We start from the raw sequence: 54280 nt of genomic DNA, 5'->3' as shown, positions 1-54280 counted from the left end.
CATCGCGTGCAGCACCTTCTCGATCGGCAGGTCGGCGCGAGCCCATCGAGCGGCCGCGACCTGCAGGAACGCCGCGGGATCGGCGGTGCCGGCCGCGGTTCCGCGCTCGCTCGCCCACCGCATGCACACGCGGATCATGGCTTTCACGTCGCCGTCGAGCAGGGGGCGCGGCAGTGCGGTGAAGGGAGGGATTTTCGTGCGCAGATGCGACAGGAGGAGCTCGGCCAGGCGGTCGGCGTCGCCGGCGGTCAGGGCCCCGGGGCTCGGGGTGTGCGCGATCGGGGCTCGCGGCGCTGATCGGATCGTCACAGGTGACCTCCTCGTCACGGCTGCGGGGTGGTGTCCGGCCGCCGGCATGCTGCCGCCGTCCGGAATTCGAAGATAATGCGAGTCCTGGCTCACCTTCTACTCGGATTAGCAGACTGTTCTGCTGGTATCTGTTACTGATCTGAGCTGCGTAAACAGCTGCACTGGACGCAGTATCCAGAGCGGTGAACGCGTATAACTGTCCGACCGCTCACTTTTGCATGCGGTGCGATGGACGCTCGCGAGCCGGTGGTCGGCGACGCGGGCCCGTGCCGCTCCGAAGCCGGGTGCCGCGCCGGGAGCCGTCCGTCCGAAGCGCGGCCGAATCCCGCGTCCGATTGCGACTCAACGGGCGTAACGGCGCTGGCGACAATGCGTGTCGCGCACGTAAGCGATGAATTGTCCGTCCGGTCATCCCGCGATATCCGCACAGTGAAAGAACCGACTGTGTGGAGTCATGGCGCCCCCGGAATTGTTTCGTGAACCCGTGAAGACATCGTCGCAACGGTCGCCGCGCGCTCGATCGTCTCCGTAGCGTTTGCTCGCGAATTCCGGAAACGTCGATCGGCGACTTTCCGGGCAGCGAATTCGACGATGTCAGGAACACCATGAAAAAAAGTCTTCGCCGCAGTTGTACGAGTGCGGCCATTGTCGCGGCGGCCGCCGCACTCACGGTAGGGCTCACCGGCGTCGGCGCCGGCGCCGATCCCGTCGGCGATCAGCAGCAGGAGCAGCAGCTCGCGGAGATGATCACGCACGGGCTGAAAAATCCCTCCGCGCATGCGATCGCCGATTCCGGAAGCTCCGGCACCGGTTCGGCCTGCACCTCGGGCAGCGGCGCCGGTTCGGGCAACGGGTCCGGTGACTGCTATGGCGGTTCGGGTTCGAGTTCGGGATCCTCGGGTGGAACCTCCAGTGACACAGTGGGTTACGGTCCGGCGCAGAGTTCGTTCCTGGCCGCCTTCGGGTACGGGCTGCTGAATCCGGATGTCGCGCCGCCGGGGACCAATGACTGGAATTGCAAGCCGACCGCGGCGCATCCGGAGCCGGTGGTGCTGGTGCACGGCACGTGGGAGAACGCCTACGACAACTTCTCCTACATCAGCCAGCCGATTCACGACGCCGGCTACTGCGTGTTCACCTTCAACTACGGCAAGTCGAACCTGATCCAGGGCGGCGGCCTGGGGTCGGTGCTGCCGGGGACGAACGGCACCGGGTACATCCAGGACTCGTCGAAACAGTTGGCGCAGTTCGTCGATCGTGTGCTGGCGGCGACCGGGTCGCAGAAGGTGAATCTGGTCGGCCATTCCCAGGGTGGCGCGATGTCGCGGTGGTATCTGAAGTTCGACGGTGGTGCGGCGAAGGTGCATCACATGATGACCTTCGGCGCCACCAACCACGGCACCTCACTGGACGGCATCGGCGCACTGGGACGGATGATCAACAACCTCGGCATCGACGTGCTGGGCCTGGTGGAGATCTTCGTCGGCCACGCGGGCATTCAGCAGACGATCGGCTCGGATTTCGTGAACCAGCTCAACGCCGGCGGGGACACGATGCCGGGGGTCGACTACACGGTGGTCGGCAGTCGCTACGACGAGATCACCAACCCCTACGATCTGACGTTCCTGAAGCCCGGCCCGGGTGCGACGGTGGACAACATCACCCTGCAGGACGGATGTGAGCAGGACGTGTCGGATCACCTGACGATGATGTATTCGCCGCGGGTGCTCTCGATCATTCTCCATGCCCTCGATCCGGCTCAGACCCCGGCGCTGACCTGCAGCTTCAACCCGTGGCTGGTGGGTGGCGGCGGCAAGCTCTGACCCCGTGATGCTTGCTCGCCGGTGTGCGGGAGGAGTCGTGGACCTCCCGGCGCACCGGCGGGCATCCTCCGCCGCGGGACCGCGGTGGGTGTTACCGACACTCCCCATCGCAGCCGTCCCAGCGCGGCGGCCGTGCCCACCGGGTGGATCGACCACCACCCGGTGGGCATCTCGGCTCTCGATGCCCGCCACCGCGCGTCCGAGGCGTTCGGTGTCGACGACGAATCCGGAGGTACCCATGCGCGACTTGCACTGCTACGCCATCGATCCCACGGTCGGCCGGTTGTTCGGCCGCCATTTCCACGGTGTCCGGCTGCAACCGCTCGAGGACGGATACGGCTGGGTCGTCTACGGGCATCCGCCGGCCAGGAGGATCGTCGCCGCACTCGTCTGCGCGGCGCGGCAACGCGGTTCGTTCGCGGAGTTGCGCGACTGCTGCACCTATATGGATCTGTGTGACGGGATGGAACGCTGGTGGGTGACCGACCTGTCGGCCGACAGCGACGGCTTCCTGTGCTGGTATGCCCGTGACCGGGGCTATCCCGGCGCGGTACCGATCACGACGATCGTGCCGTGAGCCGCCAGCGTGCGATGTCGGCGCCGATGTCGGTGGCCGGGGGTTCGTGGTAGAGCCATTCGCGGGCGAGGCGGTGCCAGTTGTTGGTGGTGTGCAGTTGTCCGAGGACGGCGTAGGTGAATAGGTCGGCGCGGCGGGAGAACACGTGCTCGGGTGGCAGGCGCTGGTGGCGCATGCCGCTGAATTCCGCGGCGCGGGGGTCGACGGCGAGTACCACTGCGCTGGTGGCCAATTCGGGTGTGACGGTGATGTCCTCGTCGATCAGATGCCAGCCGGTCGCGGCCCAGATGTAGCCGAGGCATTCGTCGGGTGTGACTCCGGCCTCGGGATCGACGATGCCCTGTGCCACCCAGGCGTGGTAGATGTCCTCGGCGCGGTATTCGCCTGCGGCGCAAATGATGTCGCGTTCGAGTTCGACGTCGGCGGGACTCATCGCGGTGTAGAGCCCGAAGTCGACGAAGGCGAGCCGCCCGTCGGAGGCGAGCATGATGTTGCCCGGATGCGGGTCGCCGCAGAACTCGTGGTCGGTGAACAGAGAGGTGATGTAGAAGCGGTAGATCAGCTCCCCGAGGCGGGTGCGGTCGGCGTCGGGCAGGGCGCGCATGTGCCCGAACGGCTCGCCGTCGACCAGTTCGGTGACCAGAACGTTAGGGCCGCAGCAGGATTCGATGCTGTCGGGCACGCTGATATAGGGATGGCCGCGGTAGCGGGTCGCCACGTGGTGCTGGGTGCGGGCCTCGCGCGGATAGTCGAGTTCGCTGCCGATGTTGCGGGCGATCTCGGCGAGCACCTCTTCGTCGGCGGCGCTGGGCAGGACCGCCTTCCAGAGGCGGCTGATCAACATCAGATTGCGCATATCGGCTTCGACCGCGCGGTCGACACCGGGATATTTGACCTTGACCGCGACCGCTCGTCCGTCGCGCAGCCGGGCGCGGTAGACCTGTCCGATGGAGGCTGCGGCGATCGGGGTCTCGTCGAAGTCGGCGAAGATGCGCGCCATCGGGCCGAGGTCGTTCTCGATCACCGTGCGCATGGCGGAGAACGGGAACGCCGGCGCCTGATCGCGCAGTTGCGCGAGTTTGGTGCGGAACATCTCGCGTTGTTCTTCCGGCAGCAGATCGAGGTCGAGCACCGACAGCATCTGCCCGAGCTTCATCGCGGCGCCCTTCATGCCGCCGAGCACGGTGACCAGTTGCTGGGCGGCCTGCATCGCCGAGCGTTCACTCAAGCGCCGGCGCGCCTCTTCGGTGCGGCCCATCATCGACAGCCGCGTGCCGACCCCGCGCAGCGCCTGCCCCGCGGCGAGCCGGCCCATCTTGCTGCCGCGCGAGATGCGGCCGTGGGGGACCCGATTGCTCACTGCTCGACCTCCATCGCTTCGGACCTGGCGCGTGCCGCTCACCGCGCCGGACCGAGTGCGGGGGCGAGGCGAGGCCAAGCTACCGGCCCACCCGCGAGTGTTCGGCCGTCCGGCTCCACTCGCGTGAATATCACGAAAATCCGGCGCCGAAGTCGGAACAGCACACAGACCGCGGACGAGCGCTGCGAAAAAAGAGGTTTGGGCTCGCGTGAGGGGGGTTGTATACGAGTGTGATGTACGGCGGTGACGAGGAGATGAGTGTCTTGGTGGATGACAGCGGCTTGAGCGTCGAGGTCGACCGGACCGGCGGCGCGCTCGTCATATCGGCGCACGGCGATGTCGACGCGATGACGGCCGACCAACTGCAGAGTGTGCTGGACCGGATGAGCGAGGCATTCGAGGACGCCGATCAGGCCGCGCCGGTGATCGATCTGTCCGGGGTGGGTTTTTTGGGATCGGCCGGGCTGAGTGTGCTGCACGCGGCGGCGACCACGGTGACTCCCCGCCGGTTGCGCGTGGTCGCATCGGGTGCGGCCAAACGCGTCATCCAGGTCACCGGTCTGGATCGGATGGTCTCGGTGTACGACGATCTGCCCAGCGCAGGTGTGGTCGCTCGGTGATCTGACACCGGTGGGCCGACAGCAGAACGCCGCCGGGTGGCATTCCCGGCGGCGTCCGTATCTGGTCGACGTCCCACAAGCGCCTCTCGGCGAGTGGTCGCTCGTAGCGACTGAAGGGTGCGGCCCGGGGCTGTTCGGACGCCGACTCGGGGTTCAACCGCGATACCCGGCGCGCTATTTCCGTCCCGACCTGTGACGTGACCCACGCGTGGCGACCTTGTACCGGCAACGTTGCGCGGGTCCGCCGGGAGGACGACTCTGGATGCCATGCGCGCCCGTGACGTGGAGATCGGGCATACCTATGTAGTGCTGGTCCCGCATCGACTGCCGGCCGCCCGCTATCCCGATCGCGAGCGACTGGGGACCTCGATGTGGGTGGCGAGCCTGTTGACGGGTGCGCGTTTCCGGCTCACGGCCTCCAACGTCGACTACGACACCTGCCCGGTGACGGTCGAGGGACTGCGACTCATCGAACGCTCGCATACCGAGGTCACGCTCACCGACGACCAGGCCGCAGCTCTGGGCCTGGCCCCGAAACAGGGATATCGCGTCGTGGGGTCGCTCGTGGACCGCACCGGCCACGTGGCGTGCCTGCCCTCGATCGAACCGATCCGGGTGCCGGTACGGTGGCTGCGCCCCGCCGACGACCCCCGCTTGGCGCGGAGCAGTCACCGCGACGCGGACCTGTGGCCCTTCATGTGAGCCGCGCCGCGAAACGACGCGCGGTTTTCGGCACTGCCGTCCCGGACTCCGCTACCCGCACGGTCTCCACCGGCCATAATCGTTTCGTGCGGCGCAACGGCATGGACAACGAACACGGTCACCCGGCAGGGGAGACGGCACCGGCTGAGCCGAGCGGCGTGCCGCGGGTCGGATCCTTCCGGTTCTGGTTCGCGACGCGACGCTGGGAGTGGTCGGAAGAGGTGTACCGGATGCACGGCTACACCCCCGGCAGTGTGGTGCCGACCACCGAACTGCTGCTGTCGCACAAACACCCCGACGACCGCGACGATGTGGCCGCGCGCATCGCCCGCGCGGCCGACTTGGGGGAATCGTTCTCCAGCCGGCATCGGTTCATCGACACCGCGGGCACTGTGCACAACGTGATGGTGGTCGCCGACCGTCTCTACGACGAGGCCGGTGCCGTCACCGGCACCGCCGGCTTCTACATCGACCTGACCGAGACCCTCGCCGAGAGCGAACGCGAGACGCTGTCGGCGGCCCTGCCCGACGTGATCGAGCATCGCGCGGTGATCGAACAGGCCAAGGGTGTGCTGATGCGGATGTATCGGGTCAGTGCCGAGCAGGCGTTCAAAATCCTGTCCTGGCGCTCCCAGGAGACCAACACCAAACTCCGCGATTTGGCCGCCCAGCTGATCGCCGAACTGCCGACCCTTCCGGACGCGCCGCCGCAGACGCTCACCGCCTTCGACCATCTGCTGCTGACCGTCCACACCCGCATACCGGGCCGTCCCCGCTGAATCAGGCGCGGGCGCGCTCGCGGGCCAAGGCCCGGTCGCGGTGTTCCTCGAAGCGGGGGATCTGCACCAGTTCCATATCCTCCAGGAAGGCGCCCAGTCGTTCCCGGGCCTGTTCGCCGCGGCGCCCGAAGTCGGTGCGGCCGAAAATGTTCCATCGCCGGATCACCGGTTCGAGCACGTCCTCGTAGTGCTGGCGCAGATCGTAGACGCCGTGTTTGGCCATCAGCACGCCATTGCGGCGGAAGTCGGGCATTCCGGCGCCGGGCATCCTGAAGTTCTCGACGATGAGGTCGATGGCCGTCATCGCCTGATCGGGAACGAGATCCAACGCGGCCGCGCACAGGGTGCGGTAGAAGATCATGTGCAGGTTCTCGTCGAGTGCGACGCGCTGCAGCATGCGGTCGGCGATCGGATCGTCGCATACCTTGGCGGTGTTGCGGTGGCTGACGCGGGTGGCGAGTTCCTGAAAGCTCACGTACGCAACCGAATACAGGAAACCCGCCTCGCCGTCGAGGAGCCGGGCCACCCCCGGGGTGAAGCCGTTGGTCATATGGGTCATGCGGGTGTTCTCGAGCGCGACCGGGTCGACGCCGCGGGTGACCACGAGATAGTCGCGCAGCACGACGGAGTGGCGGTTCTCCTCGGCGGTCCAGCGGCCCACCCACGTCCCCCAGGCGCCGTCCTGCGAGAAGTTCTCGGCGATCTCGCGGTGGTAGGAGGGCAGGTTGTCCTCGGTGAGCAGATTGGTCACCAGCGCCGCCTTCGCCACCTCGCTGAGCGTGGATTGCCCGGGCTCCCAATCGGTTCCGCCGAGCATCGCGAAGTTGCGCCCGGCGTCCCAGGGGACGTAGTCGTGCGGATGCCACTCCTTGACCATCGACAGATGCCGGTTCAGCGCCGTGGCGGCGACCGGTTCGAGTTCGGTGAGAATTTCCCGTTGCGTCAACTCTCGTGCCACGCTGGTGATCTACCTTTCCGTGTCGAATTCGACCTCGGCACAGGGTGTGACGAGGGTAAGGTCCGCGTCGTAGCGGCGATACAGCAGATGTCCGCGCCCGGTGAAGGCGTCGAGGTAGAACAGGAACGGCAGGCCGTGCTCGCACAGCCGCTCCACCGCGCCGGATTCGGTGAGGATCGGGGTGGGGCGCGAGTGCACCGTGAAGATCCGGCCGCCGGTATCGGACGGGGGATGCATCCGCGACCGGCGCGCCAGCCGCAGCCCCGACGGACCGGCCCGGTAGACGACGGCATCCTCACCGGTTTCGGCGTCGACGAACAGGTGAACGTCGAAGTCGAGCGCGTCCATCACCGCCGCGGCCGACTTCGGGCGGAGGGTGTCGAGCGCGAATACCTTGCGGCGCACGATCTTTCCGACGGCGGCGTCCGCCAGCGCCGGTCGTGCCGGATCCGGCCAGTCCCGGACGGTTCCGCCGGTGAGTTGGCGTTCCAGCCGGACCACCACCGACAGCACCTCGTTGGGCCCGCGGGTGCGCACCTGCATCCGGACCGGGCGATCGTGCCGGGCGAGATTCACCTGCACCAGAAGAGGTTCGGTATCGCCGGCGGCGGCGGTGATCCGCACCCGGGCGCCGCCGGTGACGCAGTGGCGCGCCAGCAGCCGGCCCACCGCGCCGACCACGCGTTCGGCCTCGAGTGCGGGTACCGGCCCGCGGGGGAAGATGACGATGTCCGGGAACGCTGTCGACGACCATCCCTGAGAATCCCGCACCACCCGCTCGACCTCTCTCGCTCACCCGACCCGTTTCGACGCACGACAACTGTGCCGAGGCGCGGGGCGGCGCCCAAGAGGCGAAAGTCCCTTCGATGACGCACGAAATGCCCGATCGGACATTCCGATCGGGCTTCGGGCGGGCGGAGGTCAGACGGTTGTGACGACCTCGTCGTATTCCAGCCGCGGGGAGCGCGGATACCAGGCGTCGGGGCCCGGCTTGCCGATGTTGACCACGACCAGCGCGCTGTGCGTGCCCTCGGGGAAGAATTCCTTGTCGACACCGGCGGCGTCGAACCCGTTCATCGGGCCGGCGGCCAAGCCCGCGGCGCGGATGCCGAGGATGAAGTAGCCGATCTGGATCAGTGCGTTGAACCGCGCCGATTCGGCCCGGTAGTCGTCGTCGGCGAAGTAGTCCTTGGCGTCGGGGGCGTGCGGGAAGACCTTGGGCAGGTGATCGTGGAAATTGAGGTCGGCGGCCAGAATCGCGGTCAATGGCGCCTTTTCGGTCTTGGGCTTGTTGTTGTCGAGCATATGCTCGACCAGCGCGGCGCGGGCTTCGGCGCCGCGAACCAGCACGATCCGCAGCGGCTGCTGATTCATCGCGGTCGGCGCGTATTTGACCAGCTCGTAGATCTCGCGGATCTGCTCGTCGCTCACCGGCTCGTCGGTGAAGGTGTTGGCGGTGCGAGCCGTGCGGAACAGCAGGTCCTGGGCTTCGGCCGCGAGGGGCAGGTGCGTGGTGGGCTGAGCGGTGCTCACAGCGTAACTCCTTGTAGGGGTGAAGGTTTCGTTCAGTCGTGGGTGACTCGGCGGGAAAGGGTGCGCAGTTCACCGTCGACGCGGACGAGCACGTCGTGCACCACACAGCTCGGCGCGATCTCCGGCGCCGCGCCGGGCCGGATCTTGACCACCAGGCAGTACATCGTGGCGCCGATGCTGCCGTCGTCGCGCGGGGAGAGGTTGATCATGTTGAACCAGTGCCGGCGCTGCATCGGATCGCTGTCGAAGCGCTTGTGGAACTCCACCAGATCCGACACGATCCCGGCGCGGGTGCGCGCGGGCGGGCGGCCCGGCGTGTGCTCGAATTCCGCGTCTTCGGTGAAGGTTTCGGCGTAACCGGTGATATCGCGGTTGTCCAGGCGCTGCATCTGATCGGCGTAGAACTGCTGGACCTCGGCGTACAGCTCGGCACGGCTGGCGACAGTGGTCATGGACGGCTCCTCGGAAGACGGTGTGGCCGCCGGTGTTCCGGGCGGACCTCGATCGCGCTCCACGGTCGCCGACGGCGCTCGAGATTCGGTCGAGCCCGCGCCGGTTTGACCGGTCTTATAGGGCCTTTCGCGACGCTGGTGGCCGGACGGGCCGGCGTAACCGGATCCAGCACCGATGGAGGAGATATGGCGGACAGTCAGCGTGTGGCGCTGGTCAGCGGAGCGACCAGCGGAATGGGCTTGCAGATCACGAAAAACCTGGCGGCACAGGGTGTTGCGGTGTTCATCTGTGCCCGCGACGAGCAGCGGGTGGCCGATACGGCCAAGCAGTTGCAGGACGACGGGTTCGCGGTGGACGGGGTGGGCTGCGACGTTCGCGACGCCGCGCAGATCCGGGAGTATGTCGACGCCGGGGTCCGGCGGTTCGGCCCGGTCGACATCCTGGTCAACAATGCCGGTCGCAGCGGCGGCGGCGTGACCGCGCAGATCGAGGACCAGTTGTGGCTCGACGTGATCGAGACGAACCTGCACAGCGTCTTCTACGCCACCAAGGCCGCGCTCACCGCCGGAGGCATGCTCGAACGCGGCAGCGGCCGGATCGTCAACATCGCCTCGACCGGCGGTAAGCAGGGTGTGCTCCACGGCGCGCCGTATTCGGCCTCCAAGCACGGGGTCGTTGGCTTCACCAAGGCACTGGGGCTGGAGCTGGCCAAGACCGGGATCACGGTCAACGCGGTCTGCCCCGGATTCGTGGAAACGCCGATGGCCGAACGGGTTCGGGAAGTGTATTCGGGTCTGTGGGGTGTCGATACCGACGAGGTGCACGCGCGCGTGAGCGCCCGGGTGCCGATCGGCCGCTACGTCCAGGTCGACGAGGTGGCCGCGATGGTCGACTACCTGATCTCGCCGGCCGCCGCCGCCGTGACCGCACAGGCATTGAATGTCTGTGGCGGCCTGGGCAACTACTGACCGCGGAGCGCCGTCATGACGACAATGGACGAAAACGCCACGCCCACACCGGAACTCGATGCCGCCCAGCACGACTACCTGCAGATACTCGACGCCATCCAGTCGGGCGCGCTGCGGCTGCTGGCAGGCTTCCCCGCACAGCCCAGCGGCCTGCGGATCCAGGTCGGCGAGGTGACCGTGGAGGCGCAGTGGCCGCAGGGCCCGGGGGAGGCGGCCGTGAGTGCCGGCGCCGCACCCGCACCGGCACCCGCAACCGACGCCGCGACCGAGGTGCCGGTGACCGATCCGGCGATCCGCGCACCCAGTGTGGGCGTGTTCTATCGGAGCCCGCAGCCCGGTGCCGAGCCCTTCGTGGCGGTCGGCGACCGGGTGTCGCCGGGGCGTCAGGTCGGCATCGTCGAGGCGATGAAGCTGATGATCCCGGTGACGGCCGAGGCGGGCGGGGTCGTCACCGCGATCCTCAAACAGGACGGTGATTCGGTGCAATTCGACGAACCTCTGTTCTCGTACTCGCCGGAGTGATCACGGGCGGGCGGACCTGCGCCAGGTGAGAATGCGGCGCTGGGTCCGCCCGTCCACCTGCGCGGCACCGATGAGCGTCAGCACGTCGCCGTCGAGGGACATCTGCCGTACCTGCTCGGTGCCGGCCCAGGCCGGATTCGAGCACACGCTGATGGCGTGCACCACCGCCATTCCCGCCGTGCGCCAGGTTCCGGCGTAGCCCATGAACGGGGGCGCCGCGGTGGTGTCGCCGGTGCGCATCATGCTCACCGAGACCGAGCCCTGTGCGGTGTAGATCAGCAGACCGCGCGGCGCCGGGCCGAGCGGCCCTTCGCTGCGCACGTCCGCGTCGTCGATGTCGTAGTAGGACACCAGTTCCCAGGTGCCGACGAGATCAGTCGCAGTCATGGGCCTCACGATGCGTGCCGTCGCTCGAATCATGCTCGAGCGTTCCCGCGGGCGTAGTCGTAGGAGGCGCGTACCAGCTGCCAGACCTGTTCCAGTTCGTCGGCGTCGCGCGGGCCGTAGACCATCAGCAGCGTCGCCGGCAGGACGCCGGCGCGGGCCATCGGATGCTGTTCGGCCCAGCCGGCCGAAACGGCTTCGGCGGCAGCGGTTTCCGGTAGGCGCAGATGCAGGCTGCCGTCGGCGTGCCCGTGCAGGTGCACGAATTCGGTGCCGGCCAGGAAGGCGTCCTCGGGTCCGTGCGCGAGGTCGGGATGCAGATGCAGGGCACGGGTGTCGGGCAGCGAGACCGCGCTGCGGGCGGCCAGCACACCGTCGAGTGTGATCATGCGCGCCCACAGCGCTTCCTGCAGCCGGACGTCCGGATTCTGGGTCAGCTGCTGATGAGGATTGTGGGGCCGGGTGAGCGGGCGTTCGCCGCGCCGCCTCGGCAGGCGAAGGTTTCCGTGTGGTGCCGTCGCAGTCATCACTGTGCTCCTCTCGCGCCGGTAAAGGCTTCTGGTCACACAGTAGTTTCCAAAGTATAGTAGTTACCAAATGGAAAGTGCCTAGGAGTGATCATGACGCCCGTCACGCCGCCGCCCGTCGCCGATCCCTGTCCGATCTCGCCGGTGGTCGACCTGTTCTTCGGCCGCTGGTCCACCCAGGTGCTGTGGGTGCTGATCCACGACGGCCGGATGCGGTTCAACGAAGTGCAGCAACGCATTCCGGGTGTCACGCCCAAAGTGCTGACCCAGCGGCTGCGTCAGCTCGAACGCGACGGTCTGGTGCAGCGCACCTACCATCCCGAGGTCCCCCCTCGCGTCGAGTACGCGGCCACCGCGCTGGCCGCCACCCTGACTCCGTTGTTCGACGGTCTCGCGCGGTGGTCGAACGAGCACCTGGCGCAGGTGCTGGCGGCCCGCGCCGCCTACGACGCGGGCGAACGCTGAGCCGCCGATTGCAATAGCAGTTCGGCGAATTCACGCGGCATGGTGATCATGCAGTCGTGCCCGGTCGGCAGAATCTTCAGCCGTTCGCCGGGCAGGTCCGCAGGAGGAAGAGTCCGCGGCATCGCCGCGCGCATCGCCTTGAAGGCCTCACCGCCCTCGCTGCAGTGGATGTGGGTGACGGGAACGAGGGCCAGATCGTCGGGATTGCGCAGGGTCAGCGGCTGGTGAAAAGTCTTCAGCGACTGGGCCGTCAGCATCGAGGCCACCCAGCTCAGGTCGGGTTCCTCGGTGACGCCGTTGATACCGCTGTCGCCCATCGGCTCGGTGGGTGGCGGCACCCGCCAGCCGTCCCCGACGGCCGCGGCCGCGGTGGTGAACGCCTCGACCATCTCCGGCATGATGTCGGCGACGGCTTCGCCGTCTCGCGGCACGAAGGTATCCACGTAGATCAGCTCGGCGATGCGGTCCGGGAACCGGTCCGCGAGCGCGGTGACGACGATTCCGGCGTAGCTGTGGCCCACCAGGATCAGCTCCCGCAGATCCTCGGCGACGATCAACTCGGCGAGATCGTCGACGTGGGTGTCGAGTCCCACGTCAGGGGTGAGGTCGTCGGCGCGTTCGCCCATGCCGGCGAGTGAGGGCGCGAAGACACGGTGGCCGGCCGCGGTGAGCAGCGGGGTCACCCGCTGCCAGGCCCAGCCGCCGTGAAACGCGCCGTGAACGAGGAGATAGGTCGACACGACAGGTCCTCCTGGGTATGGGGAATCAGGTACTGGAAACGAGCTGGTCGCCGTGTGCCGGCGGGACGTGCTCGGGCCGGATCCCGAGGCCGATCACCCGTGCCACCACGTGCGAGAGTCCGGGGAAGCGACGCAGCAGCCGGGCCAGCAACGGCTTGTCGGTGCTGGGTCCTCCCGCGTTCGGATACAGGTCGGCGAGCAGACGCAATTGCGCGAATTGCACTACGCGCATAGGGAATTCGCGGCGGCGCTGCACCGCGCGCAACTGCGCGAGACTCGGGACACCGCCCGCGGCCAGGGTCGGCGCGAGCAGTCGCGCGGCGGCGACCGCGTCCTGGACCGCGAGATTGATACCGACGCCGCCCGCCGGCGACATCGCGTGCGCGGCATCGCCGATGGCCAGCAGGCCGGGCCGCCACCAGTGCCGCAGGCGGTCCACCCGCACGTCGAGCGGTTTCACATCGTCCCAGTCGCGGATCGCGGTCTCGAGCCCCGGCGCCAGTGCCGGATAGATCGCCGCGAGCTGCGCCCGGAACCCGGGCAGGCCGGCGGCGCGGATCGGCTCGAAACCACCCTTGGGGATCATGTAGGCGACCTGCAGATAGTCGCCGCGATCGATGCAGACGATGAAGAACCCCTTGCCGCTGCGCACGGTCGGCAGGCTTTCGCCCTCGGGTTTGCCCACCCGGAACCACAACACGTCCATCGGCGCCCGGCTCGCCGCCACCGCGAGCGCACCACTGGTGCGCACCAACGAATTCCGTCCGTCGGCGGCGATCACGAGACGGGCCCGCACCTCGACCGGACCGTCCGGGGTGGCGGCGCGCACACCGTCGACGACGCCGCCGGACTCGAGCAGTTCGGTGACCTCCGCCCGCTGCAGCAGACGGAATCCCGGATACCGGCGGCCGGTTTCGGCGAGGAAGTTCAGCACGTCCCACTGCGGCATGAACGCCACGAACGGGAACCGGCCGGGCAGCCGGGCGAAGTCGGCGAACACGACCGGCCCCAGCGCGGTCGCCATCGGCAGCCGCGCGGCCCGCACATGCGGCAGCCGGAGAAATTCGTCGGCGAGCCCGAGTTCGTCCATCACCGTCAGCGTCGACGGGTGGACCGTGTCACCGCGGAAGTCGCGCAGGAAGTCCGGATGTTTCTCCAGCACGAGAACTTTCGCCCCGGACCGGGCCAGCAGTACACCGGCGACCAGTCCCGCCGGTCCGCCGCCGATCACACACACATCGACGGTCTCGACTGTGGCCGTCTCTCGCTCGCTCAGGCCAGGCACGTCGGTACCCGGCCGTCGTTGTAGCCGACCATCTCGTCGAAGATGGCGAGCACATCCAGCGGCGCGCCCGGTGCCGCGCCGTCCGCCTCGGCATAGGCGCGATGAAGATTGCCGACCACCCGCTCGGCATCCACCAGATCCGCGAACTCGCCGGGATCGGCCTCGAGTGCGATGCCGAGCGGAGTCAGCCCCAACGCCCGGCCGTCGAGCGCCAACCTGTCGATCCATTCCAGATACCGGGTCGTCTGATCGAAGATCTCCGGTCCGGTCACCGGGCCGTGGCCTGCCACAACGGTTTCCGCGCCCAGCGCCGACAGTGTCCGGATCGCGGCGAGGGTGCCGGCGACCGAACCGAACAAGCAGAACGGCGCCGCGCCCGACATCACCAGATCCCCGGCGAACAGCACCTTCTCCGCGGGCAGCCACGCCACCACATCGTTGGTGGTGTGCGCCGCCGGACCCAGATGGATCAGCTCCACCCGCCGCTCGCCGACGTGAAGGGTCAGCCGGTCGGAGAAGGTGACAGTCGGCGGCGTGACTCGCACGTCGCCCCACCGGACCTGCGGCCACAGCTGCGTCAGAGCCAGCCCGGTCTCGATCATCTCGGCGCGGATCCGATCGTGACCGACGAGGACCGCGGCCGGCCCGAACAGATGGTTGCCGAAATTGTGGTCGCCGTGGTGATGGGTGTTGACCACGGTGCGCGCCGGCCCGCCGGCGACCCGATCGACATGCTCGATCAGGGCGCGGGTGCGGTCCTCGGTGGCGAGGGTGTCGATCACCAGCGCACCGTCGGGCCCGGCGACGACACCGGCGTTGCTGACGCACCAGCCGCCGTGGCCGTGGGTGTAGGCGAAGACACCGTCGGCGACCTCCTGCACCACCGGCTCGGCGAGCTGCGGACTTCCGGTCGCGGTCATGACGGTGATTTCGCGGATTCGGCGCGGCGGGCCGCGACGTATTGCGCCGCGCACAGCAGGGTGTTGCGGCTGTTGGTGCCCAGGGCTTCACCGAGATAGGCGCGGGCTTCGGCGAGTCCGGTATCGGGGCCGAGGATGTCGCGCGCGGCGGCAGGGTTGATCGCCACCGTGTGCCGGGCGAGGACCACCACACCGGCGGGGCCGTCGGCGAATTCCCATGCGCCACTGTGCCCGAACAGCATCGCGGGCGGCAGCTGCTGTTTGTAGTCGATACGTTCGGCTGGGACACAGATCCGGATCGACCGGGTGGTGTGCGGGATACCGCCCTCGGTGACGGTGTCCATCTCCATCAGCTGCACCCCGTCCGCGTCTTCGGTGAGATCCACCCGGCCGACGTGCGGAACGTGGTCGGGCCAGCGGTCGCTGTGGTAGACGAAGTCGTAGAGTTCGGCTGCCGTCGCATCCAGCGTCACGCGGTCTTCGAAGGTGACGATGATGTCGTCGACCGGATGCCCCAGCTCGGCGATCCGTGCCAGCGCCGCCAGTTCGGTGACGCTGTTGCGGTCGACCGCGCCGGTGATCACGTCCGGATCCACACCGTCGGCCACGGTGAAGTGGTGATCGAGTGTGACAGTCGTTGTGCGCGGGCCGGTTTCGTCGAAACGCCACTGCCCGCCCATGGAGGCGATCGGCGCCCGGCTGCGTTCCTGCTCGAAGGTGATGCGCCGGCCGGCGGGGTCCAGGGTCCGGCGCGAGGTCCAGTCGGTGACCTGACCGTTCACCGTCGCCCACAGCCGGAACCGCTCCTCGTCGGCGCCGCGGTGCAGATGCCGCACCAGCACGGACGGTTCGAAGATCACCGGCCAGCGGCCGACGTCGGCGACCAGCCCGTAGACCTCGTCCGCGGGCGCCTCGACGACCCGGGTGTGCGTCGTGCGGATGGTCATGCCACACCCGCCAGCTGCTGGTTGACGATGTCGATCAGCTCTTGCGGGGTCTTGACGTCGATGAGCTGTTCCTCGGGGACCGTCACCCCGAACTCGCGCTGGATGCGCGAGGCGGTTTCGATCAGGGCCAGCGAGTCGTAGCCGAGCTCCTCGAACTCGACCTCGGCGATGTCACCGGCGAGTTCGGGGGCGTCCTCGTCGCCGCCGGCGCAGGCCACCAGAATTCGGCGCAGGGTGTCGATGGTGATGGTCATGATGTGCTCCTGAGTGCGTTCGGAGGGATACTGCAATTGCTGTGCGGGGTCAGCGCGGGTGCGCGCGGACGACCACCGCGGAGTTGAAACCCCATCGCCCGCGCGCGAGGACGAGCCCGGCGCCGAGGTCGGCCGAGCGCGGTTCGCCGCGGACCAGGTCGATCGGGCATCCTTCGGCGAGCTCGGTGGTGGCCACGGTCGGCGGGATCACCGCGTCGCGCATGGCCAGCAGGCAGGTGACGATGTCGAGCGGGCCCGCACCGGAGAACAGCCGCCCGGTGAGCGGTTTCGTGGCGGTCACCGGGACTGCGCCGGGACCGAAGACGGCCGCGAGGGCGGCCGCCTCGGCACGGTCGGCCTCGGGCACACCGGCGGCATCGGCGAAGACCACATCGATGTCGTCGCTGCGCAGTCCGGCATCGGCGAGCGCCAGCTCGATCGCCCGCTGCAGTCCCGGCGGGCGCGGCGAACCCGGCGGCGGATCGAAAGTCTGCGCGTATCCGGCGATTTCGCCGTAACAGTCGGGCACGCCCCGGGCTTGGGCCGCCGCGGCGTCCTCGAGCACCAGCATGGCCCCGCCCTCGCCGGGCACGTTACCCGCCGCGTGCGCGTCGAACGGCAGATAGGCGCGCGCGGGATCGGTTGCGGTGCTGACGGTTCCGGCCGCGATGTGGGAGACCCAGCCCCACGGGTCGAGCGCCGAATCGACGCCACCGGTGACCACCAGGGGAGTGCCGCGCCGCACGGTGCGCCGGGCGTGCCCGACCGCGTCGAGGCCCCCGGCCTGATCGGCGACCAGCGCGCTGCTCGGTCCGCGCATGCCGTGGCGGATCGAGATCTGGCCGGTGTTCACCGCGTAGAACCAGGCGAACGATTCGTACACGCTCACGTGCTCGGAGCCGCGCGACCACAGCTTGTTGAATTCGCGGTGGGTGAATTCGAAACCGCCGGAAGCGTTTCCGGTGACCACACCCATGCCGTAGTCGGTGAGTGCGGTGGTGTCGACCTTCGCGTCGTCGAGGGCCCACTGCGCGGCCACCAGTGCCATCCGGGTGGAGACGTCGGTCTGCGGCAGCAGCCGGCTCGGCAGATACTTACCGGCGTCGAACTCGGCCACCTGGCCGGCCAGCGTCGCGCCGAATCCGGTGGTGTCGAAGCGGGTCAGCGGTGCGATCGCGCCGCGTCCCGCCAGCACCGCATCCCAGAAGTGGTCCAGGCCCAGCCCGTTGGGCGCCACCACGCCCATTCCCGTCACGACGCTCATGCCGGCACCCCCTCCGGCCGGCGCAGCACCATGGCGCTCTGGAAGCCGCCGAATCCGCTGCCGACGCTCAGTACGGTGTCGATGCGGTGGTCGCGCGCGGTGAGCGGGACGTAGTCGAGATCGCATTCCGGATCGGGCTCGTGCAGATTCGCCGTCGGCGGCACCACCTGGTGCTGCAGCGCGAGCAGGCAGGCCGCGATCTCCACCGAACCGATGGCGCCCAGTGAATGACCCACCATCGATTTGATCGAGCTCATGGGCGTGCGGTAGGCGTGCTCGCCGAGACTGCGCTTCACCGCGGCGGTTTCGTGGCGGTCGTTCTGGCGGGTGCCCGACCCGTGCGCGTTGACGTAGTCCACGGCGGTGGGATCGACCCGCGATTCGTCGAGAGCCACCCGGATCGCCTCGGCCATTTCGCGTCCGTCGGCCTTGAGGCCGGTCATGTGGTAGGCGTTGCAGCGGGTCGCGTAGCCGGTGATCTCGGCGTAGATGTGCGCGCCGCGGCGGCGGGCGTTCTCGTACTCCTCGAGCACGAACATCGCCGCCCCTTCGGCGAGGACGAAACCGTTGCGCGAGTTGTCGAACGGGCGCGAGGCGTGCTCGGCGTCGTCGTTGCGCGGCGTGGTCGCCTTGATCGCGTCGAAGCAGGCCACCACGATCGGCGTGATCGGGGTATCGGCGGCGCCGGCCAGCACCACGTCGGCGGAGCCCTCGCGGATCAACTGCACTGCGTGCCCGACCGAGTCCAGTCCCGACGTGCACCCGTTGGACACCATGGCCACCGGCCCCTCGGCGCCCACGCTCCATGCCACTTCGGCCGGCATCACACTCGGCACCATGTAGTCGAACATGTAGGGCGAGACGTGTTTCTCGTCGAGTACCCAGTCGCGGCCGGAGTCCGACAGCACCAGATATTCCTGTTCCAGGCTCGTCGCCGCGGCCACGGCACTGCCGAGGCTGACACCGATACGCTGCGGATCGAGCGTGTCGACGGCGAGACCGCTGTCGGCCACCGCTTCGCGGGCACACACCACCGCGAATTGGGCGGCACGATCCATGCGCCGAATCTCCCTGGGCGACAACCCTTCCCGAACCGCGTCGAAATCGGCCTCGCCCGCCACTTGGGACCGGTAGGGGGAGGCGTCGAAGAAGCTGATCCGGCGGGTGGCGGTGCGCCCGTCCGACAGCAACTTCCAGAATTCGTCCTTGCCGTTGCCGCCGGGCGCACGCACCCCGAGCCCGGTCACGACGACGCGACGGTTCATAACGAACCTCCGAATGCATTGGCGTACACAGCTGTTGTCCCTTCTCGCCGAAGAGTCCCGAAAGTCCCCGAGATCACGATCAGGGTGAAGCGGGCCGCTCTAGCCCCGCTCGAGCACCGCGATCGAGCTGTCCTCGAGCGCGCGGCGCGAACCTGAGCACACCGGACGCTGCGGTCCGGCTGACCGTGGCCGATCGAGCACAGGAGACACCCCGTGAAGACGCCGCCAAGCTCCCACACCGCGGACTGGGTACTGTGCCCGGGCTGCCGGATTCCGCTGTATCGCAAGCGTTTCGAACGCGACCTGGGCGTCTGCGGTGAATGCGGCCGGCACACCACCCTGTCCGCCGAGCAGCGATTGCGCCAGCTGGCCGATGAGGGCCGCTTCGAGCCGCTGCCGATCGCCGGCACCGAGGACGACCCGCTGAACTTCCACGACGTCGTGCCGTATGCCGACCGGCTGTCCGGTGCGCGGGCACGCACCGGACTGCGGGACGCGGTGGTGTGCGCGACCGCACGCATCGAGGGCGCCGCGGTCGTCGTCGTCGCCATGGACTTCCGCTTCCTCGGCGGCAGCCTGGGCACCGCCGTCGGGGAGATGATCACCGTAGCGGCGGAATACGCTCTGGCCGAACGCATTCCGCTGCTTCTGGTCACCGCCTCCGGCGGCGCCCGCATGCAGGAGGGCCCGCTGTCGCTGATGCAGATGGCCAAGACCAGTGCCGCGCTCGAGCAGCTCGATCGCGCGGGCATCCTCACCGTCAGCCTGATCACCGATCCGACCTACGGCGGTGTCGCCGCGTCGTTCGCGACGCTGACCGACGTGCTGATCGCCGAACCGGGCGCCCGGCTCGGCTTCGCCGGGCGCCGGGTCATCGAGCAGACGATCCGCCAGGAACTGCCCCCGCGGTTCCAGACCGCGGAATTCCTGCTCGAGCACGGCCTCATCGATATGATCGTGCCCCGCTCGGGCCTGCGAGCGACGCTGGGTTCGCTGCTGCGCATCGCGGGGCCGGTCGACCCCACCGGCGAACCGGGTGCGGCGGCCGAGATCGTCACCGATCCGCACTCGCTGCCCGAGACCGAGGCCTGGGAACAGGTCCGCCGGGCGCGCGAGATCAGCCGGCCCACCGCCCTGGACTATGTGGCTCTCGCGTTCGACGGATTCCTCGAACTGCGCGGCGACCGCATCGGCGCCGACTGTCCAGCCGTCGTCGGCGGTCCGGCCTGGCTCGGCGACCGGCCCGTGATGGTGATCGGCCAGCAGAAGGGGCACGATCCCAAGGAGCTCATGGCCCGCAACTTCGGCATGCCCACGCCGCCGGGATATCGCAAGGCCGCCCGGCTCATGCGCCTGGCCGAAAAGCTCGGTCTGCCGGTCGTCACGCTCATCGACACCCCGGGCGCCTATCCGGGCGCGACCGCCGAGGAACAGGGCCAAGCCGTCGCCATCGCCGAGAACATCCGCCTGATGTCGGCCTTGCGCGTTCCGGTGATCAGTGTGGTGATCGGCGAGGGCGGCAGCGGCGGCGCGCTGGCGCTCGCGGTCGCCAACCGTGTGCTGATGCTGGCCGACTCGGTCTACTCGGTGATCAGTCCCGAAGGATGTGCGGCCATCGTGTGGAACGATCCGAGCGCCTCGGCCGAAGCCGCTGCGGCACTGCACATCACCGCTCGCGAACTGCTGCGGCTGGGCATCGTCGACGGTGTCCTGCCCGGCCACGATGGTGCCACCGCGCCGCGCGTGGCGGCCGAGCGGCTGCACCGCGCCCTGGCCGAGACTTTGCGGGCCTTGATCGGGCGCAGCGGCGAGGAGTTGGCGGCCGAGCGGCGAGCCCGGTTCCGTCGCTTCGGTGTCCCGGTGGCTGCTCGCTCGGCGGCGTGAGGGAGGCGCGATGTTCGACAAGATTCTGATCGCCAACCGGGGTGAGATCGCGCTGCGGGTGGCCCGTACCTGCCGGGAGATGGGGGTGTCCACGGTGGCGGTCTATTCGGCGGCCGACCACGATTCGGCGGTCGTGGATTTCGCCGACGAGGCGGTGCGGATCGGTCCGGCCGCGGCGAAACGCAGCTATCTCGACGCGGCCGCGATCCTGACGGCCGCGGAGATCACCGGCGCCGACGCCATCCACCCTGGCTACGGATTCCTTTCGGAGTCACCGGATTTCGCCGATGCCTGCCGTGCCGCCGGGGTCACCCTCATCGGGCCGCCCGCGGACGTCATGGCCGAGCTGGGCGACAAGCAGTCGGCACGCACGCTGATGGCCAAGGCCGGGCTGCCGCTGCTGCCGGGCAGTCTCGACGCGCTCGAATTCGATGAGGCGCAGGCTCTCGCGGACCGGATCGGATACCCGGTGATCATCAAGGCCGTCGCCGGCGGCGGCGGGCGCGGGATGGCGGTGGTGCACGACGGCGCCGATTTCGCCCGGGCCTACCGGGACACCCGGGCCACGGCCCGCATGCTCTTCGGCGACAGCCGGGTGTATGTCGAAAGGTATCTCGACCGCGCCCGGCACGTGGAGGTGCAGGTGCTGTGCGACACCTTCGGCGCGGGTGTCCATCTCGGCGAGCGGGATTGCTCGGTGCAGCGCAGGCATCAGAAGCTGGTGGAGGAATCGCCGGCGCCGCGGCTGCCCGACGGGCTGGCCGCCCGGATCGGCCGCTCCGCGGTCGACGGGGTCCTCGCCGCCGGATACACCGGAGCCGGCACCGTCGAATTCCTGCTCGACGCGGCCGGCAACTACTACTTCATGGAAGTGAATTGCCGAATCCAGGTCGAGCATCCGGTCACCGAAATGGTCACCGGTATCGATCTGGTCGCCGAGCAGATCCGGATCGCCGCCGGCGAACCGCTGGCATGGACGCAGGATCGCATTCAGCCGAAGGGCGCCGCGATCGAATGCCGGATCAATGCCGAGAATCCCGCGGCCGGATTCGCGCCGACGCCCGCGAGGATTTCCGAATTCACCGCGCCCGGCGGTCCGTTCACGCGAGTCGACACCCATATCCGGGCGGGTTATTCGGTTCCGCCGGACTACGATTCGCTGCTCGCGAAGGTCATCGTGTGGGCGCCCGATCGTGATGCCGCGATAGCGCGGATGAACCGGGCGCTGGCCGAATTCCGGGTGGGCGGCGAAAGATTGTGCACCACGCGCGAATTCCTGCTGGACGTCCTCGATCAGCCGAAATTCCGAGCCGGTACCCATACGACCGCTCTGGTGGAGGAAATGTTCGAGGGTACCGCCCCGGAATGAGAGTGCCGGATCAGGCGGGCGTGGCCGAGCGTTCCGCGCCCGCCTGCCAGCCGATCAGATATCCGGCGTGCCGGCGTTCGAGCATCAGGGTCACCGATTCGTCGGAGGCGTTGAGGATGTCGCTGTGTAATCGGCGCAATTTGACGCACGGATCCAGGCCGAGCTCCCGCTGCAGGGAACGGGCGAATTCATGGTAGGACTCGAGGGCGCGATGACGGCGGCCGGAACGGCACAGCGCGTACATGTAGTACGCCTGCAGTCGTTCGTGCAGGGGCTGCTCCGCGGTCAGTCGCGCCAGGTCGGGGCAGACTTCCCGGTAGCGGCCCAGCCGCAGCTGGGCTTCGATGCGCAGTTCGAGGTCGGTCAGCCGCACCTGTTCCAGATGCGACAACTCGGCCGACAAGGGCAGGCCGCACTCGACGTCCAGCAGCGCCGGACCGGTCCACAGTGCTTCGGCCGCGGTGAACAGATCCACCGCGCGCAGATCGTCACCGGCATTCAACGCGCAGCGGGCGGCATCGGTCATCGTGCGGTAGTCACGCACATCCAGTACACAATCCTGGGCGTCGAACATATAACCCTTGCTCCAGGTGCGGAGATATCTGTCCGCGATTTCGCCCTGATCGACCTCCAGATACTGCGCCATCTTCTTGCGGATTCCCAGGACATAGGTCTGCACGACCGTTATCGCGCTGCGGGGCGGATCGTCGTTCCACAGCTCTTCGATGAGTGTCGTGACCGGAACCACCGTCGAATGCCGAATCAACAACAACGCCAGCAATTGCCGTTGTTTCTGGGCGGTCGGCGTCGCATTGCGATTGTCGAGGGCGAGAGTCAAAGGGCCCAGAACGCGGGCATACACAGGATTCGACACGTAGCGTCCCCTTGTAGCATGAATTGCTGTGCGGTGAGCGTGAAATCGTACGTCGCTGTAGACCGTTTCAGAGTACCGAGGCCGTTGTGGCGAGACCGTAAACCCACTGTGATCATACCGTTAACGCCGTACGGCCGTCTTGTTCTCGCATATGTTTTCGCAGGTGAAGAATATTTTGGACGCTCGACTAGGTGACAGTGCGGCCGGCTCCTCGCCGGAACCGGTTGCCGCCGAGCGCAATCCGGGCGATACGGCGGACCGCCGGTTCCGTCAGGCTCCGGCGAGGGGCACGGCGACGTGTGCGGCGAAGGCCGCCGCGGCGGCGGCCGGATAGTCGGTGGTGCCCGCGAAATAGTCGCCGGTCCAGCTGGTGGCGAGTTGCTGTAGAGCTGCCACGTTCCCCGGTTCTGGTGTCCCGCACAGTAATTCGCCCAGCGGATCGCTCGAGGGCCCTTCGGCGTCGGTGTGTTCGCCGGTGGTGAGCCGCACGCCGAGGAACCGGCGATGGAGATGTGCCCGCAGGGCGGTGGTTCCGCTGCCGAAGTTGTTGCACAGCGCGGGTGGACCGGAGACGGTGAGGACGGGAAGGTCGGTGGCGGCGAGGTCGGCGAGTGCGACATCGGTGTTGTCGCCGAGGAAGGATTTCACCGGATCCAGCAGGACGAGCCCGCGCAGGTTCGCCCACGCGGCCGGATCGGAGTCGTGCAGGCGGTGGGCGACGTATTCGACGGCCTCGGCGCCGGCGGAATGGCCGATGAACACCAACGGGCGCGGTAGCGCGGTCGAGCCGGCTCCGGCGCGGGCCGCGGACGTGGCGAGGGGGCCGGTGGGATCGCCGGCGGTGGCGAACAACCGGGCCACCTGATCCAGGAACGCGGTGTTGTCGCCGAGATTCTGCAGGGTGCAGCCGTCGAGGTTCAGGAACGGCAGACTGGGGGAGAAGACCAGATACCCTGCGGCGGACAGTGTTTCGGCGAGCGCAGCGACGTTGCCCTCGGTGCGGGCGAAGCCGTGCTGGAGCCAGACCATGCCGCGCGGCGTGCCCGCCGGCCGATACCACGCGGCGTCCTGGTGCAGGGTCGTCGCCGCACAGGGCAGATCCACCGTGCCCGGCAACGGCGGGCCCGCGGCGACGGGAGCGACTGCGGCAGCCGCGACACACGCGGCGGCGAGGACGGTCGGAATCGAAGCTCGCAGCCTCATCGCAACTCCACAAGCACACTCGGTGTCCCGGTGATGACGCCACCGGGACACCGATCAGTATTCGCCACCGAGGCGCGTGGCGGAAGCGCTTCGGGCCGAATTACCGAGGGAATGGCTTCGGCCTCATAGTGATTCGGGATCGACATGGATCGGCAGGGCGCCGGTCCGCCACACGATGCGGAGCGTGAGCTCCGACAACCGCCACCCCTCCTCGGTTCGTACCGCAGTTCCGTCGAACACACCTCCCGCCAGGAAATGCGATTCGAGCGCGGCCGGATCGGTGGCACCCGCACCCCACAGGTGCATCGCGGTCAGGTTCGCCCGTAGCCGCGCGGTGTCACCGTCGACATCGACCAGGTAGTCCGAGGTGACATGGTGGGTTGCGCGAAACATGCTCACAGCCTTGGCCTGCTGGTCAGCGATGACCTCGCGACCGACTCGTGCTTTGCCCGTCGGACCCACCCAGCGACCGTCCTCGGTGAATACCGCGTCGACAAGTGCTCGGTCCACGCGCTGTTCGTCGACCGCCCTGTAGTAGCGACTGACCAAACTGGTGATCTGGACCCGATCGTCTGCCTCGGGCACGGAAAAAGAAGTCATGCCGGTACTTTCACCGGCCGACCTTGCGCAGGGCTTGCGCCGTACATGCGCGGTCACGCAAGCAGGCCGGGGTCCAGCTCTCGGCACCGGTCACCGTCACCTCTCACTTCCCGGTAACTGGACGGTTACCGAAATGGACGGCCTGGGTGCGGGGTCGGGCGGCGATGCATCAGCACTGGCGCCCGCACCCGGACGCCGAGAAATTCGCTCGTCGCCACGCCGCGCCGGATTCGACAGTGCGGTATGCCGGATCGATCTGCATCGCGCGGATCCTGCCGGTTGGCCGCGGGTTGCGAGCGGTGCGGCGGAAGCGGCTCGAATCGACGTCGCGCACATTCCCAGGGTTTCGCTGAATGATTGCCGGGTACCTGCTGAGGTGTAGCCGAACATGCTGGGCTGCCGGGGGCGACAGCCGGCCCACGCCGGCGTATTCCCCGATGAATCCATCTCATCCGATCGAGAGGAGAGCAACCATGACCGGACAGCTCGACACTCTGATGGACAGCACCGTGTACGACTCGCACGACGACAAGATCGGCAAGGTCAAGAACATCTACGTCAACAACGAAACCGGTTCGCCGACCTGGGCATCGGTGTCCACGGGGCTGTTCCGCCACGATTCGCTGGTCCCGCTGGTCGGGGCGCAGCACAATCCGCAGTCCGACGCGTTGCGGGTGAATGTGGACAAGGAAATGGTCAAATCGGCGCCCGCCGTCGAACAGGACGGGCACATCAGCCGGGAGGGCGAGGAACAGCTGTTCCGCCACTATCACGTCGACCCGAACTACTCGGGCTGGGACGCCTACGGCCGGGCGATGCGCGACGGGCAGGGAACCGCGCGTCCAGATGCCGCCCCGACCGGCCGCCACGCCGCCACCGATCCCACCGGCGACCAGGGCCTGATCCGCTCCGAGGAACGCTTGAACGTCGATACGCAGCGTGAGGAGGTCGGCACCGCGCGCCTGCGCAAGTACGTCGTCACCGAGGATCAGACCGTGACGGTGCCCACCAGTCACGAAGAGGTGCGGGTGGAACGCGAACCGGTCACCGACGCCGGCGCGTACGGCCGGACCTCTCTGGGCGACGAGGAACAGGAAGTCACCCTGCACCGTGACCGGGTGACCGTGGACAAGGAGACGGTGCCGGTCGAGCGGGTGCGCCTGGCCGTCGACGACGTCGAGGAACAGGAGACCGTCGGCGACACCGTGCGCAAGGAGCGCATCGACACCGAGGGTACCGATCCGGGACGCTACGACGATCGCCGCTACCCGGACGAACACTGAGCACTGATGGTGTGAGCCGGGCCCGGACCGGGCCCGGCTCTATCGCTCACGGGGGGCAGGCGCTGTCAGGCCAGAGCCAGGTGGGCCTGCAGCAACCAGGCGGGAACCGAGCTGCGGCCGCCGGGCTCGTCGCGCACGTCCTCGAAGTGGACCGGTGATCGATCGTCGCGGGGGAGATCGTTGCCGTGTATGCGAGCCGGGCTGATGTCGTCGATGACCCAGTACTTCGAAACGAACTCGCGCAGTTCGTCTTCGGTCACCGGATTGGGGCCGAACCCCTCGGGCGAGGACGGCAACGCCTTGCGGTCGAAGACGAGCACGAAGTAGGACGCGCCCGGGGCCGCCGCGCGGACGATGGAACGCTGATACCCGTCGCGCTGGTCGACCGGAATCGAGTGGAACAGGGTGCTGTCGACGATGGTGCCGAAACGTCCGTCGTACCCGGTGAACGAGGTGATGTCGGCGACCTCGTAGGTGGCGGTGGTCAGTCCGCGCCGCTCGGCCTCGGCGCGGGCCAGTTCGATGGCGGTCGGGGCGGAGTCCAGCCCGACCGTCGTGAAGCCCCGCTCGGCCAGATACAGCGAGATCGCGGCCTCTCCGCAGCCGACGTCGAGGACGTCGCCGTGGAATTTGCCTTGTTCGGCAAGCACTTTCAGCTCCGGCTGCGGCTCGCCGATACTCCAGGGCGGTTTGGCGCCGGAGAACGGGCCGGCATCGCGCTGGTACGCATCCTCGAACGTGAAATCGCCCGGTGTGGTCATGATGTCCTCCGGATCGGTCGGGGCTATCAGACATGGATGTAGCTCATTCGATGCTACGGCCGCGCCTCGTGCGGGGGTGCGGGCGGTAGGGGTTGTTCCGGGGGGCGTGACTCGATAACCCGCATTAGCGATGAATTTCACGGCCCGCCGTCGTCCGATCGGGTAGGAAGCTCACTCCCGACACCTGCGAAAGAGTCAACTATGTCTGTATCAGTGCTGGATATGTCGATGTCGCTCGACGGGTATATCGCGGATTCCGATGACTTCCTCGGCGGTGAGGACGGTGAGCGATTGCACCTGTGGGCCGAGGAGACCGACGCGGCCGGGCCGCTCGCCCAGTTCCAGGAGGAGTGGAACGCCGCGGGTGCGGTGTTGTCGGGCCGGCGGACCGCGGAGCTGATGGACCACTGGGGTGGCGATCACAACGGCCGGCCGATCTTCGTACCCAGCCATCGCCCGCCCGCACCGGCTGCTCGCTGGGGTTATCCGCTGGTGACCTATGTGCAGGACGGCGTCGAGAGCGCGATGGCACAGGCGAAAGCTGCTGCTGGGGAGCGGAATGTGCAGATACGCGGCGGCGCTTACACTGTGCGCGAGGCGTTGACGGCGGGGGTGCTGGACGAACTGCAGATCCATGTGATTCCGGTGTTGCTCGGTCGTGGACGTCGCTTGTTCGACATGTTGCCGGCGGAGATCGAACTCGACATCATCGAGGTGATCAATACGCCTGCGGCTACGCATATTCGTTATCGCGTCCGACGCTGAATCCAACCCCAACGCGGGCAACAACTTCAGCTGAAACCTCCGATGGGTGGCGCCGCTCAGCCGGTACGCCGACCATTGCGGGAAGTTCCGGGGTGCGGTGCCGATGCCCGAAACCTGGCTGCGCGCAGCATGATCGGTGAGTCACGCGTTCCAGCCGCGGTCGATCACGGCGCCGGGAAACGAGTCGTTCTGCGCGCGTGGAAGGGGGAGACGTTTGGCCGACCGGGGCGAGGGTGGGCCGGGCTTATGGCAGGGGAACAGTCGTCAATTCTGCTGATCGCCGATCCCGGAGCGCCGGCGGCGATCGCCGAGAATCTTTCCCATTCGCTCTCGAATGAGCGGACCGACGGGGCCGCGCCCGAGGCTCGGGATGTGTCGGTGCGATATCATGCCTACCCCATCGATGAGCACACCCGGTTCTCGGAGGTCGTCGACACCATCGACCCGGGTGGCCAGATCCAGGACGTCGTCATCTACCTCACCGATCTGCCTCGCCGCGAGGGAACGACGCCGGTACTGGCCGACATCAGCGTGCCGGACCGCTTCGCAGTGATCTCCATCCCCGGTCTGGGGGGTGCGTTCATCCGGCGCCGGGTGCGGGACTTGGCGCGAGCGGTCGTGGCCGAGATGACGAGCCGGTCTTCCCCGCGGCAAGCTCCAGTCGAGAGGTTGAATCGGGTGCAGGACGGCGATGTCGTCCACTATCTCGCCCCGTCGGTCCTGTCCCGGCTGCGGCTGTTCGCGGGCATGGTCTACGCCAATCGACCATGGCGATCGGTGACCGGCATGTCGAAGGTGATGATGGCGGCCTTCGCCACCGGGGCTGTCAGCCTCGCCTATGGGACGATGTGGCGACTGTCGGCCACGATGGGCCCGTGGCGATTGAGCGCGGCAACGGGCCTGGCGAGCGCGGCGCTGATCGCCTGGCTCATCATCGAACACAACCTCTGGGAACGCCAGCACTCGAGGAGCGAACGAGAGCGCGCGGCGCTGTACAACGCATCGACCGTCATCACCCTGACGATCGGCGTCGTCATCTTCCACGCCGCGCTGTTCATCCTGCTGATGCTGACCGCCTGGTGGACGATCCCGCCACAGATGGTCAGCGAAAACGCCGGCCGCCCCGCGGGATTGGCGACGCTGCTGCTGATGGCCTGGCTGGTGGCCGCCGTGGCCACCCTGGGCGGTGCGCTGGGTTCGGGCATGGAGGACGACAAGGCCGTGAAGGCGGCGGCCTACGGGGCTCGCCAACGCCGGCGATTCGACCACGCGGACTGACAACGGCGGGGTGGTCAGAGCAGGAGATGGAAGATGTCGAAGGCGACGTTCCATTCGGCGGTACCGGGGTTCTTACGGTCCGGCTCGATCGCGACGAATGTCTGCGCCAGCGCCACGCTCAAGCCTCCGGCGATCAGCGGCAATCGCTGCTCGGTCGCCTCGGAGAGGGCCATGTCCAACGGCGGCCGGGCCGTCAGTTGATCGAGCAGAGCCTGTAGTTCGATTTCCTGGTCGAGTTTTTCGAACCGGTGGATGCTCTCCTGCAGTCCCTTGGTGATCGGCAGGTCCCATGGTTCGATCACGTCCCTCAGGTTTGCCTTGGCCGAGGCCTTGCCGATGAGGATCAGATCGTAGATCTTGTCGTCGATGAAATCCGTGTAGCGCTTGAGGTCGTTCCGGTCGACTTGCAGGCCGGCCGCTGCTCGGAAGAGTTGCTGGAATTTCACGGTACCCATCACTGGCATGTCGTCAGCTCCTGTCGAAGTATTCATGGATTTGGCGAACCGCCATCGCTCCCTCACCGACAGCGGAGGCGACCCGTTTCACGGAGTCGCTGCGGACGTCGCCGGCAGCGAACAGGCCGGGCAGGCTCGTTTCGAGCGTCCTCGACGGCCGGTCGCCGATCCACTGATGGCCGTCCGCACGGGCGCGGACCGCGTCCATGCCCGTGAGGACGAAGCCGTGGTCGTCGAGTGCGATCGTGTCGGCCAGCCACCCGGTGTGCGGCACCGCCCCGATGAAGACGAACAGGGCGCGCACCCGAAGGGTGTCGCGTGCGCCCGTGTGATTGTTCTCGACCACGATCTCGTCGAGGTACTTCTCACCGTGGACCTCGCGAATCTCGGTATTGCGGTGAACGGTCACGCGCGGATGGCGCTCGATCTGGTCGACGAGGTAGCGGGACATACTCTTTCCGAGGTCACCGCCGCGGATGAGCAGGTCCACGTGGGAAACACGGTCCGCGAGAAAGACGGTGGCCTGCCCGGCGGAGTTTCCGCCGCCGACGATGGCCACCGGGTCGGTGCCGCACATCCGCGCTTCCTGATGGGTCGCGGCGTAGTACACGCTCGTCCCCTCCAGTACGTCGATTCCCGGCACCGACAACTTGCGATATCGCGCCCCGGTGGCGAGCACGACGGCCCGGCCGCGAACCGTGCCGCCGTCCGCCAGCCGGAGCACGTGGTCCCCTCCCGCGGACCCCAAACCGGTCACCTCCGCCGACACCAGGATGCGGGCGCCGAACTTGCCGGCCTGGATCACGGCCCGCTCCGCCAATTCGGCGCCCGAGACCCCCGCCGGGAAGCCCAGGTAGTTCTCGATCCGGGAGGAGGTGCTCGCCTGGCCACCTGCGGCGAACGACTCCAGTGTCACCGTGTTCAACCCGTCCGAGGCGCCGTACACGGACGCGGCCAGACCGGCCGGTCCCGCACCCACCACGACGAGGTCGCACACGTCCTGGGCCGCATCCCGGGCCGCATCCGGGACCGGAAGCCCGACGATGCGGGCGAGTTCCGCATTCGTCGGATTACGCAGCACCTTCTCGCCGTGCCAGATCACCACGGGAGTGTCCTCGGGGGAGACATCCAGGCTGCGCAGCAGCTGCTCCGCCCGTTCGTCGCGCTCCAGATCGATCCACCTGTGGGGCAATCGGTTTCGCATGGCGAACTCCCGAAGCCGCAACGTGTCCGGTGAATAACAGGAGCCGATGATCCGGAACCCCGAACCGAGCCCGATCAGCAGATGCCGCCGCACCAGATAGGCACGCAGGATCAGATCGCTGAGCACGGGATCGTGGGAAACCAGCTCGCGCACCCGCTCCGCCGGGACGACGAGTATCTCGCCATCCTCGATCGTCTCGGCGCTGAAGAACGCCACCTGGCCTTCCAGCAACCCGAGCTCGCCCAGAAATCGGCCGGGACCGTGCACGCGCAGTATCCGGCGTTCGCCGTCTCCGTCGCCCTCGTCGATGATCGCCACCTTGCCCGAGAGGATGACGAAGAAGTCGTTGCTGGGCTCGCCCTCTCGGACCAGCACCTCACCGGCGCCAACCGATCGACGCGTGCCACCGACCTCGAGCGTCGCGACCTGCTCGTCGGTCAGGCGCGGGTAGGCTCCCAACTCATCCGGTGTCTCGGCGTCGACAGCCGGAATGTCGCGCACGGGAGCGCCGTCCTCAGACGAAGTTCTGGTCGACATAACACCAGCGCCAATCTTCACCCGGCTCCATCGACTGGACGATCGGATGGCCGACAGTATGAGCGTGCGCGCTCGCATGCCTGCCCGGCGACGAATCGCAGCAACCGACATGTCCGCACGTCAGACACAGCCTCAGATGTACCCACGGGGTGCCGAGGCGAAGACATTCCTCGCAGCCCTGCGGAGTCCGGGGTGCGACGGGCCGGATCGCGGTCACGTGTGGGTCGACAGGGACAGAAGTCATGGCGTCGCCTCCTTGCCCGCATGTGCCGAGAGCGCCTGATCGAGCCATGTGCGCAGTTGTGGTACCGGAGCGGCGCCCGCCTGACGAGCCAGCACCTCGCCCCGGTCCATCACCAGCAGAGTCGGCACCGCGCGGACGGTGAATCGTTCGGCCGTCCTGGGCGCAGCATCCACGTCGACCTTCACCAGCTTCATTCGACCCGCGCGTTCCCTGGCGAGCTGCTCGAGCGCCGGACTGACCATGCGGCACGGGCCACACCACGTCGCCCAGAGGTCGACGAGCACAGGGACCGAGGATCTCTCGGCGACCTCCGCGAAGTCGTCGTCTCCTGCCGAGGCGATCCAGGGCAGCGGCTCATGGCAGTTGCCGCAGCGCGGTTTTCCTTCCCCTGCTGCCGCTACCTTGTTGACCCTGCCGCAGTTCGGGCACTTCACCTTGTCGGTTCTCATGACGACACCTCTTCTCAGGCTGCCGCGACGGCAGGTTCGGCATACGCGACGGCGAGTTCGCCGCCGGCCACGGTGACACGGATGGTGCCTCCCGGTTCGATCTCGCCGCGCAACAGCGCACGGCCGATCCTGGTTTCGACTTCGTGGGCGATGTACCGCCGCAGCGGCCGCGCGCCGTAGACCGGGTCGAAACCGTGTTCGGCGATGAGCCGCCGCGCTTCCGGCGTGATATCCAGGTGTATCTGCCGCTCCGACAACCTGTTTCGAAGATCGGTGAGTTGTAGCTCCACGATGTGCTCGATCTGGGGCAGCGTGAGCGGGGTGAACAGCACGATGTCGTCGACCCGGTTGAGGAATTCGGGGCGGAAGTGCCCGCGCAGCTCCGCCAGCACCCGCTCCCGGGCATCCGGTGTGATCTCGCCGTCGGCGGTGACTCCCCCGAGCAGATACTGGGATCCGATGTTGGAGGTCATGATGATCACCGTGTTCCGGAAATCGACCTGCCGCCCTTGAGAATCGGTGATCCGGCCGTCGTCGAGCACCTGCAGCAGGGTATTGAAGACGTCGGCGTGGGCCTTCTCGATCTCGTCGAAGAGCACGACGGAGTACGGCTTGCGGCGCACCGCCTCGGTGAGCTGGCCGCCCTCGTCGTACCCGACGTATCCAGGGGGTGCACCGATGAGCCTGCTCACCGTGTGCCGCTCCTGATACTCGCTCATGTCCAGGCGCACCATGTTGTCTTCGCTGTCGAAGAGGGCACTGGCCAGTGTCTTCGCGAGCTCGGTCTTGCCCACGCCGGTCGGGCCCAGGAAGATGAACGAACCGATCGGCCGGCGCGGATCACGGATACCGGACCTCGCCCGGATCACCGCGTCTGCGACAAGTTGCACCGCCTCCTCCTGACCGACGACCCTCTCGTGCAGAATCTCGTCGAGCTTCAACAGCTTCTCCCGCTCGCCTTCCTGCAACCGGGCAACCGGGATACCCGTCCACGCGGCCACGATCTCCGCGATCTCGTCTTCGGTGACCACCTCACGGAGCAACGGATTCCGGCCCTGCCTGGCGGTCAGTTGCTCCTCCGCCGCCGTGAGCCTGCGTTCCAGCTCGGTGATCTCGCCGTATCGCAACTCGGCAGCACGATTGAGGTCGTAGTTGCGCTCCGCCTCTTCGGCCTCATGGCGCAACCGTTCCAGCTCTCCCCGCAGCTCCTGCACCCGCCGGATCGCCTGCCGCTCCGCCTCCCATTGAGCGTGCCGGGCGTCGGCCTCGGCCCGCAGGTCGGCCAGCTCCTTACGGAGCTCTTCGAGGCGCGCCTTGCTGGCCGCGTCCGTTTCCTTGGACAGCGCGGCCTCTTCGATCTCCAGCCGGGTGACCTTCCGCGTCAGCTCATCGAGTTCGGCGGGCATCGAGTCGATTTCGGTGCGTAGCCGAGCGCATGCCTCATCGACCAGATCGATCGCCTTGTCCGGAAGGAAGCGGTCGGTGATGTACCGGTGCGAGAGGGTCACAGCGGCAACCAGGGCGCCGTCCTGAATCTTCACGCCGTGAAACACTTCGAGGCGTTCCCGAAGTCCGCGCAAAATCGAGATCGCATCCTCGATGCTGGGCTCGTCGACGAGAACGGTCTGAAATCGACGTTCCAGTGCCGCATCGGATTCGATGTGTTTGCGATATTCCTCGAGAGTGGTGGCGCCGATCATGTGCAGCTCGCCGCGAGCGAGCATCGGCTTGAGCATGTTGCCGGCGTCGAGAGACCCTTCGCCGCCCGATCCCGCCCCCACCACGGTATGTAACTCGTCGACGAACAACAGGATGCGCCCCTCGGCCGCCTTCACCTCCGACAGCACCGCCTGCAGTCGCTCCTCGAACTCGCCGCGGTATTTCGCGCCGGCCACCAGGGAACCCATGTCGAGCGAGAAGATCGTCTTGTCGCGCAGGCCCTCGGGCACATCGCCGCGCACGATCCGCTGGGCGAGGCCCTCCACGATCGCGGTCTTACCGACGCCGGGGTCGCCGATCAGCACCGGATTGTTCTTCGTCTTCCGGCTCAAAATCTGGGTCACCCTGCGGATTTCGGCATCTCGTCCGATGACCGGATCGAGTTTTCCTGCCCGGCCCTCGGAGACGAGATCGCGTCCGTACTTCTCCAGAGCCTCATACGCCCCCTCCGGGGTGGCCGAGGTGACGCGCTGATTCCCGCGCACTGTGGTCAAGGCGGTGAGGAAGGCCTCCCGTGTGACCCCACGACGCGCGAGGACCCGTCCCGCCGCACTGGCCGACCCCTCCTCGGAGAGGGCCATCACGAGATGCTCCACCGACACATAGGAATCCTTGAGGCGCTTCGCCTCCCGTTCCGCGGCGTCGAGCAGCTTGGCCAAGCGCTGGGTGATCATCACCTGACCGGGCGTCGCGCCGGGGCCGCTGACCTTCGGCCTACGCGACAGTTCACCTTGCAGATCGGATCGCAGAGCATCGACGTCCGCACCGGCCTGCTCGAGTAGTCGGGGTACCAGCCCTTCCGGCTGATCGACCAACGCGAGCAGCAGGTGCTCTCCGTCGACCTCGGTGTGCCCCATTCTGGTCGCGATGTTCTGGGCTTCCTGCAGGGCTTCTCGTGACCTTTCAGTCAGGCTGCCGGTGTCCATGGGGTGTCCTCCTTGCGCGGGAAGCTGCTTCGAGTTTCTCGATTCGATCCAGCAGATCGAGCACCAGCCCGATCGCCGAGTAGTTCAGGCCCAGACCGGTCCGCAGCCGTTGGATGCGGGCCGCGGTGGCCACTTCGGATGGTTCGAACGACATCTCGCCGGCGGCGTCGCGGTGGGCATCGAGCAAGCCGAGTGCCACCAGCCTTCGTGCCAGATCCGGGTGCAGCCCGGTACGTTCGGCGAAGGCTTCCGGCGACAATCCGGGACGGCAAACCAATACGTACCGGGTGACCGGGGTCGGAGTGCTCATGTCTTCTTCCTCGGATCGAAGTTCGATTCGGCGGCCAGCTGTTCGAACAGTTCGCGTTCGCGCGCTGTCGGTTTCGACGGCACCATCACCTTGATTTCGGCGTAGAGATTGCCCTTGGCACCACGCGGATTGGGCATTCCTTCTCCGCGCAGGCGCAACTTCCGGCCCGTCGAGGAGCCCGGTGCCACTTTGACCTTCGCCTCGCCGCCCGGGGTGGGAACGACAACGGTCGACCCGAGCACTGCCTCCCATGGCGATACGGGCAGGTCGACGTAGATGTCGCGGCCCTGCACCCGGAATCGGGGATGCGGTTTGATCCGCACCACGAGGTACAGATCCCCGGGCGGTGCGTCACCGTTGCTCCGGCCGCCTTGCCCGGCCAGCCGGATTCTCTGGCCGTCCAGGACACCGGCGGGGATGTCGACGTCGAACTGCCGTCCGTCCAATCTGAGACTGCGTTTGCCGCCCCGATACGCCTCTTCCAGGGTCAGTTCCAGTTCCGCTTCCTGATCGGCGCCGGGAATCGGTCCGTACCCGCCGGCGCCGCCGAACATCTGCCCGAAGAGGTCCTCGAAACCGACGGCGCCCTCGCCGCCGAAACCCTGACCGAAGCGCACCCTTCTGCCTGTGCCGCCGTACCCGCCGGCGCTCGCCCGGACCCGTTCGTCGTAATCCTCGGGGACACGCCGGAAGTCCTCACCGAATCGGTCGTAGCGTTTCCGGGTGTCCGGATCGGACAACACCGAATAGGCCTCGTTGGCCTCCTTGAACTTGTCCTCCGCGGTGGGGTCCTTGTTCACGTCGGGGTGATACCTGCGCGCCAGCTTGCGGTAGGCCTGCTGGATTTCGTCGGTGCCGGCACCCCGCGGGACACCCAGCACTTCGTAGTAGTCACGCGCCATCGCTGCTCACCCCTCGGGCCGGCTGACAACCACGGAGGCGGGACGTAACTGCCGGCCGTCCTCCCCATAGCCGGGGCGCACGACCTCGATCACGGTCCCGGAGGGAAGGTCGGGTTGGGCCACCACGCTGACCACTTCGTGGAGCTCCGGGGAGAACGGCACGCCGACCTCGTCGTGGCGCTCGAAGCCGAACTGTGCCAGCACTTGTACCGCCTGGTCGCGGATCGCCTTCACGCCCTCGACGACGGCCTGGGGATCGCTGCCCGCATGGGCCAGCGCGAGCTCCAAGTTGTCCAGCACCGGGAGCCACGCGGCGGAAACCCTCGCCACCTCCGCGGCCCGTGCACGCTCCAGATCCTTGGCAACCCGCTTGCGCAGGTTGTCCAGATCCGCCAGGGCCCTGCGCCAGCGGTCCTCGAGTTGAGCCAGCTCGGCTCCCGTGTCGGTGCGATCAGGAGCCGTCTCGGTCCGATCCTCGTCGGTGGTCGACTCGGTCGGCGAATGATCTGCAGACCTTTCCATCGTGTGCCTCAGCTTCGATCGAATTCGGCGTCGATCACGTCGTCGTCATCCGACGACGCGGCACCTCCGCCGCCTGCTGCCTGGTGCCCGTCGCCGCCGGTCTGGGCCGACGCGAGCCCGTAGAGCAGCTGCTGCAGCTCCGAGGTGAGTGGCTCCACCTCCGCGGGGGAAGCATTGTCTTGCACGGCTTTCCGGGCGTCGGCGATCAGCATCTCGGCACGCGCCTTCTCGTGCGGAGGGGCACTGTTGCCGAGTTCGGCCAGTCGCCGTTCCACTTGATAGGCAACCGAATCGAGCGCGTTGCGCGCATCGACCGCCTTTCGCAGCGCCTCGTCCTCGGCCCGGTTCCGTTCGGCCTCCGCGAGCATCCGCTCGACCTCACTCTGGTCCAGATTGCCCTGCTCGCTGATCGTGATGCTCTGCTCCTTACCGGTGTCCTTGTCGCGAGCGGTGACGTTGAGGATGCCGTTGGCGTCGATGTCGAACGTGACTTCGACCTGGGCCTCGCCACGAGGCGCGGGGCGGATGTCTTCCAGCCGGAACCGACCGAGCACCCGGTTGTCGGCGGCCCGTTCGCGTTCGCCCTGCAGGACCACGACATCCACTGCCGACTGATTGTCTTCCGCGGTGGCGAACACTTCACTGCGCCGGACCGGGATCGTCGTGTTGCGCTCGATGATCTTGGTCATCACCCCGCCCTGGGTCTCGACACCGAGGGACAGCGGGGTGACATCGAGCAACAGCACATCGGAGACCTCGCCCTTGAGCACTCCCGCCTGGACCGCGGCGCCGAGCGCCACGACCTCGTCCGGATTGACGCTCATATTGGGGTCCTTGCCACCGGTGAGCCGGCGAACCAGCGCCTGCACCGCCGGAATACGCGTCGACCCGCCGACCAGAATCACCTCGTCGATGTCGTTGGCGGTGACCTTGGCATCGCTCATGGCCTGCTTCACCGGGTCGAGGCAGCGCTCCACCAGATCCGCCGTCAGATCCTCGAACTTCGATCGCATGACCGTCGTGGTGAGATGCTTGGGACCGTTCGCGTCAGCGGTGACGAAGGGCAGGTTGACCTGAGCCTGTGTCACCGAGGACAACTCGACCTTGGCCTTTTCCGCCGCCTCGAAGAGGCGCTGTAACGCCTGCGGATCCTTGCGCAGATCGATGTTCTCCGCGCGTTGGAATTCGTCGGCGAGATAGTCCACCAGACGTCGGTCGAAGTCGTCGCCGCCGAGATGGGAGTCGCCCGCCGTCGCACGAACCTCGACCACCCCGTCGCCGACGTCGAGCAGGCTCACATCGAAAGTGCCGCCGCCGAGGTCGAAGACCAACACGGTCTCGTGGGTCTGCTTGTCCATGCCGTACGCCAGAGCCGCAGCGGTCGGCTCGTTGATGATCCGCAAAACGTCGAGGCCCGCGATCCGGCCGGCGTCCTTGGTGGCGTTGCGCTGCGCGTCGTTGAAGTAGGCCGGAACGGTGATGACCGCTTCCTTGACCTTCTCACCGAGGAACTTGCTCGCGTCGTCGACGAGCTTGCGCAGCACGAGGGCACTGATCTCCTCAGGCGCGTACTTCCTGCCCCGCACGTCGAATCGAGCTTCACCGTTGTCCCCCGGTACGACGTCGAAACTCACCGCCTTGGCCTCTTCGGAGACCTCGTCGTAATGACGTCCGATGAAGCGTTTCGCCGAATATATGGTGCCCTTCGGATTCAAGATCGCCTGTCGTCGGGCGAGCTGACCCACCAGGCGCTCCCCGCTCTCGGTGAATGCCACCACCGACGGCGTCGTTCGCGCTCCCTCGGTATTGGAGATCACGACCGGCTCACCGCCTTGCCAGCTCGCGATGACCGAGTTCGTGGTGCCCAGGTCTATACCTACAGCGGTCGCCATGGCTCATTCCTTTCGATCGGTCCGGCCGGTGAGCAGGCGCACGGTTCGTCCGCGACCTCGACGTCGGCGAGGACCTCGTAGTGACGTGGTTGTGACGGCTGGGTCGAGGTGACGTCGCGCCGGCCGCCCGATGCCTCGTGTTCGTCGATGGCCGATTCGTCTACCGCGAAATGCTGGTCGGAGCGGAAGTCGACGGCGCTTTCAGCGTCGGCGGAGTCGTCGAAGGTTGCTATTACCTGGCGGGCAGGTTGGTTCGGACGTATCGCGGAGGTTGCACGACCGGACTCGGACATCACGCCTCCAGGGCGTCGATGATTCGGTGTTCGCCGAGCCGGCGCATACCGGTTCGGCGTTCGGCTGGTCGGTCCAACCGCTCGAACTCACGGCTCAACCGCCTGACAGTTCCTCATTCGCCCGTTGGGCGTCGAAAGAACGGGAGACGGTGGCGTCCAGAACCCAGCCGGAACACAGATGTCTGCCGGAACCCGCTCGAGGCGGCCGGTGCGCACACTCCGGGCATCAACCACCACTCCCGGTGGCTACCACGAGTCGGACGCCCGAAACCAGGAATCTTCGCCGCCGAGCGATGTTCTCAGCAAGCTCGCAGCGGGGTGACCAATCCTGAGGCAGAGCAGGCCCGCCGCGCGCCGATCGGCGCTCACGCGCTCGATGAGGCGCTAGTCATCGGACTTGTGGGCCACGGCGAAGACCCGCCGGAACGGCAACCAGGTCGTTCCGTCCGCGCGCTGGGGATAGGCGGCGCGCAGGATCGGTGCGAGTTGCGCGGTGAACTCCGTCCACGCTTCGTCGTCGAGCGCGCTTCGGACCGGGCGCAGCGCGGTTCCGGTCACCCATTCGAGGACCGGATCGTTGCCGGTCAGTCGCTGCAGATAGGTGGTTTCCCAGGCGTCGACCGCGCATCCGGCCGCGGTGAGCAGCGTCGCGTAGCCGCTCGGATCGAGGACGTCGCGCGGGTGCAGGATGCCGCTCGATTCCAGGCGCGGCCGCCATTCCTCACGCGCGGCGAGTTCGCGGATGGCGACATGGGAGGGTGCGTCGAAGTTGCCCGGCACCTGCAACGCCAGCCAGGCCCCGGACGGCAGGGCCGCCACCCACCGCGGAAGCAGCGCGGTATGCGTCGGCACCCACTGCAGCACCGCATTGGTCACCACGACATCGGTATCGGGTGCGGGCTGCCACTCCTCGGCGGAGCGCACTTCGGCGCCGATACCGGATTCTCTTGCCGCCGCGACCATTTCGGGTGAGGAATCGAACGCGTCGATGCGCGCCTGCGGCCACCGCTGAGCCAGCACGCCGGTGAGCTGTCCGGGCCCGCACCCCAGGTCGACCACCCGGCGCGGGTTCTCGGCGTCGATGCGCGCCACCAGTTCGAAGAACGGACGCGAGCGATGGTCGCCGAAACTGCGGTACTTCTCGGGATCCCACATGGGCTGCGTCCCATCGCCGGAGGGTCTAACCGTACGAGCGTTATGTTAGCGCGATGCGGCGCTTCCGGTGCGGCGGCGGTGTGAAGCGATCCGGTCGGTGTGTCGAGCACGGTCGACTCCGCCACGGTCGCGACCGCCTCGTCCCGGCCGGTGCGCCGGCCCGGCGCCGACGTGTCGTCTCGCCGGGTTCAGAAGTAGGTGCCGGCGAACGGGGCCGAGGTGGTGGCGAACAGATTGTCCGCGTCTTCGATTGCGCCGCAGCGGTTTTCGCTCACCCGACCGGCGAGGGCCAGCTGCTGCCAGGTGGATCCGCCGAGGTACACCGCGGCGAGGGCGGCCACGTCGGTGGTGAGATCGGCGGGGGCGTCGACGCGGGTGACGGCATCGGCGGCGATGCGGTAGGAGCCGCTGTTGGCGGGCAGGATGTCGTCGGTCACCGCGAGGACCACTGCCGGTGCCTCGCGGTAACTTCGGCGTCGCAGCGCCGTCGGGACGTCCACGAGCCGCAGCCAGGTCTCGTCGTGCACGCCGGCGACGGAGACCACCCGCTCGTCGGTGAACAGGTGCCGCAGTGGACTGTCGACCGGTGCGAAGGTGATCACGATCCGGTCCACGATGTCGTGGGTGAGCAGGTGCCGCAGCAGTCCGCGATAGGCCGCGGGTGTGGTCGCCACCCAGTCGTCGACGACGATCGTGCGCTGCGGATTGCGTGGCCAGCCCGCGCTGTCCGAAGGGCGATAGCGCAGGAATCCGTCCTCGGCGCCGGGCTCGCCGTGCACTACCGTCCAGCCCGTGTTGCCGGCCGCCAGCTCCTGGAACCGCCACCAATACGGCGGCCGATCGATCGCGCCGCTCCACGAATTATCCACGGCCGCATAGACTTTCGCGAGCGTCTCCCACCGGTTCTCGGCATCGAGATATCGCACCGGCCCGCCCGGGGCGACAGTGTCGCGCAATCGGGCCTGCCGTCGATCCACCTCGAGCGTCGCGTACGAACTCGCCACCCCGTACCCGAACCGCTCGTAGATGCCGCCCTGAGTGGCGCGCAGACTCGCGACCACCTCACCGCGCTCGGCGACATCGGCCAGCTGACGCCGCAACAAGGCACTCACCACACCCCGGCGAGTATGGGTCGGCAGCACACCGACATGCGTGACGGCCGCATGCGGAAGACGCTGCCCGCCGGGCACCTCCAGCCAACTCGTATAGGAGTCGACCGCCCCGACCAACTGGCCGTCCAGCCGCGCCCCGAGCGTGCGCCCCGGCTCGACCAGTCCGTCGGCGCCGTCCGGCAGCGGCGGCAGACCGACCATCGCGGTGCGGAAGATCTCTCCCGCCGCCCGCACATCCCCGGCCGCAGTCAGCGTCGCGAGTTCGACGGCTGCTGTTCCGCTGGTCATTCGCTACCTCCGAGGTCGTGCGCGGGCACTGTGCGGGCCTCACCCTCCGACCACGGTAGCGGGCCATCGCTGCGGCCGTTCCCAGCGAATGCCGTCATGCGTTCCGGCGCAGGGTGGACGATTTCGTCGACCTGGTCGTGCCGGAACTACAGCGCCGCGGCCTGTTCCGCCGCCGACTACGCCGGGACAATGCTGCGCGATCAGCTCGGTTCGGTGCCGGCGAGTCCGAAACCGGCGGCGTGTGAGGGAGTTATGCGGACCGGGGGCTGAGCCGCCTGGGCTCGGCCTCGGTCTCAGCCTGCTGCCGCCATCGCTCGCCACGCCTTTCTGGCGCGGGAGCGGGCTCGCGGGGCGGCGTATTCGATTCGCCGACGAGCTTCGGAGGCGCTGATCCGCAGTAGATCGCTCAAGAGCTCTGCAGTGTCCCGGTAGCCGGTGTCGGCGGCGAGGCCGCGACGCTCGGCCTCGGCGACGGCCGCGACCATGGCCGCACCCAATCGGCGCCGGCGGCGTTCGGTTTCGACGAGGGTGCGCAGCAAGTCGACATCGGCCAGTTCCGACCATCCCCGTGCCGGAGCATTCGGTGCCAATGCAGTCGAATGTGTGTTCACGCGAGGCAGCTTACCGCATGCTCGAACAGTTGTTCGATAGTCGACTCGGCCAGCGCGTCGGACTTTCCGGCACCAGTACAGGACGTTTCGAGGCATCGGGTGTGCCGTGGTCTTGGGGGCTGTCCAAGATAAGGTTGGGTCAACGCTGGATGATGAGTCAGGACTGGAGATGCCTCGGAACAGACGGCCACGCGATCGAGAAGAGAAGCGTGCGGAAATTGTGGCCGCTGCACGGCGGTTGTTCGTCGAGGGGGGCTACGACGCGGCATCGATGGCGCGGATCGCCCGGGATTCCGGGGTGGTGTCGAACACGCTGTACTGGTACTTCCAGGACAAGGACGCGGTATTGATCGCGGTCCTGGACGCGGTCCTGGCCGACTCGATGGCCTCCTACAGTGAAGTGCTGGACTTGAGCCTGGCTGATCGGCTGTTGTGGCTGGTCGAGGAATTGGAGCAGCTGGGCCGGTTGGTGAGCACGGTCCACACACGCGCCGAGGAGTCCGCGGCCATCCGGGAATGGCACGAGCAGTTCCACGCGCTGGCCGAGGGATTGTTCCGGGCAGAGCTCATCGAGCTCGGCGTGCCCGCTGACGAAGTGGATCCGCTGGTCGCCATCGGCGTTTTCGTTGTCGAGGGCTTGCTGACGCATCCGACGGAGCAGACCCAGCGGCGCGCGGTGATCGAGACGTTGCTGAACAGCGCTCGCGGTCTTGCCGCAGCCGCCGGCTGAGTGCCTGGACTCGACTGGCCCGGGGCAACCTACTGCGTGTTGCGTGCGGTGTAGTCGAATTGTGTTGCCAGGAAATAGAGTTGGTCACGCACGGCGCGCTCGAAGTGCTCGCCCACGTAGATGTCGAAGTGGTCGCAAGGGTAGTTCTGGACGTGCACGTGCGCCAGGCCCCGCGCGTGCCGCCTCGTGGTCTTCGCGGGCGCGGCCGCGTCGTTGTCGCAGACACACAGCAGCGTCGGAGTGCTGAAGCGAGCCAGCGCGCGACCGGGCCGATAGAGCGGTAGGTGCAGCGCCAGCCGTGCGGCCAGGGCGTTGGCGGCATCGAATTCACCGGCCGGGCCGCGTAATACACCCCATATGCTGTCGCGGCCGACGACGGTCACGGGTTCTTGCCCACCGTCGCTCTCGGTCAGCTCGATGTTCGTCGACACCTGAGCCCGCACCGAGGGCATCCGTTTCAACAACGCGCTGGTGCGCCGCGAGAGCCGGGTCCCCGCGGGCAGAAGTGCGGAGGCACCGGCGAGAGCGTCGGGTGAGGCCACGAACGCGGGCATGTAGGACGTGCCCGCCATCGGCATCAGGATCGGCTTCGCGCCGAACCGCGAACCGACCGTGTCGAGGATGCCGGCCACTGTCAGCGCTATCGCGCTCAGCGGGCCGGTTCGTAGCCGCGAGCGCAACGACGCCGGTCCGTCGGTGAAGGGGCACTGGGCCACGACGGCCGCGAGGCGGCTGTCTTCGGAAGCGACCTGGACGACATGTCCGCCACCGAAAGAGCTGCCCCACAACGCGATCCGGTCGACATCGACCTCCGGTAGGGTGCGTACAAAGGCGAGGGCGGCATGCCAATCCGCGCGTTGCTTGCCGATATCGAGTAGTTGGCGTGGGTATCCGTCGCTCGCGCCGAGGTGGCGGTAGTCGAACACCAGCACCGACCAGCCCGCTGCGGTGAACCGCTCGGCATAGGCATCCAGGCGCATCTGACGAACCGCTCCCAACCCGTGCCCCATGATCACCATGGGCTGCGGTCCCCGCGAGTCGGGCGGGGTGTACAGCCATGCTGCGCACATGTCCGTCCCGGACGCGAAGGCGACCTCACGTCGCTGTACCGCCGTTCCCTCGTGCTGATCCGGCCCGCTGCTCGTCATACCGTGTGCCCTTTTCGCCTCGTCGCAGTTCTTCTTGGACGTCATCCAAGAAGATCGTCCGGCAACGGTAGAGATTTCTTGAACGCCAGTCAAGAAGTCGCTACCCTTCTTGATGACCATTCAAGAAAGCGAGAGATGAGGCGGGCTCGCTTGACATTCGCGGCCCACCCGAACGAAGGAACCATGACCACATCCCCCCCGCACCGCGTTGATCACCGGCGCTTCGGCCGGCATCGGCGCGACGTTCGCCCGCCACCTCGCCGCGCGCGGCTACCAACTGCTCTTGGTCGCCCGCCGCGGCGACCGCCTCCAGGAACTCGCCGCGCAGTTGACCGAACGGCACGACGTGCGCTGTGAGGTGCTCGCCGCCGACCTCACCGACTCCGCCGCACCCACCGCGATTGTGAACCACGCCGACCAGCAGGGCCTCGACATCGATGTCCTGATCAACAACGCGGGCCTGTCGGGTAAAACCGCGTTCGCCGACACCCCGTGGGATGCCCTGGCCGGGGAGATCCAGCTGATGGTGACCGCCCCGACCGAACTCATCCACCTGGTCGTCCCCGGCATGAAGAAACGTAACTGGGGCCGCATCGTCAATCTGTCCTCGGTCGCCGCGTTCGCCCCACCGGCGGCCAGCCTGCTCTACACCGGCATCAAGTCGTTCGTGCTCAACACCTCACAGGCCCTCGACATGGAACTCAAACCCCACGGCATCCACGTCACCGCCCTGTGCCCCGGCTTCACTCACACCGAATTCCACGATGTCATGGGCACTCGCGACAAAGCCGACCATCTGCCCCGAATCCTCTGGCAGCAGCCAGAAGCCGTCGTCACCGAAGGCTGGGCCGCCGTGATGAAGGGCAAGCCCGTGTGCGTGCCCGGCACCCTCAACAAGATCTCCGCCGCCGCCATGAAACCCCTGCCCATCCACCTGGGCTACCTCGCCGGGAAGACCCTCAACCCTTTCAAGAACAGCTGAACCCGCCTCGCGATGGCACGTGTACATCGGCTCCTCACCCGAGCGCCTTCAGGTGATCTCTCCGCGGCATCAACCATGTGACCAGCAAGGCCCTGGTTACTGATCGTGACCAGAAGCAAGAGCGCTCGATATGCGGCTACCCAGGGCGGGATTACGCGGTGGGCGTTTCGGTGCGGCTGATGGCGCGCGGGATGTCGAGGGCGGCCAGTTTGTCGGGGTTGCGGATACCGTAGCCGCTGACGATCCGGTCCTCGGCGATGTCGAATACGAGGACGGCTTCCAATTTGTCGCCGATGTAGCACGCGAGTGCCGGTTGACCGTTGCAGTTCACCGTCTCGACGCGTACTTCCGGACGCCGCAGCGCGTATCTGAAGACCGCCATGAGAATCGCACCCACTCGTTCGGCGCCGACCATGACCAGCTCCGGCAGTGCGGTCACCTTGCCGCCGCTGTCAGTGGTCCAGGTAATGTCCGGTGCGAGCAGCGACAGCAAGCCTTCCATGTCGCCGGTGGTCGCGGCCGTTATGAAGCGTTCGGTGACCGCGGCGGTTCGGGCGGTGTCGACGGGGCCGGAGCGCTTGCGCCGGGCATGGACATGGTTGCGGGCGCGGCGCGCGGTCTGATGCACAGCGCCGACGGATTTTCCTGTTGCGGAAGCAATTTCGTCATAGTCGAAACCGAAGACCTCGCGCAGCACGAAAACTGCCCGCTCGATGGGGGTGAGCGTTTCCAGCACGATCAGCATCCCCATCGAGACCGATTCGGTGAGTACCACATCGCTCGAGGCGTCGCCGTCGGTGAGCAGCAGCGGCTCGGGCAGCCATGGGCCGACGTACTCCTCGCGGCGACTGACGCTGGCCCGCAACGCATTCAGTGCCTGTCGCGTGACGAGCTGGGCCAGATAGGATTTCGTATCCCGGACCGTGGCCAGGTCCACCCGCCGCCACCGTAGATAGCTGTCCTGCAGCACGTCGTCGGCTTCGGTTGCCGAACCCAGGATTTCGTAGGCGATGGTGAACAGCAGCGGCCGCAGGTGGACGAAACGCTCGGTGTGCTCATCGGTGGAGGTCATGGCTTCGAAACTCCCTGCGGCTCGGCCGCGCTCAGATCCTTACGCCTGCCCAAGCCCAGGAAGGTCGGGATCGCGCCGGGTTTGCGGGCTTCCTTGCGAATGGTCCCGATCGGGCCCGCGAGACCCACCCGTTCCTTGATCCACCCGGCCGTACGCCCGCCGAGATACATCGGCACGGGTGTGTCGTCACGCCGGCTGAATTGCATCGCACCCGCGCGGCTACCCAAACCCACGGTGCAGGCGGTGAAGGCCACGTCCAGCACAGCGGGCTCGTCCCCGGCGATGCGGACCAGCACATTATCGGCGGCCTGCGCACCCAACGGCTGGGCGGCATAGCAGCTCATCCGCAGCGGGCGGCCCGAGGGAGCGACCGCGTCCCCGGCGGCGACAAGGCGTTCATCATCGATGCTGGTCAATGTCTCGTCGGTCAGCAGCCGACCGAGCTCGTCGGTGCGCAGTCCACTGCGTGCCGCCAGTTCGGGCACCCCGAATCCGGCGGTCCAGATCGTGATCGCACCGGGCACCCATTCTCCGTCGGTCAGGACGACCCCGTCGCGCCGAACCTCGCCCACCCGCGCTTGCTCACGCACCTCGACTCCGTTCTCGGACAACCACTTCGCCACCGACCGCCGGGCCGGATTCGAGAAGTTCGCCGCCAACTTACCGCCACTCACCAAGGTCACGACAAGGCCCTGCTCCACGAGTTCGGCGGCGGTCTCGATGCCGGTGAGCCCACCTCCGACGACGACAATCGGCGCCTGGGCCGGCACGTCCGCCAGCGCTGCGCGCAGCCGCTGAGCGTATTCGAATTCGGCGATCGGATAGGCGAATTCGGTGGCACCGGGCACCGACGACGGCACCGCGGCGGTGCTGCCGACCGCGTAGATCACGTAGTCGTAGTCGAGCGCGCGCCCCGAACCCAATTCCACCCGGCGGGCGGCAGTATCGATGCGGACGGCACGATCGACGATCAGCCGTACCCCGGCGCCGAGCAGCGTGTCGTAGCCGATCGCAGCCTCATGGGTACCGGCCACGAACTGATGCAACCGCATGCGCTCGACGAACTGCGGACGCGGATTGACCAGCGTGATCTCGACATCGCGGCGCAGCCGCAGCCGATTGGCCGCCACGGCACCGGCGTAACCGCCGCCGATCACAACCACTTTGGTGATGGCATTGAAATCAGTCATGCCCTCCAGACACGCCACACCCTCCAGAACCGACACAAAGTGACAACCGTCACATTCGCAGCCTGTCGACAGCCCAATTCCGGCCCGTCCGGTGGAGTGGTACACATCACATTTCAGGCTGAATCCCGGTCGGACGGTCCGACGCGAGCTGGCGGGTCTGAGAGGGTCGCCTCATGAAAATCGGTGTCGCACTTCCGCAGATGGCTCCCGGCTACGGGCCGGGTACGACGGTCGACTGGGCCCGGCGAATCGACGTGGGCCCTTTTTCGAGCGTTTCCGTCGGTGAGCGGGTGACGTTCTCGAATCCGGAGATGGTCGCGACGCTGGGCGCCTGCGCCGCGGTCACCGAGCGAGTGCAGGTTCTGGCGAACCTCTGGGTGCTTCCGCAGCATCCGATGGCGATGGTCGCCCAGCAGATCGGCACCCTCGATCAGCTCGCGAACGGCCGCCTCGAGGTAGCCGTCGGCGTCGGCGGCCGAGAGCACGACTACCGCGCTCTCGGCGCCGATTTCAAACGACGGCACCAGCAGCTCGACGACAAGGTCGCCGAGCTGAAGTCACTGCTCGTCGGCGAGCCCCCGTTCGAGGGCGCGGACCCGGTGGGGCCGGCGTGCGTGCAGCCGGGTGGGCCGATCATCCTCGCCGGTGCGATGGGGCCGAAGGCGATGCGTCGCGCGGCGCGGTGGGCCGACGGCGTCTCCGGCTTCAGCATCGCGGGTGACGCCGAGGAGATCGCCAAGGTGAGCGATCTCGCCGACGGCTGCTGGGCCGAGGCCGGTCGTACGACGAAGCCACGCAAGGTCAGCGGCTGCTTCACCGCGCTGGGCGTCCCCGATGCGTCCGAGGCGCTGCGCTCCTTCACTGCTCGCTACCTCGGCTTCCTCGGGCCCGAGTTGGCCGGCATGGTCGCCGCGTCGGCGCGCGCGTCGAATCCCGACGTGCTCGCCGACATTCTCGACGGCGCGGAGCGAGCCGGCTGCGACGAGTTCATCCTGGTCCCGGCCGTCACCGACCTGAAATTCCTCGAGGTTGCCTCCGAGGTGGTGGCCGCACGGCAGTGACGCTCGGTGCGCGGTGGCGCGTGGTGGGGGGCTCGCCGGGACCTCGTTCACCGCGGTGCTCGGCGTGCTCGGCGTCGTCGTTGCAGGCCGGGGTGTACGCCGGCGGGCAGGCCCGCGTGGGCGGCGATGCGTTGCAGTAGCGGCAGTAGCTCAGCTCGTTCGGTCTCGTCCAGCGGTGCGAGAACCTCCGATTCCAGTGCGTCGGCCTCGGATTGCATCGACTCGAGCACCTGGCGGGCATTGTCGGTGAGGTGGACCGCGTGCGCGCGCCGGTCGGCCGGATGTGGCCGCCGGGTCACCAGTGCGCGTTCTTCCAGCTCGTCCACCAGTCCGACCATCGCGTTGCGGTGGACTCGCAGCAGATCCGCGAGTTCCTGCTGACTGCGGCCGTCCGCGACGGCCAGCTGAGTGAGGACCGCGAAGTGGGCCGGGTCCAGATCCAATCGCGCCAGCTGCTCGGTGAGCTGGTACGACACGTGGAAACCGATCTGCGACAACAGGAATGCCGCGCGCGAGTCCAGCGGCCGGTTCGTCATGACCTCCACACTAGCAATCCAACATGATTGCCATCTAAGAGTATTGACATAAATTGTGATTGTCACTTAACGTGACAATATGGCGAATTCCAGCACCCCCTCCGTTCCTGAGACCGACGCACCGGTCGCGGTGATCAACACGATGTCGGTACCCGCGGCCCAGCGGGACCTGTTCCTGCAGCGCTGGCGTGACAGCGCCCAGTACATGGCGGCCGCCGCCGGTTTCCGCCGAACCCGGATGTTCCAGGCGGCCGGTGAGGCGGCCGAGGCGGTCTTCGTCAACGTGGGGGATTGGGACAGCGGCACCGCCCTCCGTAACGCACTCGGGACGGCGGAATGGCGGGAATTGACGTTGCGGATGCAGAACGATCTCGACCTCACCGCCCGGCCGATGATCTTCCATCCCACCCTCGAACTGGGCCCCGGCGACATGCTGTCCTAGCGGTCCGGATCCGTTGTGGGACAACAGTTCACAGTCTGAACGTCACAGGAGAACAACCATGTCACGCCGCAACCTCGACACCGTCCTGGCGGCCGCTGTCGTTCTGTTCACCCTCTACCTCGGGATTTCTTTCGTCCTGACTCCCGACACCGCCGCCCAAGGCTTCGGCCTGCCGAATGTGCCCGCCGGCGACGGCGGCGGCTTCCTCGTCGTGAAAGGCTGCCGCGAACTCGCGATGGGCCTGGGCACGGGCATCCTGCTGATGACCGGCCGGCGCCGCGCCCTGGGGTGGGTTCTGCTGATGACGGCCGTCGCCCCGTTGGGCGACATGATCAACGTCCTGGCTCATCACGGCTCCGCGGCCACCGCGTTCGGCGTCCACGGCCTGACCTCCGCGCTGATCACCGTCACGGGCCTGCTGATCCTCCGCGAAAGCGGCAAGGCGCCCGAGGCCCGGCAGGCTGCCGCCCCAGCGCCCACCGCACAGCTGTCGGCCTGACCTCCACATCCGAACGACCGCATCATCATTCGAACGAGGACTCGATGAAACAGCTCTACTGGGCCGCCGTCGGCTATACCGCACTGGGACTGCCGTCGGGCCTGGTCTACCGCCAACTCGCCAAGGCCCATGAGTTCACCGGCAAGACCGAACTCGCCGTGGTCCACACTCACCTGCTGGCGTTGGGAACACTGTTCTTCCTGATCGTCCTGGTGCTCGAACACCAACTCGCCCTGTCGAACACGCGCGCCTATCGCTGGTTCTTCACCGTCTACAACATCGCGGTCCTCTGGACGGTGGCCTGCATGGCGATCATCGGCACCCGGACCGTCCTCGGGTACGGCGAATCCACGCCACTGGCGGAGCTGGCCGGCATCGGTCACGTCCTGCTGACCATCGGATTCGTGCTGTTCTTCCGCGCCGTGTACCAGGCCATCACGGCCCGCCGCGAGGAGGTGGTTCCCGCCTGACCCGGCCGAATCGGTGACGGCCGACCCGGATGCTCGGGCCGTTCCGCGCGGACGCCAACGGCCCGAGATGGTCTCGGGCCGTTGGTCTTCGGACTGTCGTATCCGCCGCCATGCGAAGACGCCGCTACCTGATCGAGCTGGCCAGCCGGTCGGCGTAAGGGGCGATGAATTTTCCGACGATGGGAAGTGCCGCGCGGACACCGCCGGTGTTGTTCGCCTGGACCATGGCCATGATCCAGACGACGATCGTGAAGACCGCGACGACGAGTCCGGCGAGGCTGAAGATGATGCCCAGGGCTCCGAGGAGCGAGCCGAGGATGCTCAGGACGATATTGAGCACCGAAACCGCCCCGAAGAAGATGATCGATTGCGAGGCATGGAATTTCACATCGGGATCGTTTCGTCCGATGAAGAGGAAGATGATTCCGGTGAGCCAGCCCAGCGCGTACGACAGGATCGCGCTGGTCTTCTTGTCCAGGCCGGCGGACTGCGGTTGGTTCGCGGGAGGTTGAGAAAATGTCATGAGGTGAGTAGACGCCCCGCGCGCCGCCTACCGATCCCAACTTTCCCCGCGAACCCTGTAGCGCTTCAGACCGATCCGCTGTCGGCGAAGGGGTCGCGAGCTATCACCATGACGTCAACCGATAGTTGACGCGAACATGATCGTCAACCTATGTTTGACGAGCCGATCGCGGCGGACAGGAGGAACCAAGATGTCGGAAGCGCCCATTGTCACCGGCGCTGCGGCCAGCCGTGGTGTCGTCGCCGGTCCGGTTCGACTGGTCCACAGTGTCGACGACTTCGACGCGGTCCGGCCGGGCGATGTGATCGTCTGTCGCACGACCGATCCGTCGTGGACAGCGCTTTTCGGCGTTGCCGCCGCGGTAGTGACCGAAACCGGGGGGATGCTGTCCCATGCGGCAATCGTCGCCCGCGAGTTCGGGATTCCGGCCGTGGTGGCGGCCGAGGGAGCGATGCAGACCCTGGCGAATCATCGGATCATCTCGGTCGACGGAACCAATGGACACGTTCATGCCGTTCGCTCGACCCACCATTGACGTCGCTTCACCAGGCATGGCCGCTCGACACGAAAGGGAAGTCCGCGATGACGCACGTTTCACGCAGTTCGCTGCTCGCGTTGCACGCAATTCGCCTGGGCGGGTTCGTCGATACGCACGCGGTCGCCGGCAGATACCGAATGCCCGTCGACCTCGCCGAGTCGCACGTGCGGGACTTCCGAGAGCGCGGTTGGATCAACCGCTTCCGATTCGGGACGGACGCGGGGTGGTCGCTCACCGAGAGCGGACGTGCGCAGAACGAGCGGCAACTCGCCGACGAGCTGTCCGAATGTGGGGCGAAAGCGTTGGTGGAAGACGTCTATCGCATGTTTCTCCCGCTCAACGCGCGGTTGGTGCAGGCGTGCACCGCCTGGCAACTGACCATCCTTCCCGATGGCAGCATGCAGGACAACGACCACCAGGACGCGCAGCGAGACCGGCAGATCTTGGACGAACTAAAAAGCCTCGCAAAGGAATTGGTGCCGCTGTCGGTCCAGCTCGCCGAACGACTCGCCCGGTTCGCCGGTTACGACACCCGCTTCGCCGCGGCCCTCGCCCTGGCCGCCGATAATCCCGAGATGGTCACCGGCACCGAACACGACTCGGCCCACCGAGTGTGGTTCGAACTGCACGAAGATCTGATCGCCACCCTCGGTGTCGACAGGGCGCACCCCTCGTAGACGAGTAAGTCCGAAGCCACCGTCGGTGGTCGAACGCGATCAGGGAGCGATGACCGACCCGGTATTCGCCGACTCCACCTACGTCGAGCCGATCACCGCGTTGTCCTGTGCCGTACTCGGTGAGCGGCTGCTCGAAACCCATGCTGCTACGCCGGTCGCTGGAACTTGCCGTCCTGAAGGTCCGTGGTGAAGGCGTCCCATTCGGCCGGGGCGAAGAGGGAGGAGCGCTGGGCCGGTGGGGTCCTCAGAGTCGCGCACTCCGACAGTGCCTTTGGCGAGATATGCAATCTCGACGCAATCCTGACCGGTTCCGCTGTGGCTGCTCTTGAACCACTCGGCAGTGGGAAGGTCAGCGCTCACGCCGCGTTCTCCTCTGACTCCAGTTCGCGGGTCCTGGCTATTCCCGCCTTGTTCGCTATGTAGGGGCTTCGAATCGGCCGTCCTGTAGGCCACCGGCAAAGGCATCCCACTCGTCGGGCGTGAAGATGAGTGCTGGCCCGGTGGGGTTTTGGAGTCGCGAACGCCGACCGCGCCGGCGGTGAGGTGTGCTACCTCCACGCACTCTCCGCCGTCCCGGCTTCGGCTGCTTTTGAACCACTTCGAGATCAGCCGGGCGCGCGACACGGCCACCGGCGACGTGATCGAGTTCGCGCCGGGCACCGATCTCGCGGCGGCACGGGAACAAACATCGCGCCACTGGGCCGCTGTCTGGGATCGCGTCGCCCACGAGATGTGGACCGAATGGATACCGGGACACCGCAATTCGGAGTCTGCGCCCATGACGCGGTTCCTCGGATGAGCGCGGAGCCGGACAAGTCGAAGTGGCCCAAGGCAATCGGATACGTTTGCTCCGATCTGGCGGGCGATCGGCGAACCCAGATCGAAGCCGCGATTCGCCGGCGCGCGACCGAGGCGGGTTATCGCTTGCTAGGGATCGTCGCCGACGTGCCGGTGCCTGATCTGCTTGCCGCCCTGCGTCGGGTCGACGCGGTGGCGGTGATCGTCCACGACCTGGAGCATATCGGCGGTAGTCCGCGATCGGTGTGCGGATTCGCGGCGCTGGCCACGGTGGAGCCCGCAGACATGTGGCGCTGGGGCTACCAGCCGGACTGGTAGTGCGGGTCGGGAACGCTCGTTGCGGTGACGTGCCTGCGGTGGACTGCTTCGGTGACCGCCCAGGCCCACAGTCCGCACACCCCGAATTTTTCGTGCAAACCTCTGCGGAAATGTGCGAAAACCGCGAAAAGCGGCGGGGTTTGCACGATTAGTTCATCGTCACGGGCGCGATCCGGCCGAGCGCAGCTACGCGGTAACCTACGAGGACGGACGCGGTGTGCTGCGCGATCCGCTGACCACCTGCACCGCCCACGGATGGACAATAGATTCGATGGCGGTGCTGGGCCGGCGAGCCGATGTGGTGGCCTCGGAAACTCCGGCCGATCGGCTCGTCACGGTGGGGCTGCGGCTCAGTGGGCCCGGGACGTGGAAGCGGCCTCGATCCTCGGGGGCATCACGGGGTGGTGCGGGTCGATGTCGCCGAGAACGAGAACGACCGAGCCGGATTCGGTTCAGCCCGATCCGGATCCGCGACGCGCACGGCGGGCGTTGTTACCGTCGCTCCCATGGATTTGCAGCTGAGCGGTAAGCGCGCCATCGTCACGGGCGGCAGTAAGGGAATCGGCCTGGCCGTCGCGCGCGGACTCGCTGCCGAGGGCGTCGACGTGGTGCTCGCCGCCCGATCCGCCGAACCGCTCGCGGCGGCCGCGCAGGCACTCGCCCAGGAGAGCGGACGGCGGATCGTCGCGGTGCCCACCGACACCGGAGACGACGAACAGGTGCGGGCACTGGTCGAGCGCACCGTGGCCGAGCTCGGTGGGGTCGACATCCTGGTCAATGCCGCGGCCACGCCGTGGAGTGCCGGCGCGCCCGCGGATCTGAACGCCACCAGCGACGACATCGTGCGCCGCGAGGTCGAGATCAAGGTGCTCGGATATCTGCGCACCGCCCGCGCGGTCGCGCCGCATCTGATCGCGCAGGGCTGGGGGCGGATCGTCAACATCAGCGGACTCGGTGCGCGACAGGCGAATTCGATCGCCCAGACGGTGCGCAACGTCGGCGTCTCGGCGCTGACCAAGAATCTCGCGGACGAACTCGGCCCGCACGGGATCAACGTCACGGTCGTGCACCCGGGCCTCACCCGGACCGAGCGGCTCACCGGACGGCTGGCTGCCCAGGCCGCCGAATCCGGCGCCACCGTCGAGGAATTGGAGGCCGGTCTGGTCGCCAACTCGATCCGCCGGGTGATCGATGCGAGCGAGGTCGCCGACGTCGTCACCTTCCTGGCCTCGCCGCGCAGCATCGCGATCACCGGCGATGCCGTCGCGGCCGGCGGGGGAGTGCCGGGGCCCGTCTACTACTGACGCGAAACTGCGCCGCACGCAAGCTGTTTCAGCGGTCGCGTTCGCAGGCGGCGAGGAAATCGTCGACGATGCGGGTACAGTCGTCGCGCCCGGCGCGGCCGATGCCGGTGAGCCGCACGAAGACGATCGGCCCGACGAGTTGCGCCAGTACCGCGGTGAGATCCCGATCGCCGAGTAGTGCGAGCGCCCGCGGGTCGTCGAACAATTCGTCGAACGGGCGGCGGTAGGTGTCGATGAGATGGGCGCGCAGCGAACCGGACCGCACACCCTCGCCGTGGGCCTGCGCGTCTCCGGTCGCCAGCCATGCCAGCGTGGTGAGATGCAGCGGTACGTCGTTGATCGCCGCGGCCTGCCGGGTGAGCAGTTCGATCAGCCGCTCCCGCAGCGGGCCCGCGTCCGGTATCTCGACCACCGGCGGCATCAGCTCTTCCAGCGTCGCGGCCCGCAGCCGCGCCACGGTGTCGAAATGCCGGTACAGCGTGGTGCGCGCGACGCCCGAGCGTCGCGTCACCGCATCGATGGTGACCGCGTCCAATCCGCCGTCGCGCAACAATTCGGCCGCGGCGGCCAGCAGGCGGCGACGTGAGCGCGCCTTGCGCGGGTCGTCCTCGGATTCTGTCGCGGCACTCGATGTCATGGTCTCAGGATTCCTCCTCGGCAAGATCGGCGGCCGCACGGGATAGAAACGATACTTCGAGTAG

Annotated in this window: 61 protein-coding genes and 2 pseudogenes (1 of these 63 cut by a window edge); 24 read left to right on the top strand and 39 right to left on the bottom strand. The window is 67.4% G+C overall.

Going from position 1 to position 54280, the window contains the following annotated elements; genetic code table 11:
- Positions 1-309 carry the beginning of a CdaR family transcriptional regulator gene (locus C8258_RS20280; RefSeq protein WP_233225218.1) on the bottom strand. It extends 963 nt beyond the left edge of the window, so 309 of the gene's 1272 nt are visible here — the first part of the coding sequence; the start codon lies at positions 307-309; the stop codon falls past the left edge of the window.
- A gap of 605 nt (positions 310-914) precedes the next feature.
- On the opposite strand from C8258_RS20280, the gene C8258_RS20275 reads away from it, so the two are divergent.
- Both C8258_RS20275 and C8258_RS20270 read left to right on the top strand, forming a co-directional pair.
- Positions 915-2132 carry a triacylglycerol lipase gene (locus C8258_RS20275; RefSeq protein ID WP_036511346.1) on the top strand — a complete coding sequence of 406 codons (1218 nt, stop codon included), beginning with the start codon at positions 915-917 and terminating at the stop codon, positions 2130-2132.
- 238 nt (positions 2133-2370) lie between these two features.
- Positions 2371-2709, top strand: a complete 339-nt coding sequence (locus C8258_RS20270; RefSeq protein WP_146161285.1) for a hypothetical protein — start codon at positions 2371-2373, stop codon at positions 2707-2709.
- Here the strand turns inward: C8258_RS20270 and C8258_RS20265 are convergent.
- Positions 2690-4069, bottom strand: coding sequence for an AarF/ABC1/UbiB kinase family protein (locus C8258_RS20265; RefSeq protein WP_106956548.1), 1380 nt, complete (start codon positions 4067-4069; stop codon positions 2690-2692). The two genes, C8258_RS20270 and C8258_RS20265, sit on opposite strands and share 20 nt — an antisense overlap.
- Positions 4070-4323: 254 nt before the next feature.
- Here C8258_RS20265 and C8258_RS20260 point away from each other — a divergent pair, with 254 nt between their 5' ends.
- From C8258_RS20260 to C8258_RS20250, 3 genes are all read left to right on the top strand, one after another.
- Complete coding sequence (locus tag C8258_RS20260) at positions 4324-4689, top strand: STAS domain-containing protein (protein WP_158271287.1); 366 nt, start codon at positions 4324-4326, stop codon at positions 4687-4689.
- A gap of 267 nt (positions 4690-4956) precedes the next feature.
- Positions 4957-5391, top strand: coding sequence for a hypothetical protein (locus tag C8258_RS20255; RefSeq protein WP_106956546.1), 435 nt, complete (start codon positions 4957-4959; stop codon positions 5389-5391).
- Between the two features lie 101 nt (positions 5392-5492).
- Positions 5493-6170 carry a PAS and ANTAR domain-containing protein gene (locus C8258_RS20250; protein ID WP_106956608.1) on the top strand — a complete coding sequence of 226 codons (678 nt, stop codon included), beginning with the start codon at positions 5493-5495 and terminating at the stop codon, positions 6168-6170.
- Position 6171: 1 nt separating this feature from the next.
- Here the strand turns inward: C8258_RS20250 and C8258_RS20245 are convergent, their stop codons facing one another.
- From C8258_RS20245 to C8258_RS20230, 4 genes are all read right to left on the bottom strand, one after another.
- Positions 6172-7128, bottom strand: coding sequence for an acyl-ACP desaturase (locus C8258_RS20245; protein ID WP_106956545.1), 957 nt, complete (start codon positions 7126-7128; stop codon positions 6172-6174).
- Positions 7129-7137: 9 nt separating this feature from the next.
- Positions 7138-7902 carry a sigma 54 modulation/S30EA ribosomal C-terminal domain-containing protein gene (locus C8258_RS20240; RefSeq protein WP_106956544.1) on the bottom strand — a complete coding sequence of 255 codons (765 nt, stop codon included), beginning with the start codon at positions 7900-7902 and terminating at the stop codon, positions 7138-7140.
- A 147-nt stretch (positions 7903-8049) separates the two neighbouring features.
- A complete protein-coding gene (locus tag C8258_RS20235; protein WP_106956543.1) occupies positions 8050-8661 on the bottom strand; it encodes a malonic semialdehyde reductase in 612 nt (203 codons plus the stop codon).
- A 32-nt stretch (positions 8662-8693) separates the two neighbouring features.
- Complete coding sequence (locus C8258_RS20230) at positions 8694-9113, bottom strand: nuclear transport factor 2 family protein (protein WP_036511328.1); 420 nt, start codon at positions 9111-9113, stop codon at positions 8694-8696.
- 186 nt (positions 9114-9299) lie between these two features.
- Between C8258_RS20230 and C8258_RS20225 the strand changes: the two genes are divergently transcribed.
- Complete coding sequence (locus C8258_RS20225) at positions 9300-10082, top strand: SDR family NAD(P)-dependent oxidoreductase (RefSeq protein WP_036511325.1); 783 nt, start codon at positions 9300-9302, stop codon at positions 10080-10082.
- 15 nt (positions 10083-10097) lie between these two features.
- Positions 10098-10604 (top strand): biotin/lipoyl-containing protein, encoded by a 507-nt coding sequence (locus C8258_RS20220; protein ID WP_199195778.1) that lies wholly within the window; start codon positions 10098-10100, stop codon positions 10602-10604.
- Here the strand turns inward: C8258_RS20220 and C8258_RS20215 are convergent, their stop codons facing one another.
- A complete protein-coding gene (locus tag C8258_RS20215) occupies positions 10605-10991 on the bottom strand; it encodes a lipocalin-like domain-containing protein (RefSeq protein ID WP_084507105.1) in 387 nt (128 codons plus the stop codon). It abuts the gene before it with no gap.
- A gap of 29 nt (positions 10992-11020) precedes the next feature.
- Positions 11021-11515, bottom strand: a complete 495-nt coding sequence (locus C8258_RS20210) for a luciferase family protein (RefSeq protein ID WP_106956541.1) — start codon at positions 11513-11515, stop codon at positions 11021-11023.
- A gap of 93 nt (positions 11516-11608) precedes the next feature.
- Between C8258_RS20210 and C8258_RS20205 the strand changes: the two genes are divergently transcribed.
- Positions 11609-11980, top strand: coding sequence for a helix-turn-helix domain-containing protein (locus C8258_RS20205; protein WP_036508201.1), 372 nt, complete (start codon positions 11609-11611; stop codon positions 11978-11980).
- On the opposite strand, the gene C8258_RS20200 is transcribed toward C8258_RS20205, so the two are convergent.
- Genes C8258_RS20200 through C8258_RS20170 form a run of 7 tightly spaced genes read right to left on the bottom strand, consistent with a single transcriptional unit; the run spans position 11959 to position 18655 of the window.
- A complete protein-coding gene (locus tag C8258_RS20200; RefSeq protein ID WP_106956540.1) occupies positions 11959-12720 on the bottom strand; it encodes an alpha/beta fold hydrolase in 762 nt (253 codons plus the stop codon). The two genes, C8258_RS20205 and C8258_RS20200, sit on opposite strands and share 22 nt — an antisense overlap.
- Positions 12721-12745: 25 nt before the next feature.
- Positions 12746-14005, bottom strand: a complete 1260-nt coding sequence (locus C8258_RS20195; RefSeq protein ID WP_233225217.1) for an FAD-dependent oxidoreductase — start codon at positions 14003-14005, stop codon at positions 12746-12748.
- Positions 13993-14925 (bottom strand): MBL fold metallo-hydrolase, encoded by a 933-nt coding sequence (locus C8258_RS33290; protein WP_106956539.1) that lies wholly within the window; start codon positions 14923-14925, stop codon positions 13993-13995. Before C8258_RS33290 ends, C8258_RS20195 begins: the two co-directional genes overlap by 13 nt.
- Positions 14922-15872 (bottom strand): aromatase/cyclase, encoded by a 951-nt coding sequence (locus C8258_RS20185; RefSeq protein WP_106956538.1) that lies wholly within the window; start codon positions 15870-15872, stop codon positions 14922-14924. The genes C8258_RS33290 and C8258_RS20185 overlap by 4 nt, the downstream gene beginning before the upstream one ends.
- The gene (locus C8258_RS20180) at positions 15869-16126 is read right to left on the bottom strand and encodes an acyl carrier protein (RefSeq protein ID WP_030515841.1); all 258 of its coding nucleotides are present in this window, start codon (positions 16124-16126) and stop codon (positions 15869-15871) included. The genes C8258_RS20185 and C8258_RS20180 overlap by 4 nt, the downstream gene beginning before the upstream one ends.
- A gap of 49 nt (positions 16127-16175) precedes the next feature.
- Positions 16176-17390 carry a ketosynthase chain-length factor gene (locus C8258_RS20175; RefSeq protein ID WP_106956537.1) on the bottom strand — a complete coding sequence of 405 codons (1215 nt, stop codon included), beginning with the start codon at positions 17388-17390 and terminating at the stop codon, positions 16176-16178.
- Positions 17387-18655: a beta-ketoacyl synthase gene (locus C8258_RS20170; protein ID WP_106956536.1), complete on the bottom strand. Its 1269-nt coding sequence runs from the start codon at positions 18653-18655 to the stop codon at positions 17387-17389. Before C8258_RS20170 ends, C8258_RS20175 begins: the two co-directional genes overlap by 4 nt.
- A 213-nt stretch (positions 18656-18868) precedes the next feature.
- Here C8258_RS20170 and accD point away from each other — a divergent pair, with 213 nt between their 5' ends.
- Both accD and C8258_RS20160 read left to right on the top strand, forming a co-directional pair.
- Complete coding sequence (gene accD / locus C8258_RS20165) at positions 18869-20539, top strand: acetyl-CoA carboxylase, carboxyltransferase subunit beta (protein WP_199195776.1); 1671 nt, start codon at positions 18869-18871, stop codon at positions 20537-20539.
- Positions 20540-20549: 10 nt separating this feature from the next.
- The gene (locus C8258_RS20160) at positions 20550-21908 is read left to right on the top strand and encodes an acetyl/propionyl/methylcrotonyl-CoA carboxylase subunit alpha (protein WP_106956606.1); all 1359 of its coding nucleotides are present in this window, start codon (positions 20550-20552) and stop codon (positions 21906-21908) included.
- Positions 21909-21918: 10 nt separating this feature from the next.
- Here the strand turns inward: C8258_RS20160 and C8258_RS20155 are convergent, their stop codons facing one another.
- The 3 genes from C8258_RS20155 to C8258_RS20145 all read right to left on the bottom strand — a co-directional run bounded on the left by C8258_RS20155 (position 21919) and on the right by C8258_RS20145 (position 24585).
- The gene (locus C8258_RS20155; RefSeq protein WP_083871389.1) at positions 21919-22782 is read right to left on the bottom strand and encodes an AfsR/SARP family transcriptional regulator; all 864 of its coding nucleotides are present in this window, start codon (positions 22780-22782) and stop codon (positions 21919-21921) included.
- A 270-nt stretch (positions 22783-23052) separates the two neighbouring features.
- Entirely contained in the window at positions 23053-23985 is a 933-nt protein-coding gene (locus tag C8258_RS20150) for an alpha/beta hydrolase (protein WP_106956534.1), read from the bottom strand.
- A 123-nt stretch (positions 23986-24108) separates the two neighbouring features.
- The gene (locus C8258_RS20145; RefSeq protein ID WP_106956533.1) at positions 24109-24585 is read right to left on the bottom strand and encodes a nuclear transport factor 2 family protein; all 477 of its coding nucleotides are present in this window, start codon (positions 24583-24585) and stop codon (positions 24109-24111) included.
- 473 nt (positions 24586-25058) lie between these two features.
- On the opposite strand from C8258_RS20145, the gene C8258_RS20135 reads away from it, so the two are divergent.
- Entirely contained in the window at positions 25059-25868 is an 810-nt protein-coding gene (locus tag C8258_RS20135; RefSeq protein WP_106956531.1) for a DUF2382 domain-containing protein, read from the top strand.
- Positions 25869-25933: 65 nt separating this feature from the next.
- Here the strand turns inward: C8258_RS20135 and C8258_RS20130 are convergent, their stop codons facing one another.
- Positions 25934-26629 carry a class I SAM-dependent methyltransferase gene (locus C8258_RS20130; RefSeq protein WP_106956530.1) on the bottom strand — a complete coding sequence of 232 codons (696 nt, stop codon included), beginning with the start codon at positions 26627-26629 and terminating at the stop codon, positions 25934-25936.
- A 201-nt stretch (positions 26630-26830) separates the two neighbouring features.
- On the opposite strand from C8258_RS20130, the gene C8258_RS20125 reads away from it, so the two are divergent.
- Both C8258_RS20125 and C8258_RS20120 read left to right on the top strand, forming a co-directional pair.
- Entirely contained in the window at positions 26831-27394 is a 564-nt protein-coding gene (locus C8258_RS20125; protein ID WP_106956529.1) for a dihydrofolate reductase family protein, read from the top strand.
- A gap of 246 nt (positions 27395-27640) precedes the next feature.
- Positions 27641-28672, top strand: coding sequence for a hypothetical protein (locus tag C8258_RS20120; protein WP_106956528.1), 1032 nt, complete (start codon positions 27641-27643; stop codon positions 28670-28672).
- A gap of 14 nt (positions 28673-28686) precedes the next feature.
- On the opposite strand, the gene C8258_RS20115 is transcribed toward C8258_RS20120, so the two are convergent.
- From C8258_RS20115 to C8258_RS20050, 13 genes and pseudogenes are all read right to left on the bottom strand, one after another.
- Positions 28687-29127: a DUF1931 family protein gene (locus C8258_RS20115; protein ID WP_199195775.1), complete on the bottom strand. Its 441-nt coding sequence runs from the start codon at positions 29125-29127 to the stop codon at positions 28687-28689.
- Positions 29128-29140: 13 nt separating this feature from the next.
- Complete coding sequence (locus C8258_RS20110) at positions 29141-30868, bottom strand: cyclic nucleotide-binding domain-containing thioredoxin-disulfide reductase (RefSeq protein ID WP_106956526.1); 1728 nt, start codon at positions 30866-30868, stop codon at positions 29141-29143.
- Complete coding sequence (locus tag C8258_RS20105) at positions 30846-31112, bottom strand: UBP-type zinc finger domain-containing protein (RefSeq protein WP_104393369.1); 267 nt, start codon at positions 31110-31112, stop codon at positions 30846-30848. Before C8258_RS20105 ends, C8258_RS20110 begins: the two co-directional genes overlap by 23 nt.
- Positions 31109-31561: a thioredoxin gene (gene trxA, locus C8258_RS20100; protein WP_106956525.1), complete on the bottom strand. Its 453-nt coding sequence runs from the start codon at positions 31559-31561 to the stop codon at positions 31109-31111. The genes C8258_RS20105 and trxA overlap by 4 nt, the downstream gene beginning before the upstream one ends.
- A gap of 14 nt (positions 31562-31575) precedes the next feature.
- Positions 31576-34206, bottom strand: coding sequence for an ATP-dependent chaperone ClpB (gene clpB / locus C8258_RS20095; protein ID WP_106956524.1), 2631 nt, complete (start codon positions 34204-34206; stop codon positions 31576-31578).
- Positions 34188-34516: pseudogene (locus C8258_RS20090) on the bottom strand (chaperone modulator CbpM). Before C8258_RS20090 ends, clpB begins: the two are co-directional and overlap by 19 nt.
- Positions 34513-35418, bottom strand: a complete 906-nt coding sequence (locus C8258_RS20085; protein WP_106956523.1) for a DnaJ C-terminal domain-containing protein — start codon at positions 35416-35418, stop codon at positions 34513-34515. The pseudogene C8258_RS20090 and the gene C8258_RS20085 overlap by 4 nt, the downstream one beginning before the upstream one ends.
- Before the next feature lie 6 nt (positions 35419-35424).
- On the bottom strand, positions 35425-35940 hold the full coding sequence (locus C8258_RS20080; protein WP_106956522.1) for a nucleotide exchange factor GrpE: 516 nt from the start codon (positions 35938-35940) through the stop codon (positions 35425-35427).
- Positions 35941-35948: 8 nt separating this feature from the next.
- Complete coding sequence (dnaK, locus tag C8258_RS20075; protein WP_106956521.1) at positions 35949-37832, bottom strand: molecular chaperone DnaK; 1884 nt, start codon at positions 37830-37832, stop codon at positions 35949-35951.
- A complete protein-coding gene (locus C8258_RS20070; protein WP_233225215.1) occupies positions 37817-38125 on the bottom strand; it encodes a hypothetical protein in 309 nt (102 codons plus the stop codon). Before C8258_RS20070 ends, dnaK begins: the two co-directional genes overlap by 16 nt.
- A gap of 384 nt (positions 38126-38509) precedes the next feature.
- Positions 38510-39280, bottom strand: a complete 771-nt coding sequence (locus C8258_RS20065) for a trans-aconitate 2-methyltransferase (RefSeq protein ID WP_106956520.1) — start codon at positions 39278-39280, stop codon at positions 38510-38512.
- Between the two features lie 188 nt (positions 39281-39468).
- Complete coding sequence (locus C8258_RS20060) at positions 39469-40680, bottom strand: GNAT family N-acetyltransferase (protein WP_106956519.1); 1212 nt, start codon at positions 40678-40680, stop codon at positions 39469-39471.
- Between the two features lie 293 nt (positions 40681-40973).
- Positions 40974-41291, bottom strand: coding sequence for a DUF222 domain-containing protein (locus C8258_RS20050; protein WP_063002454.1), 318 nt, complete (start codon positions 41289-41291; stop codon positions 40974-40976).
- Positions 41292-41460: 169 nt separating this feature from the next.
- Here C8258_RS20050 and C8258_RS20045 point away from each other — a divergent pair, with 169 nt between their 5' ends.
- Positions 41461-42021, top strand: a complete 561-nt coding sequence (locus C8258_RS20045) for a TetR/AcrR family transcriptional regulator (protein WP_106956605.1) — start codon at positions 41461-41463, stop codon at positions 42019-42021.
- Between the two features lie 29 nt (positions 42022-42050).
- Here C8258_RS20045 and C8258_RS20040 read toward each other — a convergent pair whose 3' ends face one another.
- Positions 42051-43214, bottom strand: a complete 1164-nt coding sequence (locus tag C8258_RS20040; RefSeq protein ID WP_233225214.1) for an alpha/beta hydrolase — start codon at positions 43212-43214, stop codon at positions 42051-42053.
- Between the two features lie 163 nt (positions 43215-43377).
- Here C8258_RS20040 and C8258_RS20035 point away from each other — a divergent pair, with 163 nt between their 5' ends.
- The gene (locus tag C8258_RS20035) at positions 43378-44151 is read left to right on the top strand and encodes an SDR family oxidoreductase (RefSeq protein WP_106956517.1); all 774 of its coding nucleotides are present in this window, start codon (positions 43378-43380) and stop codon (positions 44149-44151) included.
- 151 nt (positions 44152-44302) lie between these two features.
- Here the strand turns inward: C8258_RS20035 and sigJ are convergent, their stop codons facing one another.
- Together sigJ and C8258_RS20025 are read right to left on the bottom strand one after the other, a co-directional pair.
- Entirely contained in the window at positions 44303-45223 is a 921-nt protein-coding gene (gene sigJ / locus C8258_RS20030; protein WP_106956516.1) for an RNA polymerase sigma factor SigJ, read from the bottom strand.
- Entirely contained in the window at positions 45220-46413 is a 1194-nt protein-coding gene (locus C8258_RS20025) for an NAD(P)/FAD-dependent oxidoreductase (protein WP_106956603.1), read from the bottom strand. Before C8258_RS20025 ends, sigJ begins: the two co-directional genes overlap by 4 nt.
- 173 nt (positions 46414-46586) lie before the next feature.
- On the opposite strand from C8258_RS20025, the gene C8258_RS20020 reads away from it, so the two are divergent.
- Positions 46587-47474 carry an LLM class flavin-dependent oxidoreductase gene (locus C8258_RS20020; RefSeq protein WP_106956515.1) on the top strand — a complete coding sequence of 296 codons (888 nt, stop codon included), beginning with the start codon at positions 46587-46589 and terminating at the stop codon, positions 47472-47474.
- A gap of 47 nt (positions 47475-47521) precedes the next feature.
- Here the strand turns inward: C8258_RS20020 and C8258_RS20015 are convergent, their stop codons facing one another.
- The gene (locus C8258_RS20015; RefSeq protein WP_106956514.1) at positions 47522-48010 is read right to left on the bottom strand and encodes a MarR family winged helix-turn-helix transcriptional regulator; all 489 of its coding nucleotides are present in this window, start codon (positions 48008-48010) and stop codon (positions 47522-47524) included.
- Between the two features lie 79 nt (positions 48011-48089).
- Here C8258_RS20015 and C8258_RS20010 point away from each other — a divergent pair, with 79 nt between their 5' ends.
- The 3 genes from C8258_RS20010 to C8258_RS20000 are packed head-to-tail and all read left to right on the top strand — an operon-like array spanning position 48090 to position 49421.
- On the top strand, positions 48090-48452 hold the full coding sequence (locus C8258_RS20010; protein ID WP_106956513.1) for an antibiotic biosynthesis monooxygenase family protein: 363 nt from the start codon (positions 48090-48092) through the stop codon (positions 48450-48452).
- Between the two features lie 58 nt (positions 48453-48510).
- Positions 48511-48951: a DUF4267 domain-containing protein gene (locus C8258_RS20005; RefSeq protein WP_106956512.1), complete on the top strand. Its 441-nt coding sequence runs from the start codon at positions 48511-48513 to the stop codon at positions 48949-48951.
- A 44-nt stretch (positions 48952-48995) separates the two neighbouring features.
- Entirely contained in the window at positions 48996-49421 is a 426-nt protein-coding gene (locus tag C8258_RS20000) for a DUF2871 domain-containing protein (RefSeq protein ID WP_106956511.1), read from the top strand.
- Positions 49422-49545: 124 nt separating this feature from the next.
- Here the strand turns inward: C8258_RS20000 and C8258_RS19995 are convergent, their stop codons facing one another.
- Positions 49546-49944 carry a DUF4870 domain-containing protein gene (locus C8258_RS19995; protein ID WP_106956510.1) on the bottom strand — a complete coding sequence of 133 codons (399 nt, stop codon included), beginning with the start codon at positions 49942-49944 and terminating at the stop codon, positions 49546-49548.
- A 190-nt stretch (positions 49945-50134) separates the two neighbouring features.
- Between C8258_RS19995 and C8258_RS19990 the strand changes: the two genes are divergently transcribed.
- The 3 genes from C8258_RS19990 to C8258_RS32915 are packed head-to-tail and all read left to right on the top strand — an operon-like array spanning position 50135 to position 51349.
- Entirely contained in the window at positions 50135-50479 is a 345-nt protein-coding gene (locus tag C8258_RS19990; RefSeq protein WP_106956509.1) for a PEP-utilizing enzyme, read from the top strand.
- 47 nt (positions 50480-50526) lie between these two features.
- Positions 50527-51159: a transcriptional regulator gene (locus C8258_RS19985; RefSeq protein WP_106956508.1), complete on the top strand. Its 633-nt coding sequence runs from the start codon at positions 50527-50529 to the stop codon at positions 51157-51159.
- A gap of 49 nt (positions 51160-51208) precedes the next feature.
- Positions 51209-51349, top strand: coding sequence for a hypothetical protein (locus tag C8258_RS32915; protein ID WP_199195786.1), 141 nt, complete (start codon positions 51209-51211; stop codon positions 51347-51349).
- An 86-nt stretch (positions 51350-51435) separates the two neighbouring features.
- On the opposite strand, the pseudogene C8258_RS33680 reads toward C8258_RS32915, so the two are convergent.
- Positions 51436-51939: pseudogene (locus C8258_RS33680) on the bottom strand (DUF397 domain-containing protein); the annotation flags it as partial.
- A gap of 15 nt (positions 51940-51954) precedes the next feature.
- Between C8258_RS33680 and C8258_RS19970 the strand changes: the two are divergent.
- Both C8258_RS19970 and C8258_RS19960 read left to right on the top strand, forming a co-directional pair.
- Positions 51955-52275, top strand: coding sequence for a hypothetical protein (locus C8258_RS19970; RefSeq protein ID WP_106956507.1), 321 nt, complete (start codon positions 51955-51957; stop codon positions 52273-52275).
- Positions 52276-52781: 506 nt separating this feature from the next.
- A complete protein-coding gene (locus tag C8258_RS19960; protein ID WP_106956506.1) occupies positions 52782-53579 on the top strand; it encodes an SDR family NAD(P)-dependent oxidoreductase in 798 nt (265 codons plus the stop codon).
- A gap of 28 nt (positions 53580-53607) precedes the next feature.
- Here the strand turns inward: C8258_RS19960 and C8258_RS19955 are convergent, their stop codons facing one another.
- On the bottom strand, positions 53608-54216 hold the full coding sequence (locus C8258_RS19955) for a TetR/AcrR family transcriptional regulator (RefSeq protein WP_106956505.1): 609 nt from the start codon (positions 54214-54216) through the stop codon (positions 53608-53610).
- Positions 54217-54280 lie beyond the last annotated feature (64 nt).

It is taken from the genome of Nocardia sp. MDA0666 (assembly GCF_003023875.1).
Classification (GTDB): domain Bacteria; phylum Actinomycetota; class Actinomycetes; order Mycobacteriales; family Mycobacteriaceae; genus Nocardia; species Nocardia aobensis.
Note: the sequence above shows the minus strand (reverse complement) of the source record. Positions and strands in the feature narration are given on the sequence as shown.

Bases quoted from the DNA above. Each gene is read 5' to 3' on its own strand.
- C8258_RS20020 (WP_106956515.1), top strand. From the start codon at position 46,587: ATGAAAATCGGTGTCGCACTTCCGCAGATGGCTCCCGGCTACGGGCCG.
- C8258_RS20045 (WP_106956605.1), top strand. From the start codon at position 41,461: ATGCCTCGGAACAGACGGCCACGCGATCGAGAAGAGAAGCGTGCGGAA.
- C8258_RS20260 (WP_158271287.1), top strand. From the start codon at position 4,324: ATGAGTGTCTTGGTGGATGACAGCGGCTTGAGCGTCGAGGTCGACCGG.
- C8258_RS20080 (WP_106956522.1), bottom strand. From the start codon at position 35,940: ATGGAAAGGTCTGCAGATCATTCGCCGACCGAGTCGACCACCGACGAG.
- C8258_RS20250 (WP_106956608.1), top strand. From the start codon at position 5,493: ATGGACAACGAACACGGTCACCCGGCAGGGGAGACGGCACCGGCTGAG.
- C8258_RS20115 (WP_199195775.1), bottom strand. From the start codon at position 29,127: ATGGGTACCGTGAAATTCCAGCAACTCTTCCGAGCAGCGGCCGGCCTG.
- C8258_RS20120 (WP_106956528.1), top strand. From the start codon at position 27,641: ATGGCAGGGGAACAGTCGTCAATTCTGCTGATCGCCGATCCCGGAGCG.
- C8258_RS20070 (WP_233225215.1), bottom strand. From the start codon at position 38,125: ATGTCCGAGTCCGGTCGTGCAACCTCCGCGATACGTCCGAACCAACCT.
- C8258_RS20275 (WP_036511346.1), top strand. From the start codon at position 915: ATGAAAAAAAGTCTTCGCCGCAGTTGTACGAGTGCGGCCATTGTCGCG.
- C8258_RS20105 (WP_104393369.1), bottom strand. From the start codon at position 31,112: ATGACTTCTGTCCCTGTCGACCCACACGTGACCGCGATCCGGCCCGTC.
- C8258_RS20175 (WP_106956537.1), bottom strand. From the start codon at position 17,390: ATGAGCGTCGTGACGGGAATGGGCGTGGTGGCGCCCAACGGGCTGGGC.
- C8258_RS19960 (WP_106956506.1), top strand. From the start codon at position 52,782: ATGGATTTGCAGCTGAGCGGTAAGCGCGCCATCGTCACGGGCGGCAGT.
- C8258_RS20065 (WP_106956520.1), bottom strand. From the start codon at position 39,280: ATGTGGGATCCCGAGAAGTACCGCAGTTTCGGCGACCATCGCTCGCGT.
- C8258_RS20255 (WP_106956546.1), top strand. From the start codon at position 4,957: ATGCGCGCCCGTGACGTGGAGATCGGGCATACCTATGTAGTGCTGGTC.
- C8258_RS20145 (WP_106956533.1), bottom strand. From the start codon at position 24,585: ATGACTTCTTTTTCCGTGCCCGAGGCAGACGATCGGGTCCAGATCACC.
- C8258_RS20040 (WP_233225214.1), bottom strand. From the start codon at position 43,214: ATGACGTCCAAGAAGAACTGCGACGAGGCGAAAAGGGCACACGGTATG.
- C8258_RS19990 (WP_106956509.1), top strand. From the start codon at position 50,135: ATGTCGGAAGCGCCCATTGTCACCGGCGCTGCGGCCAGCCGTGGTGTC.
- C8258_RS20060 (WP_106956519.1), bottom strand. From the start codon at position 40,680: ATGACCAGCGGAACAGCAGCCGTCGAACTCGCGACGCTGACTGCGGCC.
- C8258_RS20230 (WP_036511328.1), bottom strand. From the start codon at position 9,113: ATGACCACTGTCGCCAGCCGTGCCGAGCTGTACGCCGAGGTCCAGCAG.
- dnaK (WP_106956521.1), bottom strand. From the start codon at position 37,832: ATGGCGACCGCTGTAGGTATAGACCTGGGCACCACGAACTCGGTCATC.
- C8258_RS20210 (WP_106956541.1), bottom strand. From the start codon at position 11,515: ATGACTGCGACGGCACCACACGGAAACCTTCGCCTGCCGAGGCGGCGC.
- C8258_RS20085 (WP_106956523.1), bottom strand. From the start codon at position 35,418: ATGGCGCGTGACTACTACGAAGTGCTGGGTGTCCCGCGGGGTGCCGGC.
- C8258_RS20150 (WP_106956534.1), bottom strand. From the start codon at position 23,985: ATGAGGCTGCGAGCTTCGATTCCGACCGTCCTCGCCGCCGCGTGTGTC.
- C8258_RS20215 (WP_084507105.1), bottom strand. From the start codon at position 10,991: ATGACTGCGACTGATCTCGTCGGCACCTGGGAACTGGTGTCCTACTAC.
- C8258_RS20160 (WP_106956606.1), top strand. From the start codon at position 20,550: ATGTTCGACAAGATTCTGATCGCCAACCGGGGTGAGATCGCGCTGCGG.
- C8258_RS20180 (WP_030515841.1), bottom strand. From the start codon at position 16,126: ATGACCATCACCATCGACACCCTGCGCCGAATTCTGGTGGCCTGCGCC.
- C8258_RS20110 (WP_106956526.1), bottom strand. From the start codon at position 30,868: ATGTCGACCAGAACTTCGTCTGAGGACGGCGCTCCCGTGCGCGACATT.
- C8258_RS20225 (WP_036511325.1), top strand. From the start codon at position 9,300: ATGGCGGACAGTCAGCGTGTGGCGCTGGTCAGCGGAGCGACCAGCGGA.
- sigJ (WP_106956516.1), bottom strand. From the start codon at position 45,223: ATGACCTCCACCGATGAGCACACCGAGCGTTTCGTCCACCTGCGGCCG.
- C8258_RS19995 (WP_106956510.1), bottom strand. From the start codon at position 49,944: ATGACATTTTCTCAACCTCCCGCGAACCAACCGCAGTCCGCCGGCCTG.
- C8258_RS20130 (WP_106956530.1), bottom strand. From the start codon at position 26,629: ATGACCACACCGGGCGATTTCACGTTCGAGGATGCGTACCAGCGCGAT.
- clpB (WP_106956524.1), bottom strand. From the start codon at position 34,206: ATGGACACCGGCAGCCTGACTGAAAGGTCACGAGAAGCCCTGCAGGAA.
- C8258_RS20025 (WP_106956603.1), bottom strand. From the start codon at position 46,413: ATGACTGATTTCAATGCCATCACCAAAGTGGTTGTGATCGGCGGCGGT.
- C8258_RS19970 (WP_106956507.1), top strand. From the start codon at position 51,955: ATGAGCGCGGAGCCGGACAAGTCGAAGTGGCCCAAGGCAATCGGATAC.
- trxA (WP_106956525.1), bottom strand. From the start codon at position 31,561: ATGAGAACCGACAAGGTGAAGTGCCCGAACTGCGGCAGGGTCAACAAG.
- C8258_RS20205 (WP_036508201.1), top strand. From the start codon at position 11,609: ATGACGCCCGTCACGCCGCCGCCCGTCGCCGATCCCTGTCCGATCTCG.
- C8258_RS19985 (WP_106956508.1), top strand. From the start codon at position 50,527: ATGACGCACGTTTCACGCAGTTCGCTGCTCGCGTTGCACGCAATTCGC.
- C8258_RS19955 (WP_106956505.1), bottom strand. From the start codon at position 54,216: ATGACATCGAGTGCCGCGACAGAATCCGAGGACGACCCGCGCAAGGCG.
- C8258_RS20185 (WP_106956538.1), bottom strand. From the start codon at position 15,872: ATGACCATCCGCACGACGCACACCCGGGTCGTCGAGGCGCCCGCGGAC.
- C8258_RS20000 (WP_106956511.1), top strand. From the start codon at position 48,996: ATGAAACAGCTCTACTGGGCCGCCGTCGGCTATACCGCACTGGGACTG.
- C8258_RS33290 (WP_106956539.1), bottom strand. From the start codon at position 14,925: ATGACCGCGACCGGAAGTCCGCAGCTCGCCGAGCCGGTGGTGCAGGAG.
- C8258_RS20015 (WP_106956514.1), bottom strand. From the start codon at position 48,010: ATGACGAACCGGCCGCTGGACTCGCGCGCGGCATTCCTGTTGTCGCAG.
- C8258_RS20010 (WP_106956513.1), top strand. From the start codon at position 48,090: ATGGCGAATTCCAGCACCCCCTCCGTTCCTGAGACCGACGCACCGGTC.
- C8258_RS20220 (WP_199195778.1), top strand. From the start codon at position 10,098: ATGACGACAATGGACGAAAACGCCACGCCCACACCGGAACTCGATGCC.
- C8258_RS20005 (WP_106956512.1), top strand. From the start codon at position 48,511: ATGTCACGCCGCAACCTCGACACCGTCCTGGCGGCCGCTGTCGTTCTG.
- C8258_RS20125 (WP_106956529.1), top strand. From the start codon at position 26,831: ATGTCTGTATCAGTGCTGGATATGTCGATGTCGCTCGACGGGTATATC.
- C8258_RS20135 (WP_106956531.1), top strand. From the start codon at position 25,059: ATGACCGGACAGCTCGACACTCTGATGGACAGCACCGTGTACGACTCG.
- C8258_RS20170 (WP_106956536.1), bottom strand. From the start codon at position 18,655: ATGAACCGTCGCGTCGTCGTGACCGGGCTCGGGGTGCGTGCGCCCGGC.
- C8258_RS32915 (WP_199195786.1), top strand. From the start codon at position 51,209: ATGACCGACCCGGTATTCGCCGACTCCACCTACGTCGAGCCGATCACC.
- C8258_RS20270 (WP_146161285.1), top strand. From the start codon at position 2,371: ATGCGCGACTTGCACTGCTACGCCATCGATCCCACGGTCGGCCGGTTG.